Origin of the sequence: Faecalibacterium langellae, assembly GCF_002549775.1 — a bacterium.
In the GTDB taxonomy this organism is placed as follows: domain Bacteria; phylum Bacillota; class Clostridia; order Oscillospirales; family Ruminococcaceae; genus Faecalibacterium; species Faecalibacterium langellae.
The window spans coordinates 1-54,316 of the sequence record NZ_NMTR01000012.1 but is presented as its reverse complement, the minus strand read 5'-3'; the positions used below and the strand labels follow the sequence as shown (position 1 = coordinate 54,316).

Sequence of the window (54,316 nt, the reverse complement as noted above, 5' to 3'; positions counted from 1 at the left end):
CCAGCGAGACCCACGTCAAGGGCATCTCGCCGGAAGGGTGATATTCCTGTGAAAAACAGGTGATTTTTCGCCCAAAAGGCTTGCACTTTTGTGCCGGAAAGGGTATAAACAGAATAGTAGATTCTGGAAAGCTGGCTTTCCACACGTTTTAAGGAGGATTTATTATGTCCAACTGCATTTCCCGCCGCGCTTTTCTGAAGGGTGCCGGTGCTTCTGTGGTGGCTCTGGGCGCATCCGGCATGCTGGCCGGCTGCAAGCAGAACGGCAGCTCCACCGTCGTTTCCGTCAAGGTCGGCGATAAGGTAAGCAACTGGAACGGTCTGGGCGTTCAGCTCTCCAGCCTGTTCGGCGTTGACACCGCTCCCCAGCAGGAGGGTTATGAATATCTGGCAGTTCTGGTCACCGTGGTGAACCGCACCAAGGATCAGACCTTCACCATCGGCGCACAGAATGTGGACGCCATCGACGCCGCCTACCCGGTGCCCCCGGCAAGCAACGTGGACGCAAACTTCCACGCACTGGCTGCCGACACCACCGACTTTGTGGCTTCCTGCGACGGCCAGACCGTCGAGTGCACCGCCACCATCTCGCTGTACAACCAGAACTCCCAGAGCTTCTCGGACTCCACCACCCTGCCCCCGCAGGGCAGCGGCTATGTCCAGATGCTGCTGATGGTGCCCAAGGGCTGGAAAGAGCTGGAAGTTACTTACATGCCCACCTTCGTGGCCGACAAGACCCTCACCTTTACCATGAAGGCCGCCGACGTCACCCGCGCCTGATGCCCCGCAAGCGGGACGAAATTTCGTCCAAAACCCGCGCAGCATCCTGTTTTTTGCAGAATTTATTTTTGCAAAAGGCATTGACATTTCCACCGGTTTCGCCTATTTTATAAGTAAACGCCGCAAGGCTTTTTGAATGTATCTGCCTTTAAAGGAGGAACGATTATGTCTTACACTTTCTCCCGTCGTGATTTTATGAAATACACTGCCCTCACCGCAGTGGCAGTTGCCAGCGCCGGTATGTTCACCGGCTGCAGCGGCAACCCGAACCAGCCCAGTGCTGTCTACAATGTGAACAATGACAGCGCCCTGACTTTCGGTGGTTCTTCCGGCGGTTTCCTGGGTATTGGCGCTTCTCACGATAAGCACGTCCTGAAAGCCGGTGCCTCTTATACTGTAGCAGTCACTGGTGCTTTGGTCTGCTACTTCGAGCATACTCCTGTTTCCGAGGGCACCAGCGATACTTTTTCTCACTATCAGCTGAAATATATCGACGCTGACGGTACTGCACATTATGTTTCTCCCAGCAGCAGCTTTGTTGCTGCTGGCGGCGGCGAAGGCCTGAAGGCCAACGAGACCTCTAAGGTCACTCTGACCATCAGCAATCTGGACAATAACGCTCTGCAAGCTGCTAAGAATGTCTACATCCAGTATTTCCCCCGTCACAATGCCCTGGGCAACGAGAACGATGCTTATTCTGACGTCTATGCAACCTGGGACATCACCAGCGTCATCAAGGATTAACCAAAAAGCATTCAAGGCCCGCACCTGCAAAAGGGTGCGGGCCTTTTTGTATCCCAGTTTTTGGCATCCTGCCGCAAACAGAGCAAAGTTTTTTAGTTGTTTTGTGCCTTGTGCACAGTGGTGTTTTCCGGTACAATAAGGTTATCAGATCGTACAGGTGCATCGCGGCAGAGCAGTCGCCGCGATGTTTTGTATTTTGAGGGAACCCCCGAAAACGCTGTAAAGGAGTGCTGTTTCGATGATCAACATGGTAAAGCTTCCCACCAAGAAAAGCAACTTGTTCCTGCGCGTGGCAAAGGGTCATTTTGCCACCAGCCACAGCCATATCAATTATTACATCGACGTCACCACCCAAAAGGCCCGCCTTTCCGAGGCAAAGGCCGTGGCAAAAGAACTGGTGGCGGCTTACCAGCACAACACCATCGTGGACACCGTGCTCTGTCTGGACGGCACCCAGGTCATCGGCACCTGCCTTGCCAACGAGCTGACGAAGGACGGCTTTGCCAACATGAACGCCCACCAGACCATCTACGTCGTCACCCCGGAGTACACCACCGGCAGCCAGATCATCCTGCGCGACAACCTGGCCCCCATGGTGAAGGGCAAGCATGTGCTCATTCTGGCGGCTTCCATCACCACCGGCTACACCGTGCAGGCCGCTGTGCAGGCCGTGGATTACTACGGCGGCACCGTGGCGGGCCTTTCGGCCATTTTCGCCACCACCCACGAGTGCATGGGCTACCCGGTCACGTCCATCTTTGACCCCGCCAGCCTGCCGGATTATTCCAGCTACGACAGCCGCGAGTGCCCCATGTGCAAGGCCGGCCAGCACATCGATGCGCTGGTGAACAGCTTCGGCTATTCGGCGCTGTAACGTAAAAAGGCTGTCAAGTGCTCACGGATGCGCCCTTGACAGCCCCTTGTGAAATGATTATACTATAAATAGAAAGGCGCTGGCCCGCAAACGGCTCGCTCCTTACTGAATCAGATCAAGAAAAATGACCGTTCAAGTTGGTAGCTGGAGGCGGTCATTTTTTCTTGCGTCTATCGCTGTGAGAAACAGTCCATGTAATTTCGAACGTAACGTAGATCGCTCCGCCGAGAAGCGTGAGCAGCAATACGACCTGTTCAAACGTCATGGTGCATCCCCCCTTTCCGCCCTCAAGCGTCCGGGGGAGCGAGATTTCAAGAAAAATCTCTTTACCCGGCGCGCTCAGGTGCCGGTAAGGAGAAAAAAGCCGCCTGTGTTTGTGGCACAGCGCCCTGCCGCCAAAGCGGCAGTTTTATGATAGCATACTTTTCATCAAAACACAACAGGGCTTTGCAGTCGCTTTTATCGCTGCAAAGCCCTGTTTTTACTTCTTCTTTTTCGGGAACACAAACGGCTCGTGCAGATACACAAACACGAGATATGCCGCCATGAAGCACCAGATGATGGGCTCGCACAGGATGACCGCATTGTAGGCAAACTTCGGGATGAACACCAGCACAAAGATCACCTTGCCCACCAGCTCGATGACACTGGAGAACAGCGGCAGCACCTTCTGGCCCAGGCTCTGCAGGGCATAGCGGGTGCACAGCAGCACGCCCAGCACCGCGTAGAAGGGTGCGTTCCAGCGCAGGTAGCGGGCACCGTTTTCCAGCACGATGGGCTCCGACGAGCCGGAGATGAGCTTGACGAGCCACGGGGCCCCGAGCTGCATCAGCGCCACGGCAGCGATCATCACCACCACCGAGTACAGGTACATCTGCCGCATTCCCCTGCGCACACGGTCGGGCTGGTTTGCGCCGCGGTTCTGGGAGACGAAGGTGGAGCCTGCATTCGCCATGGAGATGAGCGGCATATCCGTGAAAGCGAACAGCTTGCGGGCGGCTGTGTGGCCCGCGATGGTGAGCGTGCCCAGGCCGTTGATGCCGTACTGCAGCACCACCGAACCGGCGGACACGATGCTGCTCATCAGGCCCATGGAGATGCTCTGGCTGAACAGCTCCCAGTAGAGATGACTGCCCACGGCGAAATGCTTTTTCTCCGGGATGAGGATGCGCACCCTTGCCAGCACGTACAGAACGCACAGCACCACCGAGATGCCCTGCGCAATCACCGTTGCCACAGCTGCGCCCCGCACGCCCATGCCGATACCGGCAATGAACCATAGATCCAGCCCCACGTTCAGCACCGAGCTGATGAGCAGGAACACCAGCGGCATCACGCTGTTGCCGATGGCGCGCAGCAGGCCCGCGCAGAGGTTATACAGAAACATGACCACAACGCCGAGGTCAATCACAATGATGTAGCGGTAGGCGTCCTCTAAAATCTCCGCCGGGGTGTCCAGCAGCTGCAGCAGGGGACGCAGGCCGAAGAAGCCCGCCGTGGTGATGACCAGCGACGCGATGAGGCCGATGACGATGGAGCCCGTCACGGTGCGCTTGAGCAGGTCCTCGTCCTGCGCGCCGTAGGAGCGCGCTGCCACGATGGCAAGGCCGTTGCCGATACCGATGCCGAAGCCCACCAGAAGCTCGTAGATGGAGCCGCAGGAGCCAATGGCGGCAAGGGCGGTGTCGCCCAGCACATTGCCCACGATCATGGTGTCCACCGTGTTGTAGAGCTGCTGGAACAGGTTGGAGACGAGGATGGGCAGCATGAACAGCAGCAGGCTCTTTAAAATCGGCCCGTGCATCAGGTCTACGTTCATATTGAAAAGTTGTTTCTTCCGGGGCTGCGCTTGGGTCATAGGGGTCCTCCAATGTTGTGTTTTTACCGCAAAACAAGGGACTGCGCAAAAGTCAGCCCCTTGTTTGCGGTATGATACTGTTGCTTTTTCCGATGAAGCCGCCCATTGCAGCCCCTCTCGTGAAAAGACAAATCTGGAAAATCCGCAGATTTTCCAGATTTGTAAATATAAAAATAATTTTTCCGCTGAAAATCACCAGAGCGCAAGCGGAGGTGATTCTAAATCGTTACAGCTCCTGCGTCTCAAAGCCGTTTCCGGTGAGCACCTGCACGCTGGTAAAGCCCGCTGCCTTGATGGCAGCAGCAGCTTCGTCAAAGCCGAAGGTCAGGCTGTTGATGTCGTGGGAATCGGACGTAATAATAACTTTGCCGCCCATCTTCTGCCACTCGCCCAGCAGCCATGCGCCGGGGTAGAAGTCCTTGCGGTAGCCGCGGTAGACGCCGCCGGTGTTCACCTCCAGCAGGCAGTCGTTGTCCTTGGCGGCCTGCAGGGCCTTGAGGGCAGCGGCTTTGTAGCGGGGCGATTCCTCGTCGAAGAACTCGCCGTTGGCGTTCAGCTTCTTGATCAGGTCGATGTGGGCCAGAATGTCCGGCTTGAGGGCGGCCACCTTTTCCACCTCGGCAAAGTAGGCTTCCACAGCGGCAAGGGGGTCTGCATCAAAATCATCGTTGATGCAGTCCCACAGGTCCTGCGGACGGAAATCGATCTCGTAATACTTTCCGGTGTTCTTGCCGTACAGGTGGTGTGCGCTGCCGATCCAGTAATCGTAGCCGGTGCGCTTATCCTCGCTCAGGATATCCCACTCGATGCCGCACAGGATATCCACCTTGCCCTTGTACTCGGTCTTAAGCTTGGCAATGGTGGCCTTGTACTGGGCGGTGCGGCTGGGGCTCATGCAGTATTCGCGGTCGCGCTGGGTGTAGCTATGGCCGGTGAAGCCCAGCGTGGTCAGGCCCTGCGCACATGCAGCACTTGCCATATCCTGCAAGGTATTTTTGCCATCGCACATAGTGGAGTGGCAATGGACACTGGACTTCTTATAATCTGCCATAGATAATTCACTGCATCCTTTCCTGTTTGACCTTGTGGTCAATGACGTGACGTTTTTCCAGTTCACGGGTCACATCCTCCACCGTGATGCCGGCGCTGACCATCAGCACCAGAACATGGTAGGCAAGATCGCTGATCTCGTAAACGGTCTCTTCCTTATCCTCTTTTTCGCCCGCAATGATGACCTCGGTGCACTCTTCGCCCACCTTTTTCAGGATCTTCTCCTTGCCCTTCTCGAACAGGTAGGTGGTATAGCTGCCCTCCTTGGGGCTATCCTTGCGGCCCTTGATGAGCTGGTACAGGCCCTGCCAGCTGAACTGCTTCAGCTCCGGCGAGACGTATACTTCGTTGAAGAAGCAGCTCTCGGCGCCGGTGTGGCAGGCGGGGCCGGATTTGACCACTTCCACCACCAGAGCATCGGCATCGCAGTCGGCAGTGATGGACACCACCCGCTGCACATTGCCGCTGGTCTCGCCCTTACGCCAGATCTCCTGACGGCTGCGGCTCCAGAACACAGTGCGGCCCTCGGCAATGGTGAGCGCCAGCGTCTCGGCGTTCATGTATGCGAGGGTGAGCACCTTTTTGGTGTAGTGGTCCTGCACGATGGCAGGGATCAGGCCCTTTTCATCAAATTTCAGATTCATAACGGTTCTCCCTCCCCGGATGGGGATATTACTAGTTTAGCGTATTCGGTGCGCAAACGCAAGAGTTTGCGGGTTGTTTTTGCGGAAATCCAGTTTCGCGTTACGGCTTCTCCCCGCGCCGGGGAGAAATGCCCCGGCGTTACAGCCGCATCTCCACGCCGTTTGCGTTGAGGTATTCCTTCAGATCCCGGATGGTCAGCAGCTTCTGGTGGAAGATGCCGGCGGCAAGGCCTGCGTCGATGCCCTTGTGGTGGAACAGCTCGAGAAAATCTTCTTTTTTGCCTGCGCCGCCGCTGGCGATGATGGGCACGTTCACCCGTGCCGCCACGGCGTCCAGCATTTCCAGATCAAAGCCATTGCGCACGCCATCGGTGTCGATGCTGTTCAGGCAGATCTCACCGGCGCCGTGGTCTACGCACCAGGATATCCAGTCCAGCGCATCCCGGCCGGTGTCTTCGCGGCCGCCCTTGGCGAACACCCGGAACTGGCCGTCCACACGCTTCACGTCGGCGGAGAGCACCACGCACTGGTTGCCGTAGCGCTGTGCCGCTGCCGGGATGAGGTCGGGGTTCTTGAGTGCGCCCGAGTTGACGCTGACCTTATCCGCGCCGCACTTGAGCACACGGTCAAAATCTTCCAGCGTGTTGATGCCGCCGCCCACGGTGAGCGGGATGAAAATTTCGCTGGCGACCTGCGTCAGAATGTCGGTGAACAGTGCCCGGCCCTCAAAGCTTGCGGTGATATCGTAGAACACCAGTTCATCGGCACCGGCAGCGTTGTACAGGCGGGCCATCTCCACCGGGTCGGCCACATCCCTGATGCCCTCAAAATTCGTGCCCTTGACCACGCGGCCGTTGCGCACATCAAGACAGGGGATAATGCGTTTGGTGATCATCTGTCATTCCTCCCCGTTCAATCCTGCACCAATTCTACACAGCGTTTCAGGTTCAGTGCGCCGGTGTAGAGGCTCTTGCCCAGAATGGCCGCTGCGGTGCCCATCTCTTTGAGTTCCAGCAGCTCGGCTTCCGACGAGATGCCGCCACTGGCCGTGAAGGCCACGCCGGGCACCTCTTTGGCAAGGGTGCGGTACAGGCCGAGGTTCGTGCCTTTCATGGCACCATCACAGGCAATGTCGGTGTAGATGATGGCAGTGCATCCGGCGTCGGCCAGACGTTTGCAGAAGTCCACGCCCGGCTCGGCGCTCACTTCCTTCCAGCCATGGATGGCCACATAGCCGTCCTTGGCATCCACGCCCACGGCAATTTTGTCGCCGTATTTTTGCAGCATCCGGGCAGTGAAATCAAAATCCGTCACGGCCACGCTGCCGAGGATGCAGCGGCCCACGCCGAGAGAGAGGTATTTTTCAATGCGCTCCTCGGTGCGGATGCCACCGCCCACCTCAATGTACAAACCGCCCTGCTTTGCCAGCGCGGCAATGGTATCGTAATTGGAAAGGGTGCCGTCCTTTGCGCCGTCCAGATCGACGACGTGAAGGTTCTTTGCACCCGCGGCAAGGAACTGGCGCGCCTGCGCGCAGGGGTCCTCGCCGTAAACGGTCATGCGGTCGTAGTCGCCCTGCGTCAGGCGCACCACCTTGCCGCCCCGCAGGTCAATGGCTGGAAATAATTGCATGGTTGTTCTCCTTATAGCATCTTCGCCCTCTCAGGCGCTATCGCGCCAGCTCTCCCAAAGGGAGAGCCAAGAAGCGTTACTGTCAAGTTCTCGCCTCTCCCTTTGAAAGACTTCCCCCGGCCGGGGGAAGATGTCGCGTAACGACAAAAAGGGGACAAGGTGGCATTGCGTCAGCAATGACGGAGAGGGCGAGCCGCCTTACAATTCGCTGAACGCTTTAAGAATGCGCAGACCGGTGTCTCCGCTCTTTTCCGGGTGGAACTGGGTGCCGTACACCTTGCCTGCCCGCACCGCGCCGGTGACGGGGATGGAATAATCGCTCACGGCAAGTGTACTCTCGGCACAGTTCTTGCCGTAGTAGCTGTGGACGTAATAAACGTACTCGCCCTCGCGGATGTACTGGAACAGCGGGTCGTCCTTGACGATGTGCAGGGCGTTCCAGCCGATCTGCGGCACTTTCAGGCTCTTGTCCGCAAGGTCAGGTTCCAGCGGGCAAACCTCGCCTTTTACAAAGCCCAGGCCCGCATGCTCGCCGTACTCATAGCTCTTTTCGAACAGCAGCTGCATGCCAAGGCAGATGCCCAGCAGCGGCTTCTTTTCGGCTTCCGTCTTGATGACCGGCACAAGTCCCGTTGCTTCCAGCTTGGCCATGGCGTCAGCGAATGCGCCCACGCCCGGCAGGATGAGCCGGTCAGCTTTGCGGATGGTATCCGCATCTGCCGTGACGACGGCTTCCAGCCCCAGCTGTTTTAAGCTGGATTTCAGGCTGAACAGGTTGCCCACGCCGTAATCAATGATCGCGATCATACCAGCAGTCCTTTCGTGGAAGGAATTTCGTCCTTGTGGGCTGCGTCGATCTTCACGGCAATGCCCAGCGCATGGCCCGCGCCCTTGAAGCAGGCTTCAAGGATGTGATGGGTATTTTCACCTGCAAACTGTACAAAGTGGACGGTGGCGGGCACGCTGCGGGCAAAGCCCAGCCAGAACTCCTTGGCGCACTCCACGTCAAAATCGCCCACCTTTTCGGTCTGGCAGTGGATATCCCAGTTCAAGGTACATCTTCCAGACAGGTCAACAGCACACAAAATCAGCGCTTCGTCCATGGGCAGGTAGAAGCTGCCATAGCGCTGGATGCCGCGCATATCGCCCAGTGCCCGGGCAAAGGCCTGTCCCAGCGCAATGCCCACGTCCTCGGTGGTGTGGTGGTAATCCACCTCCACGTCACCGTGGCAGGTGAGCACCAAGTCAAAACGGCCATGGCGGGCGAACAGTTCCAGCATGTGGTTCAGAAAGCCGCACCCGGTGTCCACCTCATAGCGGCCAGTGCCGTCCAGATCAAGGGTGAGGTCGATCTGCGTTTCGTTGGTGTTGCGTTCCAGCGAGATCATTCGGTTCGGCATGGTTCATTCCTCCATGATCTTATCCAGTGTGTTCACGAATATCTTCATCTGTTCCGGGGTGCCAATGGTGATGCGCAGCCAGTTCGAGATGCGGGGTGCATCGAAATGGCGCACCAGAATGCCGTTTTGTTTCAACTCCTTGTAGAGTGTTCCGCCGTCTTTCCGATTGGTACTTGCAAACAGGAAGTTGGAGCGGCTGTCCAGCACGGCAAAGCCACGGCTCTCCAGCTGCTGTTTTGTCCATGCGCGGGTCTCCACGATGGCGGCGCGAGTCTTATCGAAATAAGCCGTATCTTCCAGCGCGGCCTGCCCGGCTTTCAGGGTCAGGCGGTTGATGTTGTAGGGGTTCAGGCTGAACTTGACCCGGTTCAGGTCAGCAATGAGCTTTGCATTGCCCATGGCAAGGCCCAGCCGCGCACCGGCCAGCTGGCGGGATTTCGAGAAGGTCTGCACCACCAGCAGGTTTTCGTACCGGTCGATGAGGGGCACGCAGCTCTCGCCGCCAAAGTCCACATAGGCCTCGTCCACAATGACCACGTTGTTCGGGTTCGCCTTTAAGATGCCCTCAATTTCCGCCCGGGGCAGTGCAATGCCGGTGGGGGCGTTGGGGTTTGCAAGGACGATGGTCTGGTTCAGGCCGTAGTAGTCCTTCGGGTCAAGGGTGAAATCCTCTTTCAGCGGGATGATGTGGCTGGGAATGTGCATCAGTCCGCACCACACACCGTAGCAGCCGTAGGTAATGTCGGCATAGGCCAGCGGGTGGTCTGCGTCGCAGAAGGCACGCAGCGCAAAGAAGAGGTTCTCGTCGCTGCCATTGCCGGGCATGATCTGCTCCGGCTGCAAACCGAAGTGGGCTGCGGCCGCCTTGAGCAGGTCGGCACAGGCGGGGTCGGAGTAAAGGCGCAGCTTTTCCACCTCGTGCTCGCTCACGGCGGCGATCACCGCCGGGGAGGGCAGATAGGGGCTTTCGTTGGTGTTCAGTTTGATGTACTGCTGATCCTGCGGCTGCTCACCCGGGGTGTAGGGGGTGACAGCGGCCAGCGTGGGGGAAAGAAAACGGCTCATGAAATAATCCTCCAGTTTTCTTTTATGATAAACATCCTCGTCCTCTCAGGCCGCTTCGCGTCCAGCTCCCCCAAAGGGGGAGCCAAGAAACGCTGTGCCCGGATTCTCGGCTCTCCCTTTGGGAGAGCTGGCAAAGCCGTAAGGCTTTGACTGAGAGGGCGAATCGCTTCCTCATTTACTTCTCGTACCGGATGGTCACGCTCTTTGCGTGGGCGTGCAGGCCCTCGCGCTCGGCAAAATCGGCGATGCGGGGGGCTACTTCGCCCAGCGCTTCCCGGGTGTAGTAGAGGAAGCTGGACTTCTTTACAAAGTCGTCTACGCCCAAGGGGCTTGAGAAGCGGGCGGTGCCGCTGGTGGGCAGGGTGTGGTTGGGGCCTGCAAAGTAATCGCCCAGCGCTTCCGGCACGTTGCGGCCAAGGAAGATGCTGCCTGCATTTTTGATCTCGTTCAGCACGCCGAAGGGATCCTCCACGCACACTTCCAGATGTTCCGGTGCAATGATGTTGCAGGCTTCAATGGCCTTGTGCAGGTCGGTGCAGAGGATGATCTTGCCGTTGTCGTCCACGCTGGCCCGGGCAATGGCGGCGCGGGGCAGCTGGGGGATCTGCACTTCCAGTTCGGCCTGCACGGCCTTGGCCAGCTCCGCGCTGTCGGTAACGAGCACCGGGCTTGCCAGCTTGTCGTGCTCGGCCTGGCTCAGCAGGTCGGCAGCCACCCAGGCCGGGTTGCAGCCGCCGTCGGCCAGCACCAGAATTTCGCTGGGGCCGGCGATCATATCAATGCCCACCTTGCCGAACACCTTGCGCTTGGCGGTGGCAACGTAAATGTTGCCGGGGCCGACGATCTTATCCACAGCGGGAATACTCTGGGTGCCGTAGGCGAGGGCTGCCACGGCCTGTGCGCCGCCGGTCTTGAAGATTTTGGTCACGCCTGCGGTGGCGGCGGCGGCGAGGATGACCGGGTTCACCTTGCCGTCCTTACCGGCGGGGGTGGTCATGACGATCTCCGACACGCCTGCCACCTTGGCAGGGATAACATCCATCAGCACAGTGGACGGGTACGCCGCCGTGCCGCCGGGCACATACACACCCGCCTTTTCAATGGGGGTGTATTTCTGTCCCAGCACGATGCCGGGCTTATCATTCACCACAAAATTCTTGTGCACCTGCTGGCGGTGGAAGCTCTCGATGTTGGCAGCGGCCTCGCGCAGGGTCTCAAGGAAGTAGGGGTCCATATTGGCAAACGCTTCGTCGATCTCGGCCTGCGTCACCTGCAGGTCGTCGATCTTCGCGCCGTCAAATTTCAGGGCGTAGTCTTTCAGTGCTTCGTCGCCCCGGGCACGCACATCGGAAATGATGCCGTCCACCACATCCTCCACGTTCTTTTCGGCGCGGATGTCGCGGTTCAGGATTTCTTCGGGCTTCAGCTCGTCGAAGTTATACAGCTTAATCATTTTGCTTCCTCCTTGTTCTGCAGTTCCGCCCGCAGCTTTTCCAGCATGGTGTCCATCTCGGCGTGCTTGAACTGGTAGCTGGCCTTGTTGGCAATGAACCGGGCCGAGATGGGCATAAACTCGGTGACGACCTTCAGGCCGTTCTCCCGCAGGGTGGTGCCGGTCTCCACGATATCCACGATGACATCCGAAAGGCCCAGAATGGGTGCCAGCTCAATGGAGCCGTTCAGCTTGATGATATCGATGTCCCGCCCCTGCGAGGCGTAGTAGGCTTTTGCAATGTTGACGAATTTGGTGGCTACCCGCACCGGGCGGCTGGGGTCGTCCTGATAATCGGCCGGGGCCGCCACGCACATGCGGCATTTGCCAAGGCCGGTGTCCAGCAGCTCGTACACGTCGGCTTCCGCCTCGGTGAGGATGTCCTTGCCCACGATGCCCACATCCGCCGCGCCGTGCTCCACGTAGATGGCAACGTCGCTGGGCTTGACGAGGAAGTACCGGATGCCCGCTTCCGGGTTTTCCACCACCAGCTTGCGGGTGGCGTTGTAGTCCTCCGGGCAGCCGTAGCCGATGCCCGCCAGCAGGTTATACACCTTGTCGCCGAGACGGCCCTTCGGCAAAGCCACATTGAGCATCACCTTGTCGGTGCTGTGTTTCTGCACCGGCGGCAGCGGGGCGCTCAGACGGTCCAGCTCGTCCAGATAGACCGCAAAGCCGATGGCACCGGCACCGGGGGTGAACTTCTGCAGCAGCAGGTCGTAGCGGCCGCCCTTGAGCAGGGGACGGGGCAGGGCCTTCAGGTAGCCCTGGAACACAAGGCCGTTGTAGTATTCCATCTCACCGGCCAGGGTCATATCCAGCCGGATGCTGCCGCCTGCCTTGGCAAGCGGGGCCGCCAGCGCGGTCAGCTCGGCCACGGCGGCTCCCATGGCGGCGTTCTGGCTAAGGGCTGCGGCTTTTTCCAGTGTTTCGGCGTAGCTGCCGGAGAGGTTCAGCACGCTGCACAGAGTGTCGGCGGCGGTGTCGTCCAGCCCGGCAGCGAGGGCGGCGGCCCGCAGCTCATGGGCGTTTTTCTCGCGCAGCTTTTCCAGCAGCTTTGCCCGGGCGGCGTCTGGCACGCCCAGCGCATCGAACAGGCCGAACAGATAGCCCATGTGGCTGACTTCCAGCACCCATTCAGCACCCAGCGCGTCCAGCGACTGTGCCGCCAGACACACGGCCTGCTGCACCTCAGCTTCGCCCACTTTGCCGATGACCTCAAGGCCCATCTGGCTGATTTCCTTGAAGGTGTGGCTCTCGGCCGAGGGACGGTAGACATTTTCGTGGTAGTAGTAGCGCAGGGTCTCGCCGGGGGCGGGCTGGGCCGTCTTGGCAATGGACAGGGTCACGTCCGGCTTGAGGGCCAGCAGACGGCCGTCCAGGTCGGTGAAGGTGATGACCTGCTCCGACGACAAAAAGCTGCGGTTCTCCTGATACAGGCCGTACTCCTCAAAGCGGCCCATGTGGTACTTGCGGCAGCCCGCCGTCTCGTACAGGCTGCGCAGCGCAAAGGAGGCGCGCTCCTTTGGCTGCAGATGCTCCAGACTGAACTCCATTTCGCTTCCTCGTTTCCTTTCCCTTGTTTCTTTCCCTGCACCGGCGCATTCCGGTGTCTCTATACACAAAAACATCCGGCGCGGCATCCTCCGCGCCCATAGAATGAAAGGCTTCTGTTTTTATTTTACTTTATCTAGGTAAAGTTGTAAAGCGTGAAAGTGACGGTGATTTCCATTCTTATCCTACATTTTTTCAGTGTGTTTGTACAGGAAGGCGAAATTTTTTCACGCGCTGGGAAGGTCAGATGATGCAGAGAAAAAACAGCCGCACCATTTTGTCCTGCTCGAACCTCAGACGGGCATTTTATTGCCAAAAATGAACCGCCGCGGTTCTTCTCTGTAACCGTGCGGCCGATCTTTTGACATGATCTGGGGGAAGCGCTGACCATATTTACAGCCAGCGCCGTTCTGTTTCTTATATTGTGGCAGCAGCGTGGGTTTTTGCCCGGGTAAACAGAGCGTTGATTGTGTTTTATTCTGCCTTATGCTATGCTTTTTTCCAAGGGAGTTGATAAAATGGATGCCAGAACTTTCGGAAATTATCTGAGCCGGATGCGTAAAGCGCAGGGGCTGACACAGGCTGAACTGGCGGAACAGCTGCACGTTACCGACAAGGCTGTCAGCCGCTGGGAGCGGGGCATCGGTCTGCCGGATATCAACACACTGGAACCGCTGGCAGATGCGTTGGGATTGACACTTGCCGACCTGATGCATTGCCGCGTTCCGGAAGAAGCCGATGCCGCACCGACCATCCAGTTGGATGATTTCTTTACCATGCTGCGCCGACAGCACACCGTAGATTGGCATTCTGTGCGCACCGCTCTGCTTGGGCTGAGCATTGCACTTGCCGTGTGGGGTGTTTTGGCCTGTCCCGGCAGGATCGCTGTGCACTGGCGTGGTCTCGGCGATGGTTCTTTTCAGGCAGACGGCTGGATGCCTTCTTTCGTCATTTTCCCGTTGTGTGCTGGCATTGAATTTTTATCGCTGGAGATCTGGAACAGTTTTGAACAGACGGGCTATTATCGCCGCTCGGGTGAGATCAACCCTTTCATCATTCATGCCATGTCCTTTGGCACACGCTCTGCCAGATGGCTGAAGGGCGTACTGGATCTTCTGTTTTTCTTTTGTTTTGGTTTTGTGGTTCCATTTGCAGAAGCGTGTATGATTTTTTTGAATTGATGCCGCCATTTCCGTAAAAAGGGTACAGCGGAACGCCCGCAGGCGTTCCGCTGTACCCTTTTTTTAAAACAATGATTCAGCCCAGCAGCTGCAGCACGCCAGACTTCGGGCGGGCACCCACGGCCTGATTCACCAGCTTGCCGCCTTTGAACACCAGCAGGGTGGGGATGCTCATGACGCCGAACTCACCGGCCAGTTCCGGCTGCTCGTCCACGTTCACCTTGCCCACCTTCACATCGGTGCGCTCCTCGGCCACCTCGTCCACGATGGGGCTGAGCATGCGGCAGGGGCCGCACCAGCTGGCCCAGAAGTCCAGCAGAACGGGCTTTTCGCTCTGCAGCACTTCCTGCGCAAAGTTTTCCTTCGTGATGGTTACAACTGCCATATTGTTTACCTCCTGAAAAAGGGTGTCTTTTCATTTGATGATGGCATCAGTATACCCCAAAACCGGCACTATTTTCCGTGACCGGGTCACACAACGATGCAAAAAGCCCGCCGAACGCAGATGTCCAGCGGGCCGTAATGTTTTGCGGTTTATTTATTCAGTATTTCATGAGCGGTCTTGCAGATGGTGGCGGCATCCAGGCCGTACTCACGCAGCAGGTCCCAGGCCGGGCCGGAGCAGCCGAACTTGTCCTGCACGCCCACGCGGCGCACGGGGGTGGGCAGCTTTTCGCTCAGCACGGCGCACACAGCTTCGCCCAGACCGCCGATGACGTTGTGCTCCTCGGCAGTGATGACCTTGCCGCAGTCCTTGGCAGCCTTGAGGATGATCTCCTCGTCCAGAGGCTTGATGGTGTGGATGTTGATGACCCGGGCATGGATACCCTCGGCGGCCAGCTGTTCGGCGGCGATGCGGGCCTCGTTGACCATCAGGCCGGTGGCGATGATGGCAATGTCGCTGCCATCGGTGATCTGCTCACCCTTGCCGATCTCAAAGTGATAGTTCTCTGCATCGTGGAACACAGGCACAGCCAGACGGCCAAAGCGCAGGTAGACGGGGCCTTCCATGGCAAAGGCGGCGCGCACGGCGGCGCGAGCTTCCACGTCATCGGCAGGGCAGATGACGGTCATGCCGGGGATGCTACGCATGAGGGCAAAGTCCTCGCAGCACTGGTGGGAAGCACCGTCCTCACCCACGGAGATGCCGCCGTGGGTGGCGCCGATCTTCACGTTCAGGTGGGGGTAGCCGATGGAGTTGCGCACCTGCTCAAAGGCACGGCCAGCGGCGAACATGGCAAAGCTGGAAACAAAGGGCACATAGCCCATGGTGGACAGGCCGGCGGCCACGCCCATCATGTTGCCCTCGGCGATGCCGCAGTCAAAGTGGCGGTCCGGGTATGCCTTGCGGAACATGCCGGTCTTGGTGGCGGCAGCAAGGTCTGCGTCCAGCACCACCAGCTCGTCGTGGCCTTCGGCGGCCAGCTCCTTCAGGGTGTTGCCGTAGCTTTCACGGGTAGCGATCTTCTTCACGTCTGCCATCTTACTTATCCTCCTGTTCCAGCGCGGCGTATGCGGCGTTCAGCTCCTAAATTGCGATCTTGTACTCGTCGTCATTGGGGCCCTTGCCGTGCCAGTCCACCGAGTTGGTCATGAAGGAAACGCCCTTGCCCTTGGTGGTGTCCATGATGACACAGGTGGGCTTTTCGCTTTCGGCGTGGAAGGCGTTCACGGCGGCCTCGATCTGGTCGTAGTCGTGGCCGTCGATGGTCAGCACGTTGAAGTTGAAGGCCTTCATCTTGTCTTCCAGCGGCTCGCTGCTCATGACCGTCTCGGTGCTGCCGTCGATCTGCAGGCGGTTGCGGTCCAGGAACACGCACAGGTTGGAAAGCTTATAGTGGGCGGCAAACATGAAGGCCTCCCAGCACTCGCCTTCCTCCACCTCGCCGTCGCCCACGATGGCGAAGACGTTGATGGGCTTGCCCGCGTGCTTGGCACCCAGGGCCATGCCGCAGGCGGCGGAGATGCCCTGGCCCAGGCTGCCGGTGGACATATCCACGCCCGGGGTCTCGTTCATGTTGGGGTGGCCCTGCAGATAGCTGCCGATCTTGCGCAGGGTCTTGAGGTCTTCCACCGGGAAGTAGCCGCGCTCGGCCAGCGCTGCATACAGTGCCGGGGCGGCATGGCCCTTGGACAGCACCAGACGGTCGCGGTCGGCCTTCTTCGGGTCCTTCGGGTCAATGTTCATTTCCACGAAATAGAGGTAGCTCAGCAGTTCGGCGATGTCCAGACTGCCGCCCGGATGACCGCACTTTGCGCTGTGCGTGCCCTCGATCACGCCCATGCGGATGTGACAGGCGTGCTTTGCCAGGGTGAGTTTTTCTGCATTTGTCATGATGGTCCTCCCGTATGAACCTCAGAATTGCAAGCGTTCAAAAAAGCCGTTTTACGCCCTGCCGGGCAGGTGTGTCCCAGCAGCGCACTCTTTTTCAAGTTTATATTAGCTATTCTATGCAAAAAGGTCAAGTTCCTTCATGCAAAATGTACATACACGGGGAAATATCCGTGGAAATTGGCCGCTTTTTGGTCAAAATGCAGGCTTTTTGCCGCATCTTGACAAGGCCGGGCACATCTGCTATATTTTTCACAGATTTCCGGCACGAAGCCGGGTGTGCGGGTCGAAGCTCGTTTTCTCCATCCCGATGGAGCATTTATCCAAAACGCGTGTCTGCGCCCTTTGTGCGCAGCGCCGCAGCGCGCCGAAAGCCCCGGCAGGTTTTCCGGCACTGCTCTTTTATTATTTACAGACGCCACGAAGGGGTCTGCTTTTGGTGCGAACACCAAAGGCAGACCCTTTTTTCTTGGCTCCCCCAAAGGGGGAGCTGGCGCGTCAGCGCCTGAGAGGGCGAGGCCGCTTCAAACGACACGCATTCGCCCTCTCCGTCATTGCTGCGCAATGCCACCTCTCCCAAGGGGAGAGGCAAGAAGCAATGGAATCAAAGGAGGAAGCTTTCATGAAAACCAAAACCAATTCCACCACCCGCAGCATCGTGCTGGCGGCGCTGTTCCTGGCACTGGCCTTCGTGCTGCCCATGGTCACCGGCCATGTGCCGCAGGTGGGCAACATGCTTTGCCCGATGCATTTCCCCATTCTGTTGTGCGGCTTCGTGCTGGGCGGGCCGTGGGGCCTGGCCGTGGGCTTCGTGGCCCCGCTGCTGCGCTCGGTGCTGTTCGGCATGCCGCCGATGTTCCCCATCGCCATCTCCATGGCCTTTGAGCTGGCCGCCTACGGCCTTGTGTCCGGCCTCGTCTGGCGCAAGGTGAAGCACACCCTGCCCATGATGTACGCCGCCCTCGTCACCGCCATGGTGGCGGGCCGCCTGGTGTGGGGCGCAGTGCGCTTCGTGCTGGCAGGCCTGACCGGTTCCAGCTTCCCGTTCAGCGCCTTTTTGTCCGGTGCCCTGCTCACCGCCGTGCCGGGCATCGTGGCCCAGCTGATCCTCATCCCGCTGATCCTGACCGCTTTGCAGAAGGCAAAGGTTATTGACTAAGTTACTATTTAAAATGCCCTCCGCTTCGCTCTGGGCATAAACAGCGGAACTTTTATTTTTATATTATTACAGAACAGCAGCGGCTGCGGCCGCTGCTGTTCTGTTTTTTCACAGGAGAGGCCGTAATGAAAGTGCCCTGCTGCCCGTTACATCTTTTCCCGTAAAAAAGCGAACCGGCAAAGCCCGCAGGCTTTGCCGGTTCGCAGTTAAAAATCAAATCCTTTGAAATTGGTCAGAGCATCGCGGAGACCATTTTCAATCAGTTCTTCTTACCGGTCAGGAACTCCGGCAGGGGCTTGCCCTGCTTGAGCCACTGGTGATACTCGGCGGTGGCGGCAAACTCCACGTCACCGGCAGAGTTCAGGGCAGTCTCCACAGAGTCCTGCACCACACCGATGATGAAGCCGACGCCCACCATCTGCATGGCAACGTCGTTGGAGATGCCGAACAGAGAGCAGGCCATGGGGATGAGCAGCAGGGAGCCGCCGGCCACGCCGGAAGCACCGCAGGCACCCAGAGCGCTCATGGCGCTCAGCACGATGGCGGCAGGCAGGGACACCTGAATGCCCAGGGTGTTGGCTGCGGCCAGGGTCATGATGGTGATGGTGATGGCGGCACCGTCCATGTTGATGGTAGCGCCCAGCGGGATGGACACGGAGTACATATCTTTGTCCAGACCCAGCTTTTCGCACAGGGCCATGTTCACGGGGATGTTGGCGGCGGAACTGCGGGTGAAGAAGGCGGTCAGGCCGGACTCACGCAGGCAGCGGAACACCAGCGGGTACGGGTTGCAGCCCAGGTAGATGAACATGATGAAGGGGGAGACGATGAGGGCCATGAACAGCATGGTGCCCACCAGCAGGGCCAGCAGCTTGCCGTACTGGGTGAAGATGGCCAGACCGTTGCCGGAAACATTGGTATAGACCAGACCCATGATGCCGAAGGGTGCCAGATTGATGATCCAGCGCACGATCTGGGAAACGGCGTCAGCGGTGTCTGCCAGAAAAGCCTTGGTGCTCCCGGTGCCGATCTTCTTCATGGCCACGCCGAACATGCAGGCCCAGAACAGGATGCCGATGTAGTTGCCGTTCATGATGGCGCTGACGGGGTTTGCCACAAAGTTCGTCAGCAGGGTGCCCATCACTTCGCCCAGACCCTGAGGCACCACGTCGGACTGGGCAGCGTCTGCCAGCACGACGGTGACCGGGAACAGGAAGCTGGTGACGACCGCGATGGCCGCCGCCAGGAAGGTGGTGAGCATGTACAGCCAGATGACCGTGCCGAAGCGGCGGTCCAGCTTGGAAGAACCCTGTGCCAGGGCACTTGCCACGATGACGAACACCAGCACCGGGGCGATGCCCTTCAGTGCGCCGACGAACAGGTTGCCAAATTCGCCCACCCAGCCGGCACCCGGGGCCACCAGCGCCAGCACAGCGCCGACGATCAGGCCGATCAGGATGCGAACGATCAGGCTGATGCCGTTGTAGCGGGCAACTGCCTTGTTCAACGTTTTCATATAGACACTCCTCTTTCCTATCGTACGCCAGTGGCGCACAGTTTCCTGTCTCTTACACAAGGACGGGTGTTATTATAGCACATACGGCAAAGAATTGAAAGCGTTTTCAGACATTTTTCGTTCACAAATTTGCGTTCAGGTCGGTGCCCATAGGGGTTTTCTGCTGAACTGTATTTGTAGCAAGGACAGTTTTGTTTTTCCGAAAAAATAAAGCCGGAACGGCTTTGACCGCTCCGGCTTTTCAAAATAAAAATTTCAGCTCACATACCCATCGGTCGCGCTGATGATGTTGGCGTTGCCCTCCAGGCTTTCGTACACATCCACCACCGCATAGTGCATCTCTGCTCCCGGGTACACCACCGTCGCTTCGCACAGGATGCGATAGTTGGTGCCCGCCACGGTCTGGGTGCTCAGCAGGGCCACCGGCACATAATCCACACCCACAAAGCCTGCCGTGGCCTTGTTAAAGGCTGCCTGCGCTTCCCCGGTCAGGGCCGGAGACTCCGCTTCCTGCCATGCGCCCACAGCGCCTTCCTCATAGTCCAGATCGGTCAGGCAGAGCGCATCGCCGATCTCCACGATCTCGGCCCTGCCCAGCCAGTTCTTGCTCACCGTGGCCACCACATATTCCTCCTGCGCGCCCGGGTACACCACCGTGGCCTTGCACAGGATGCGGTACTGCCTGCCGGAGGCGGTGGTGCGGCTGGCCAGCAGGGCATAGGGCGTATAGGAAACGCCTTCCAGCCCGTCAAAGGCCTTGTCGAACACCTTGCGCACCGTGTCGGTGAGGGCCGGGTCGGCGGCACGCTTCCAATTGCCGGAAATGCAGTTTTCCTCGCTGACCGCCGCGGCAGGCTCTGCCGTCTTTGCCGCCTGTGCCGAAAGGGCCGACGCCTGCACCGTGCCGCCTGCCAGCAGGGAAAGGGCCATGACTGCCGTCATGCAGACCGAAACCATCTTTTTCATAGAAAGATTTCCTTCTTTTATCCATATTGTTTCCGGGCCGGGTGCCCGGTTTTGTCTCGTCATCTGGAACACGAAGGAGCGCGGCGCCAAATTGCAGGGGCTCCGAAATTTTTCCAGAAAAAATGCCCGCGCACGGGCGGACCCGGTGCACAGGCATTTTGCAGCTTATTCCAGCGGCTGGGTCGCGGCCAGCTTCTGGTAGGCGTAGCGCGGCGAACCATCCCGTACATGGATGATGCCGCAGCGGGTGAAGCCGTTCTTTTCCAGCAGGTGCTGCATGATCTTGTTGTCGGCGTGGGTATCGGCCCGCAGGCTCTGGCAGTGTTCCAGGCTCCACTCCAGCACCGCCGAAGCGACGCCCTTCTGCCTGCCGGCCGAAGCCAGCCGGTGCACCGTGCCATAAGGCAGCGTATCGTTCAGCCACCGGCCGTCCTCAATGACGGCATAGGTCGGGTCTGCACCCAGAATGAAGGCGAACACGGCCTCGATCTGGCCGTTGACCACATAGACGAACAGACGGTTCGAGTCGATATCCTCCTCCAGCATCTCCTGCGGAGGGTAGTTGTCGCCCCACTGGGTCGGGTTGCCCGATCCCTTCATGGCAGCGCGTGCATGGTCGTAGATTTTCAGGATCTGCGGCAGGTCCCCTCTGACTGCACCACGAAACATTCATTCCACCTCTTTCGACTGCGCCGCACCCTTCCGGCACGGCTGGGATTTGCCTTATTGTACTACATTTTACCAGAAAAATCCAGTTCTTGCGCCAGCCGCCCGCAAAACGCCCCGAAACGCCAAAAAAGCAGGGCACAGCCGGGGCCGTGTCCTGCCGATGGGGGAATGAAGCTTTTTCATGCGCTGGTGCGCACGCGGGCGGCGCGCACCTGGCGGTACTCCCGCGGGCTCAGGCCGTAGCGCTCGTGGAACAGGCGGTAGAAATAGCTGGTGTTCTCGTAGCCCACCAGCGTGATGATCTGCTGGATGTTCATGTCGCTGCGGCGCAGAAGGCGCGCCGCCGTTTCCATGCGGTGCTTCTGTAGCAGCTCCTTGTAGGTGCGGCCGGTCTGGGCCCGCACGCACTCGCTGACGTAGGCCAGCGAGACGCCGTAGGCTCGCGCCACATTGGACAGGCTGGCTTCGCGGTAGTTTTGGGTGATTTCTTTCAGCGCCGCCTGCACCAGCGCTTCACGGCTGACCATCTCGGCGCGGGCTTCCAGCGGGATATCCTTACACTGTGCCATATAAATTTCCTCCGTAAAGGGTGCGGCGGGCGGGGACTGGGGGAGAAAGCCGGACGCCCGCCGCACAGGGTTCGCAGGTTTTTGAGGAACCTTACACTCTCTATACGAACTGCCCGGGCAGAATATTGCAAAAAAGCTAAAATTTTTTTGTTATTTGCCGTCCACGAATTTCGTCCCACCGAAAAAGGCCGCCTCTGCAGCGCAGAAACGGCCTTTTTCAGGAGAAATAAAGAAAACACGAAACCCTCAAAAATGAGGTGGAGAAAGACTTTAGAACATACTCTCGTCCTTGTATCTGCCGCTGCGCACGAACTGCACCCACTCGGCCACATTCACGGCGTGATCGCCGATGCGCTCCAGATACTTGATGACCATCAGCAGGTCCAGCGCAGCGTCCACTTTGGCGGGGTTGGCCGCGATCTCCTGCGCCAGGGTGTGCTTGATGGCGTTGAAGTCGTAGTCCACCGCGTCGTCGGCGGCAATGACCTGCCGGGCGGCCAGCTCGTCCTCGTTGGTCAGCGCGGCCAGGGCGTCCAAAATCATCTGGTACGCCTTGCGGCCCATGGCGATGGCCTGGCTGACGGCGGGGTCGCCTTCCTTGCGGACGGTGACGAGGTGCGGGATGATCTCGGCGATGTCGGCGGCATGGTCGCCGATGCGCTCAATGTCGGTGACCACCTTCATGGCAGTGGAGATGCGGCGCAGGTCGCCCGCCACCGGCTGCTGGCGCAGCAGCAGGGTCATGCAGCGGTGCTCGATGTCCCTCTCCATGTTGTTGATGCGGCTGTCGCCCTTCACGATGCTCTTGGCCGCGTCGGCGTCGGCGGTGCACAGCGCTTCCAGCGCGGCCTCCACGGCCTCGGCGGAGTTGTTGCCCATCTCCACCAGAGCCGCCTTGAGGGCTTCCAGATCGGTATCGTATTGTTTGCGGATGCTCATTGGTTTTGTCCCTCCTCAGTTTAGCCGAACCGGCCGGAGATGTAGTCCTCGGTGCGCTTATCCTGCGGCGCACTGAAGATCTGTGCCGTGGGGCCCACTTCCACCAGTTCTCCCAGCAGGAAGAAGGCGGTGCGGTCGCTGATGCGGGCCGCCTGCTGCATGTTGTGGGTGACAATGACCACGGTGTAGTTCTTCTTCAGCTCGCTCATCAGCTCCTCCACCTTCATGGTGGAGCCGGGGTCCAGTGCGCTGGTGGGCTCGTCCATCAGCAGCACTTCGGGCTTCACCGCCAGAGCCCGGGCGATGCAAAGGCGCTGCTGCTGGCCGCCGGAAAGGCCCAGCGCGCTCTTTTTCAGGCGGTCCTTCACTTCGTCCCAGAGGGCCGCACCCCGCAGCGAGCTTTCCACCAGCTCATCCAGCTCGGCTTTATTGCGCACGCCGTGGAGCTTGGGGCCGTAGGTGATGTTATCGTAGATGCTCATGGGGAAGGGGTTTGCCTTCTGGAACACCATGCCCACGCGGCGGCGCAGGTCGGTGAGCTGCATTTCCCGGGCGAAGATGTCCTCGCCCTTCAGCCGCACATCGCCCTCGATGCGCACATTGGGCACCAGGTCGTTCATGCGGTTGAGAGTTTTCAAAAAGGTGGATTTGCCGCAGCCGGAAGGGCCGATGAGGGCGGTGATCTCCCGCTCGCCCACGTCCAGCGAGATATTTTTCAGCGCCTTGAAGTCGCCGTACCAGAGGTTCAGGTTTTTTGCCGAGATGACCGGCATGTTCGTGTTTTCCATAGAGTACCTCATTGTTGAATTTCAACAGGAAGTTTACCGTTTCGACCCTTCCTGTGAAAATGTAGATTTGAAAAATCCGCAGATTTTTCAAATCTACGAAATTAAAAATAATTTTTCCGCTATTCATGGCCAGAGCGCAACAACGACGACCGCCGCCAGTGGCGGAAACAGGGAGGAGTTGTTGGGGCAGCGGCCAGCAAGACGCAAGTGCCGCCCAAGGCACGATGCGGATGCTGGGGGCCGCAACCCGATAAGCGGAGGCCATTTCAAATGGTTATGCTCTGGAAACAGTAAAATCAAATTTCACTGTTTCTGTTTCAGTTTATCCTTCGCCAGCCGCGCCGCCAGATTGATGGCCAGCACCAGCACCAGCAGCACCGCGCCAATGCCCCATGCAGAGGCAAAGTCGCCGTCCTCAAAGGCGCGCAGGTACAGCAGCACCGAAAGCGTTGCGCCGTTGGAGGTGTAGGCTTTCACCACACCCTTGGCGATGACCTCGGCCGCACCGGCGGTGAACAGCAGGGCGGCGCTTTCGCCCACGATGCGGCCCACAGCCAGGATGCAGCCGGTGACGATGCCGTCGATGCTGCAGGGCAGCACGATGGTGCGGATGATGTGCCACTTGCCCGCGCCCAGACCCATGGCACCCTCACGGTAGCCCTGCGGCACGGTTTTGAGGGATTCCTGCGTGGTGCGGATGATGGTGGGCAGGTTCATCACCACCAGCGTCAGGCTGCCGGACAAAAGACAGGTCTGAAAGCCCAGCGCCTGACTGAACACCAGCATCCCCACCAGACCGTAGATGATGCTGGGGATGCCTGCCAGCGTCTCGTTGGTGAACTCGATGACCTCGATGAGCCGCCGGTTGGAAGCGTATTCGGTCAGGTAGACCGCCGCACCCACGCCCAGCGGCAATACGATGAGGAGTGTCAGCAGGATGACATACAGCGTGTTGAGAATGGCAGGCAGGATGCCGTCGGTCTTTTTCAGCACGCTGGCGGTGGTGGTGAGGAATTTCCAGCTGATGTGCGGGACGCCGCGCACCAGCACCATGCCGATGATGCCCGCCACCAGCACCATCACAAGGATGGCGGCGGCCCACACCAGCGCGTTCATCACGCGGTTCCACGCCCGGCGGGAGGGGGAAAAGCCCTTATTCATCGCGGCTGCCTCCCTTCAGGACGACGTTCAGAACGATATTGATGAGCATGATGAACACGAACAGCACCAGCGCGATGCTGAACAGCGCCTGCCGCTGCAGGCCGCCCGCGTAGCTCATCTCCTTGGCAATGGCCGTGGTCAGGAAGGTGACGCTGCGGAACAGGCTGTCCGGCATGTTGGGGCTGTTGCCGGCCACCATCATCACAGCCATGGCTTCGCCGATGGCGCGGCCGATGCCCAGCACGATGCCGGCGGCAATGCCGCTTTTGGCGGCGGGCACGCTGATCTTGAACCACGTTTCGGTGTCGGTGGCACCCAGCGCCAGACTGCCCTGCTCATACTCCGGCGGCACCGCGTTGAGCGCCGTGACCGACACCGACACGATGCTGGGCAAAATCATGACGGACAGCACCACGATGGCCGACAGCAGGCAGGCACCGGAAGCCTTGCCGAAGGTCTTTGCTACGGCAGGCACCAGCACCTGCATGCCCAGCAGGCCGAACACCACACTGGGGATGCCGGCGAGCAGCTCAATGGCCGTGACCACCACCGTGCGCACTTTGGGGTCCGCCGCCTTGGAGAGAAACACCGCCGTCAGCAGGCCGACGGGCACACCGATGAGGGTGGCCCCCAGGGTGCCGTAGATGCTGGACAGGATGAAGGGCAGGATGCCAAATTTCGGGTCGGCCGCCGTGGAGGCCCACTCAGTGCCCAGCAGGAACTTGAACAGGCCGATCTTGCGGATGGCCGGCACACCGGAGATGATCATGTACACCGTGATGAGCACCACGCAGCCCACCGCCAGCATACCGCACAGGAAGAAGATGAAGTTCATCACCGCTTCCAGCCATTCGGCGGGGGTGCGCGGCAGCTGGACACGGCGCAGATAAGACGATTTTTTGTTCATAGCAGGATCCTTACGAAAAGCGCCGACCCGTACCGTTTCGGGGCAGGTCGGCGCGGTGGGGTTGTTTTGCAAAGGCTTCCCCCTTGGGGAAAGGCTTCTGCGATCATCTTTTACTCATTCACCGGCACAGCGCCTGCGGTGCGGATGAGGTCGGCAGCGTCCTTGCTGGTGGCAAAGTCCACGAAAGCCTGTGCCTGCTCCGACAGGGTCACGCTCTTGTTGGTGACGAACACGAAGGGACGCTGGATCTTGTAGCTGCCATCCTTGACGGTATCCTCGCTGCACTCCACACCCTCCACGGTGACCATGGCAACGGTGTCGCCCACAGCGGACAGGGATGCGTAGCCGACTGCCAGCGGGTTTGCCTCCACAGCGCTGATGACAGCGCCGGTAGCGGTCAGCTCCTGTGCGTACTTGCAGCTGTCCTTCACGTCCACGATGCTCTCAAAGCCGTCGCGGGTGCCGGAACCGGCCTCGCGGCCGATCAGCACGATCTCGCCTGCGTCGCCGCCGACTTCGGACCAGTCGGTGATCTCACCGGTGAACATCTGCTTCAGCTGGTCCACGGTCAGGTCGGCCACCTTGCTGTCCTTGTTCACGATGATGGCGATGCCGTCCAGCGCCACGGTGGTGCCGTCCACATCGTTCTTCTCGTCGTCCTTCAGGGCGCGGGAGGACAGGCCGATGTCTAGGGTCTTGTCGGTGGCACCGGTGATGCCTGCGCCGGAGCCGGTGGGGTCGTAGCTGACGGTGACGCCCGGCTCCACCTCGGCAAAGCCTTCGGTCAGGGCAGCGATGACGTTCTTCATGGAAGTGGAACCGCCGGTTGCAACGTTGCCGGACAGGGTGCCGGCGGCCACGCTCTCGGCAGCGGAAGAAGCGGTGGACTCAGCGGCAGAAGAAGCCACGGTGGAAGATGCGGAACCGCCGCATGCGGTCAGGGCCATGGCGGCAGCAGCAGCACCGCAGACAGTGATAAACGAACGACGGGTGATCTTTTTCATCTTTATTTCCTCCAAACAGGTCCGGGCCGTCTGCCCGGGCATTTTTTGTTGTGCTTTTCCTGGGAACGGCTTTATTGTACCGCGCCGCCGCCCCCGCTGCGACCAGCCCCGTGCAAAATGGAGGTAAATCTTTTGGGCAGGGTTTTGCCGCTGTGTCATCTCTGCGTAAAGCCGGGATGAAAACCCTGTACCTGGATTTTACATTGCCCGAAAATGTGCCGAAAATACCATTTTCTGGTTGGGCAAAGCGGCAAAAAGCCCCGGGCGCTCGCAAAGAGTGCCCGGGGCATAAAGTTCCTTCTGTTTTGTTTTTACTGCGGGGTGACCGTCTTGTTTTTCAGGTCCAGCACAAACAGCCGGGAAACCGTGGACAGCGTGATGGTCAGATCCAGCGTCTGTGCACCACTTGCAAGTGCATCGACGGTCTCTTTATCAGCAATTCTGAATTCCAGCTCGCAATCCTTCGTGGAACCCTGCCACAGGATGCCGGTGCTGCCATTCTGCAGTTCAAGCTTTTGGCCGTTCACTTCCGCAGAAAAGACATCACTGTACTTCTTACTGAAGGTGATGCCGTTTTCCACGCCTTTGATTCCGATATTGAGTTTCACAAATCCGTAGTCGCCGCTGATCATCCTGCCAAACTCCGGATTTCCATTAAAATAAACGCGGAACTCACCGACGGTGCTGCCACCGCCGCAGCCGGCCAGCGAAACGGCCACGGCCGCTGCGGCCGCACCCTTCAGGAAGGTGCGGCGGGTCATTGTTTCAGCCATACGAAAAACCTCCTCTTGCCGTATTCTGTGCCTTTAGCGTACCACATTTTGGAGTTCTGTCAACCAAAATCCGCCAAAAATCCCCCTGCGCACTCAATTTGCACAGGGGGGAGAAGCCTTCAGCAGTATTTCGTGCCGTCCGGGCAGTAGAACTGCACATACTTCTGCCACTCGGTCTCGCTGATGGCGCGGCGGTAGCAGTCCACCAGCGCGTCCACGGCCTGCCGGTCAGCAAAGGTGCCGGGGCCGGGGCAGTCCAGCACCAGAATGCGGAACCAGGCGTCGAACAAATGCTCGGTGAAGCCGGTGTCCCGGGCCCCGCACCGGGCGTAAAAGCCCAGCCGCCGCACGGCCATGGCTTCGTCCTCGGCCTTGTCCGGCGCCTCAGCTTCGATCAAAATGGCCTGTGCGTCCTTCTCGTATTCCGGCAGGGCCGCCAGCAGTTTTGCGCCAAGGCCCTGCGCCCGGTAGGCGGGCAGCACCGCAAAGTAATCCAGCTGGCTCACCTTACTGCCCGCCGGGCGCACCATGAGCAGGTATGCCGCCAGCTGTTCGCCGTCAAACACGCCCCAGGTGTGGGCCGTGCCGTCCGCTTCGCTGTTCAGGATCATGCTCAGGGGTTTCAGCTCTGTGGGCGGGAAGTCCCGGCGCATCTCGTCCAGATAGACCCGCGTCAGCTCTTTTTCGTTCAGTTTCCTCCAGCTGTATGCTTTGCTCATCGATTTCTCCTCCCGGGGTGGTGCCCGCCGTGCTTTTTATAAAATAAGTATAGCACATCCCACATCAGAACGCAAAAACGCTGTAAATGCTTGCATCCCACCGCCGAATCGGGTACTATACTATTATAGAATACGCGAAGACCCGAAGGAGGTTTCTTTTTATGGAATGGACCGACATCCGCCTGACCGTGGCCAAGGCCGACGCCGACAACGCCGAAGCCGTTGCCACCATGATCGCCGAGGGCGGCATCTATATCGAAGACTACAGCGACATTGAGCAGCAGGTGGCCGAGATCGCCCATGTGGACCTGATCGAGCAGGAATTGCTGGATAAGCCCCGCGACACCGTCATCATCCACATGTATCTGGAGCCGGGCGCATCCCCCGTGGAAACGCTGGCCCTCATTGCCGCCCGCATGGAAGCCGCCGGCATCGCCTACACCGTCGAGACCGAGGGCGTGGAGCAGGAGGACTGGCAGAACGGCTGGCGCAAGTATTACCACCCCATGGAGATCGGCAAGCGGCTGGCCGTGGTGCCCTCCTGGCAGGAGTATAATACCGACCGCGTGAAGCTGATTTTGGACCCGGGTCTTGCCTTCGGCACCGGCGGCCACGAGACCACCAGCCTGTGCATGGAAGCACTGGATGAGCGGGTGAAGGGCGGCGAGCGGGTGCTGGACATCGGCACCGGCAGCGGCATCCTGGCCATTGCGGCGCTGAAGCTGGGCGCGGCCGTGGCCGAGGGCGTGGACATCGACCCCGTGGCCGTGCGCACCGCCGGGGAGAACGCCGCCCTGAACGGCGTGCAGGACAAGCTGACCGTGCTGGTGGGTGATCTTTCGGACAAGGCCAGCGGCCAGTACGACATCATCACCGCCAACATCGTGGCCAACGCCATCCTGTCTCTGGCACCGGCTGTGCCCGGCCTGATGGCCGAGGGCGCAGCTTTCATCGCCAGCGGCATCATCGACAGCCGCAAGGATGAAGTCATTGCCGGATTGGAAAAGGCCGGTCTCGCCGTCGTGGAAGTGAAGGAAAAGCGCGGCTGGGAGTGCATTGTTTGTAAGAAAGCGTAAGGAGCCACTATGCCGCACCGTTATTTTACCACTGAAATTTCTGACGGCACCGCCGTGCTGCGCGGGGCCGACGCCCACCACCTTGCCCGGGTGATGCGGGCACGCCTGGGCGAGACCGTCATTCTGTGCGACGGCAATGCCGTGGAGTACACCGCGTCCATCACCGGCTTCGGCGACGACTGCGTGGAGTTCAGCGTGGAGCCGGGCTATCCCAGCGCCGCCGAACCCAGCGTGGAAGTCACCCTGCTGGCGGGCTACCCGAAGCAGGATAAGCTGGAGCAGATCATCAAGCACGGCGTGGAGCTGGGCGCGGCCCACATCGTGCCCTTCTTCAGCCGATACTGCGTGGCAGCGCCCAAAAAAGAGGAGCAGAAGAACGAGCGCTACAACCGCATCGCGCTGGAAGCCGCCAAGCAGTGCGGCCGGGGCGTGCTGCCGGATGTAGCCCTGCCGCTGCCGAACTTCGGGGCCGTGTGCCGCACCTTTGCACAGTACGACCTTGTGCTGTTCTGCTATGAGTGCGGCGGCGCGCCCCTGCGCCAGCTGCTGGCAGAGACCGCGCCTGCCGACGGCGAAAAACTGAAAATCGCCATCGTGACTGGTGCCGAGGGCGGCTTTGCCGCCGAGGAAGCCGAGATGGCCGCAAAGGCCGGTGCCAGAACGGTGGGCCTTGGCCCCCGCATCCTGCGGTGCGAGACCGCGCCGCTGGCCGTGCTGGCGTCGGTGATGACCCTGACGGGGAACTTAGAGTAATTTTCTTTTATAGAATGCAAAAGGCATCTGCACCGGTTCCACTGAAACCATGCAGATGCCTTTGTTTTTATGCTCAAAATCCTCTCAGTCATCGCTGCGCGATGCCAGCTCCCCCTTTCGGGGGAGCTGGCGCGTCAGCGCCTGAGAGGGTTATAAGATCACGTCTCCGCTTCCAGCAAAGCCTTCTTTGTGCCCAGCAGGTTCTGCGGGCTCACCGAAAAGCTGCGCAGGCCCAGCTGCAGATACTGCACCGTGTTGGCCGGGTTGCCCACGGCAAGGCCGCAGATGGTCACCGGCACATTGCGCACCTTTGCGGCATCCATCACCATGGTGATGAGCTTTTTCATGGCCTTGCTGGCCGGGCGGTAGTAGTGCTCGGCGCTGGCAAGCTCGCGGTCCGCCGCGTGGGTGTACTGGGTCAGGTCGTTGGTGCCGATCACAAGAAAATCGACCCCGTGCTCTACAAATTCCTCAGCGGTCAGGCAGGCAGCGGGCACGCTGAGCATCACGCCGAACTTGGTATCTTCGTTGAACGCTACGCCGCGCTCCCGCAGGTGTTCGCGGCAGCGCTCCACCACACGCATGGCTGCGTCCCAGTCCTCCACATTCGTCACCATGGGGAACATCACCCGCAGCGGGCCGCGGGCGGCCGCACGCAGCAGTGCACAGATCTGCGTTTCAAACTGGCGGGGCTGGCGCAGGCTGTTGCGGATGCCCCGCAGGCCCAGCTTCGAGGACTGCAGGCCCTGATAGGCGTCGGCCATGGTGCGGTCGGCCCCAAAATCAAAGGTGCGCACGGTCACCGGGCAGCCCTTGGCCGCGGCAAGGCAGGAGCTGTAGAAGAAATACTGCTCCTGTTCGTCCAGGATGCGGCCCGGCAGCATCATATAGCTGCTGCGCAGCAGGCCCACGCCCCGGGCACCGGACTGCATGGCCGTGTCGATGTCCTCGGGGCCGAAGCAGTTGGCCAGCAGTTCAAAGGGCTGGCCGTTCTTCGTGCGGTTGGGCAGGGCACTCAGCCGCTGCATCTCGGCGTTTTCGCGCTGCAGCTCACAGATGCGGGTCTCCGCCTGCTGGCGGACGACGGCGTCCGGGTCCAGGGTGCACTCGCCCTTGGTGGCGTCCAGAATGACGGTGCGTCCGTCGCAGTCGTCCAGAAAATCCCGCCCCACCTGCACAAGGCCCGGGATGTTCATTGCCCGGGCAATGATGGCGGCGTGGCTCTGGCCGCTGCCTTCGGCCGTGATGATGCCCAGGATCATGCCGGAGGGCACGCTGAACAGGTCGGTGGGCATGAGCCGGTCGGCCGCCAGGATCACCGGGTGGTCCAGCGCCAGCCACATGCGGGGGCGGTTCGTGAGGATATTGATGACCCGGCGGGTGGCATCCAGAATATCCACGCTGCGCAGCTGCATGTAGGGGTTATCCTTCATGTTGGCCAGCTGGTCGGCATAGCGCTGGCCCACCTGGTTCATGGCCGCCGCCGCGCCGATGCCCGCATTGATGCAGAAACGCACCTCGTTCATCATGCCCTCGTCGTCCAGCATCATGCTCTGGAACTGGAAGATGGCCTGTTCAGTGGGCGCGGCCCGGTCCGCCATGGATTCCAGCTCGCTCTGGGCGGTGTGGATGGCGTCGGTGAGCAGCCGCAGCTCCCGCGCAGGGTTGAAGGGACCGGCCGTGGCCGTTTCCACATGATGTTCCAGCCGGCTCACCTGTCCCAGCACCAGCCCCGGCGAAGCCGAAGCTCCCTTATACACCTTCATCGTCTGTCACCTCCGGCAGAATGGGCGTTTTCTCCGGCGCGGTCAGGGTGTACCAGACCAGCGCCTGCAAAAAGGTATTGGGCACCAGCGCTGCCAGTGCCGCACGGGCAGCATCCGCGCTGCCCTCGAACAGCGGCGCAAAGCTCTGCATCCGCGCCTGATCGCAGGTGGCGAGGAATGCATCTGCCAGCGTGTGGGTCGTGTAGAATTTTGTCGGGTCCACGCCCGCGTCCTCGGCCGCCGCTTCCAGCGGGGCAAGGTCCGCATCCTTCATCTTGGCCAGCAGAAGGGCCGCATCTGCCGTCAGGGTGACGGGGTACTTTTCCCGCACGGCCTTCTGCACCTGCTGGAATTTCCACGCAAAGGCGGCGGCATCCTCACAGCTCTCCGCGCTGGTGGAAACCGCATAGGCACAGCCCCGCAGATACCCCATGGCGCGGCGGGTATCGTAATAGCCCAGCTCCATGTTGCGGCGGGCGGTGTCCGGGTCAAAGTGGAGGATATCGCCCAGCTCCCAGTAGCTGCGCACCATCACGGTGGGCAGGCCGGTCAGGTTCGGGCGGGTGATGCCCACGCCCTCCAGGTCCACGCACACCAGTTCTTCCGCGCCCATTTTCTTGGCAAGGCCGGTGGGCATGTTGTCGCTGTAGCCGCCGTCCAGAAACTTTTTGCCGTCGATGTCCCGCGCCCGCAGCGCCGGGAAGCAGGCGGCCGATGCCATCAGGTAGTCTTTCACCCGGCCTTCCGGAATTTCGTCCAGCGTCAGCTCCCGGGGCTTCAGGCCCCGGCTCTCCACCGTGACAAGGCCGAAGCGGGTGGGTGCAGCCCGCAGGGCGTCCTCGTCCAGCACCCGCTCCACGATGTCTTCCAGCGGGGAAACATCCATGCCGCCGGCCTTGACCACGCTGCGCAGGAACTGGTGCAGGGCCGAGAGGTCGGCACCCTCGTCCGGCAGCTCCATCACGTCCCGGCTGCGGATGGTCAGCCACATGTCCCGGGCCGTCTCGTACAGGTCCAGCACGAACATCGCCCCGTTCAGGCTGCCGACGCTCGTGCCGGTGATGATCTGCGGGTGCCAGTCCAGCTCCATCAATGCGCGCCACACGCCCACCTGATAGCTGCCCCGGGCACCGCCGCCTGCCAGCACCAGCGCTTTCTGCCGTTGTTCCATGGTCTCCGCCTCCTCTGTCGATGCCTGCTGTTTTGTTCGATTATAGCATATTTCCCGCAAAAATTCTCCCGGTTTTTGTAAATAAACGGCTTTCTCCCGGCTAAGAAACATGATATACTTAGTGAGATATTTTACAAGGAGGCATTCTCATGCACTGCAGGCAATGGATCTTTGATATGGACGGCACCCTCACCGACAGCATGGGCGTGGTGTGGGAGGGCGCACCCGACGCTCTGCTGCGCCGCTACGGCCGCACCCCGAAGGAAAACCTGCGCTCGGCCCTGCTCACCATGGGGATGCAAGAGGGCGCGCAGTACCTCATCCGGGAGTATGACCTGCCGCTGAGCGAAGATGAATACTACGGCGTGATGCGCGAGGTCATTGCCGAGCTGTACGAGACCGTGGAGCTGAAACCCGGCGTGCGGGAGATGCTGGCCCGGCTCAGGGCCGAAGGGGCCCGCATCTGCCTTTGTTCCAACACCTGGGCCGACCAGTGCCGCACGGTGCTGAGGAGGCTGGGCGTGCTGGACGATTTTGAGTTCATCGTGGAAGCCCAGGGTGCGCTGCACAAGAGCCGCCCGGAGGTGTTCGCCCAGTGCATGGAGCGGCTGGGCGGAGCAGACCCTGCCGCCTGCGCCGTGTGCGAGGACGCCATTTACGCCGCCTCCACCGCCCAAAAAGCCGGGTATTACGTCATCGGCATCGCAGACCCGGCCTCTGCCGCCGACGAAGCACAGATGCGCCGGGTGTGTGACCAGTTCCTGCCCGCATGGAGCGCGCTGGACTGGACCCGCGCGTGAACCGCGCCGCCGCGTTTTCTGCCGCCGGAGGAACTGCCTTGTGCGGTTCTTTCTTGCCTTTTATTTTGCTTGCTTTTTACAGGCGAAAAGTGTATGATAATATAAATCAGACGATTCTATTATCAAAAGTTTCCATTTTATGAACAAAACGCGCATTCCGCGCGATTCTGGTACAGCCGATCGTATCTTGATCGAGAACAGAGAAGGAATAGGAGACCCCTTGTCATGAACAATCCGCTCGTCAGCATTATCGTGCCTGTGTATAACGTGCAGAATAGTGTTGCCCGGTGTCTGGAAAGTGTCCTTGCGCAGACCTGGAAAGAGATCGAAGTCATCGTGCTGAACGACGGCTCCACAGACGGCAGCCTTGCCATCTGCGAGCAGTTCCGCCGCAAAGACCCCCGCATCACCCTGATCGACAAGCCCAATGCCGGGCTTTCCATGACCCGCAACGATGGCATGAAGGTGGCCAAAGGCAAGTACGTCCAGTTCGTGGACAGCGACGACCTGCTGGAGCCCGATTTTACGGAAAATATGGTCCGCGCGGCCGAGGCCAACAGCGCCGACCTTGTCATCTCGCCCTACTGGATGGCCCTGCCGCCGGAGATGGTGAATCCCGGCGAAGGGGAAAAACTGGCCCCGGACGCAAAGCTTTTCCTGGAGGACCCCTCCGTCACCGACCGCCGCGGCTATAAGGTGCGCCAATACGGCTTTCTGCCCGCCGGGGTCTACGACCAGCGTGCCTACGCGATGCAGCTGATCGAAAAGCCCGCCACCTTCTACTTCAACGTGGTGTGGAACAAGCTCTACCGCCGCCAGCTGCTGGAAGCCGTGGACCTCTGGTTCACCAACGACCTGCTCTACGCCGAGGATCAGCAGTTCAATGTGCGCTACCTGCAATACGCCAAGGTCATTGCTTCCATCGACACCCCCGGCTATTATTACATCCAGAACCCCCAGGGCATCTGCCACACCCAGCTCACCGCCGGCACCGTGATGCAGAACAAGCTGCAGATGCTGCGCTATTACAAAGAGCTGTTCACAAAGCTGGGCATCTACGACGAAGCACAGCCCCGGCTGTACAAGTCGCTGGTGGCTTTTTCCGAGAACGTTTCGCCCTCCAGCCTGCTGCAGCGCGCCATCGACGACGCCGCATCCTACTGGGGCAGCCTGACCGGGCTGGACGCTTCCTCGGTGCCGGTCCAGGAGACAGACGCCGCCAGCCGCCCGGCAAAACCGGCCCGGGCCTCCCGCAGGAAAAAGCTGGACCCAAAGCCTGAATAAACCACCTTTGCACACGAAAAAAGAGCCGCCCGAAGCGGCTCTTTTTTGCTGTGTTCCTCAGCGGTACCAGGCGCGGATGGCTTCCCGCACGGCGCCTTCCCGCCCACGGGGGATGGGCACCCGCGCGCCGCTGGTCATCTGCAATTCTCCGGCGCTCAGCAGCCGCACGGCAGTCAGGCTGACCACATAGGAGCGGTGGGGCTGCAGGAAGCGGCCGTCCGCCAGCAGCGGCCCCGCCACCGCCGAAAAAGGCACCCGCAGCGAAAGAGAGGTCACGTCCTCGCCGCTGAGCAGGTGGAAGTGGACGATGTGGTGGGTGCACTCCAGATATTCGATCTCGGCATAGGCCAGCACCCGCAGCCCCTCGGCCGTGTTCACCGTCAGGGCCGGGCCGTACTCCGGTTCGGCGGCGCGGTCCAGCAGGGCGGAAAGCTCCTGCTGGTGCACCGGCAGCAGCAGATACTGCATCGCGTCCACCCGGAAGGCGCTGTAGGCGTGGGCCGGGGTGCGGGCCACGAAGGCCAGCGGTGCCCGGCGGCCCCGGCGGCGCAGCTCGGCGGCCGCCGCCAGCCCCTCGGGCGAGGCCACCGCCGCCAGCTCGATGAGGTACAGCTCATAGCGGTCCCCGGCGGTGTCCCGCTGCAGGAGGGTAGCGGCGTCCGGCAGCTGCTGCACGATGCACGCATCCGCCCGGCGGGCAAAGTATTCCATGCACTGCCGCTCCAGCCCGCTGCGCAGCCCAGCATCCGGGCTGCAGACCGCGATGTGAAAGATCATTCCTGCTTCCTCCGTTCTCGGCCCGCCGCGCTTGCTTTTTGGCGGCAGGGCGTGTATCATAAGGATAATTCTTCCCCCATTTTCCCGCAAAGGAGACGCTTTTTATGGAACAGCCCCTCGTCAGTGTGATCGTGCCCATGTACAACGCGCAGAACACCATCCGCCGCTGCGTGGAAAGCATCTGCGGCCAGTCCTACCCGAACCTGGAGATCCTTTTGCTCAATGACGGCTCGAAGGACGGCACCCTGGCCGTCTGCCGGGAGCTGGCGGCCGCGGATGCCCGCATCCGTCTCATCGACAAGCCCAACTCCGGCGCTTCGGACACCCGCAACCAGGGGCTGGCCCTTGCCAGGGGCGAATACATCCAGTTTGCCGACAGCGACGATTACCTGCTGCCCGGCTGCACCGAGCGCCTCGTTTCCGCCGCCCGGCGGCACAAGGCCGTGCTGGTGCTGGCCCCTTACCGGATGATGATCCCTCACGGCAGCGGCTATGACACCCGGGAATACAGCCTGCTGCCCGCCGGGGTCTACACAAAAGCCGACTATCTGTGGTGGGTCATCGGCCAGCCCGCCAGCTTTTACTTCACCGTGGTGTGGAACAAGCTGTTCCGCCGGGACGTCATCGCCGCCCATGGGGTGCGCTTTCCGGCCATGGCCTTTACCGAAGACCAGCAGTTCAACGCCGCCTACCTGCACCACACCGAAGGGGCCTTCGTCTCTCTTGCGCAGCCCTGCTACTGCTATGTGCAGAACCCCCAGAGCGTCTGCCACACCCAGGTCACCCTCCGCGCCATGCTGGAGCACCGGAAACGCATGTACGGCATCTACAGCCAGATGTGCCGGGAAATGGGCCTGTATGAAAAATACCGCACCCGTCTGCGGGGCATCTACCTCAGCCTGTTCGAGAGCACCCTGCCCAGCGGCCCGGTGCAGAAGCTGGCCGATACCGTTGCCCGCACCAAAAGCCTGCGCTGACGTCGAAAGGAGTTTTTATGGAGTTTCCTCTCGTGAGCATCCTTGTGCCCATGTATAACGCCGCGGGCTGCATCACCTGCTGTGTGGAAAGCCTCTGCGCCCAGACTTATAAAAGCATCGAAATTTTACTGCTGAACGACGGCTCCACCGACGACACCGCTGCCGTCTGCGCCCGCCTTGCCGCCCAAGACCACCGCATCGCCGTGATCGACAAACCCAATACCGGCGCAGCCGATACCCGAAACCAGGGCATCCGGCTGGCCCACGGCAAGTACATCCAGTTCGTGGACTGCGACGACTGGCTGGCCCCGGATTTTACCGAAAAGCTGGTCACCGCCGCCGAGCAGCACCAGGCAGAGCTGGTGGTCGCGCCGTTCTGGATGGTCTACCCGGAGCACTTTGTGGAGCACACCCGCCCCTGGGAAAAGGCGGTGAGCGTGGTGCTCAAGCGCAACCCGCCCCGCACCCGGGCCTATGGCTTCCTGCCCGCCGGGGTGTACGCCCTGCCGGACTACCTCCGGCATCTGCTCCAAAAGCCCAACACCTTTTTCTACGGGGTGCTGTGGAACAAGCTCTACCGCCGGGATGTGCTGGAAGCCCACGGCCTGCGCATCCCGCAGGTGCTGTTCGCGGAAGACCAGCTGTTCAACCTGGAATACCTGCACTTCGTGCGCACCGTCGTTTCCATCCCGGACATCGGCTACCACTACCTGCAGAACCCCCAGAGCGTCTCCCACACCCGGGTGAGCACTGCCGACATCCTTGCGGTGCGGCGGCGGGCAATGCAGCTGTACCGCACCCTCTGTGCCGAGGCAGGCCTTTCCGCCGAGCTGCGGGGTGCCGTCCTGCGCTCCCCCTTTGGCGAGAACGAGTTCACTCTGCCGCCGCTGGACACGCCGCAGGCGCATTTCTGCAAGTTATAATATGACACAAAAAGCACCCGGAGTTCTGCCGGGAGCCGCTCCGGCTCCCGCACGGCCCCGGGTGTTTTTGTCGTTTTTTGTCTCTCAGCAGCTGATGGCGGCGCACTTTTCCGCCAGCCAGACCCGCTCCGCATCGTTCAGGTGCGGGGCCAGCTTTGCGAACACCTGGCGGTGGTAGTCGTTCAGCCAGGCGATCTCGTCCCTGTCCAGCACGCCGGGCAGAATGGGCGAGGTGGCAATGGGCACGAACATCAGCGGCTCAAAGCCCAGGAAGGTGCCGTACTGGTTGTCGGCCTTGTGCACGCACACCAGCTCGTTCTCGATGCGGATGCCCACGAGATCGGTCTCGTAGACGCCGGGCTCATCGGTGACCACCATGCCCGGGCGCATGACCACCGAGTTCGTACCCCGCAGGCTGTGGGGGCCTTCGTGGACATTGCCCACGAAGCTGACGCTGTGGCCGGTGCCGCAGCGGTAGTTGATGAGGTGCCGCCACAGCGGTTCGCGGGCGATGGTGTCGATCATCTTGCACTCGCAGTAATCCAGCCAGACGGCCTTGGCAAGGTCGATGTGGCTCTGCAGGGTCCAGGTGTAGAACCGCTTCTCATCCTCGGTCAGCTCGCCCAGCGGGTAGGTGCGGGTGATGTCGGTGGTGCCGTCCATGTAGGTGGCACCGCTGTCCACCAGCAGAAAGCCCTTCGGCTGCAGCACGGCGTGGTCTTCCGGGGTGGCGTGGTAGTGCATCATGGCCGCGTTGCCGCCGTAGGCCGCAATGGTGCCAAAGCTCTCCACAAGGAATTTGTCGGTGCTGCTGCGGTACTTGTGCAGAATTTCGTCCACGGTCAGCTCAGTCAGCGTTTCCCCGGCGGCAAGACGGCTTTCCAGCTCGATCTGGAACCGCACCATGGCCACGGCGTCGCGGATGTGGGCTTCCCGGATGTGGGCAAGCTCGGTGTCGTTCTTCACGCCCTTCATCAGCAGCAGCGGGTCGGTGCCGTCCTTCACGGTGAGGGCGGGGTTCTTTTCCAGCACCTGATACACCGCATAGTTCACGGTGGCGGCTTCGGCCAGCACGGTCTGCGGCTCGGTCTCGGTGGCGAGGAAGGGGAGCACATCGTCGTACTCCGCGAGGGTCACGCCGTTGGCTTCCAGCTCCGCCTTGGCTTCCGGGGTGACGCGGGCGGTGTTGATGAACAGTACCGCGCGGCTGGGCGTCACATAGCAGTAGGCCATGGCGTAGGGGGTGCACTCGATGTCCATGGCGCGCAGGTTCAAAAGCCAGGCGAGGTTATCCAGCTTGCCCACGAACTGGGCGGTGCAGCCCAGCTCTTTGAGCTTGCCGCGCAGCTGATCCAGCTTTTCGGCCGGGGAGAAGCCCGCGTATTCCTTCGGCAAAATCCACGCCGGGGTGTCCGGCAGGGCGGGACGGCCCTCAGTCCACAGCTCATCCTCGAGGTTCAGGGTCTTGATGGAAGCGCCTTTTTTCGCCAGCGCCTTTTCCAGCTTGCCCACGAGGGCGGTGGCGGCAGTCAGGCCGCACAGGCCCAGCACTTCGCCCTCGGAAAGGGCGGCGGCGCAGTATTCCTCCACGGTGGGCACACCGGGCTCACCCATGCGCTGCAATTTGATCTCTGTGCCCGCGATCTCCTTTTCGGCCTGCACGAAGTACCGGCCATCTGCCCACAGGGCACTCTCGGTACGGGTGACCACAAAGGTGGAGTTTTCGCCGTGGAAGCCGGAGAACCAGGTCAGGCTGGTGTAGTGGTCGGGCAGGTATTCGCTGGCGTGGGGGTCGCCCACGGGGATCAGATAAACGGCCACGCCGTTTGCGGCCATGGCGGCGCGCAGGGCGGCAAGGCGCTCAGGAACGGTATTCATGCTCATACGATCGCATCCTTTTTTGTTTTTCGCAAGCCGGAAAAAACGCCCGGCGGCGGTGTTTTCTTGTGTCTTATTGTATCATCCAAACGAAAAGATTGCAATGCAGGGGCGGGACGGTTTGGAATGGCCTCCGCTTGCGCTCTGGCCATGTTCAGCGGAAAAATATTTTTATATTTGTGGTTCAGAAACGCCTGCGGGCGTTTCTGAACCACTTTTTCACCAGAGGGGTTTGCAGTTTCCGGCGTAAGCGCAAAGTTTGCGGGCACGCCAGAGGCTCCCTCCCCGAGGGAGCTGGCAAAACCGTCAGGTTTTGACTGAGGGAGTTCATTCTCCCTCAAAATGCCGCCAATTTGCAAAAAATGTTACAATTTTTTCTTGAAAAAGGGCGTTTTCCCATTGACAGCCTTGTTATAATAGGAGTGTAAGATTTTTGAGCCAGCACTCTGCGGCTCTGTGTGCTATTACAAGAAAGAGGCATTTGAATCATGACCAAAATTGATATCTTCTCCGGCTTCCTGGGTGCCGGTAAAACCACCCTCATCAAAAAGCTCATCAAAGAGGCTTTCGCAGGCCAGCAGGTCGTTCTGATCGAGAACGAGTTCGGCGAGATCGGCATCGACGGCGGCTTTTTGAAGGAAAGCGGCATCCAGATCAACGAGCTGAACGCCGGCTGCATCTGCTGCTCGCTGGTGGGCGACTTCCGAACCGCTCTGCAGCAGGTGGTGGAGCAGTACCACCCCGACCGCATCGTCATCGAGCCCTCCGGCGTGGGCAAGCTCTCCGACGTGACCCGCGCTGTGGAAGGCGTGGCCGAGCACCTGGACGTGCAGCTGAACAGCTTTGTCACCGTGGCCGATGTGAACAAGGTCAAGATGTATATGAAGAACTTCGGCGAGTTCTACGATGACCAGATCAGCCACGCAAGCTGCATCCTGCTCAGCCGCACCCAGACCGCCAGCGAGGAGAAGATCGCCGCTGCCGTAGCCATGCTGCGCGAGAAGAACCCCACCGCTACCATCGTCACCACCGCATGGGACGACCTGACCGGTGAGCAGATCCTGAAGGCCATGTCCACCAAGGACGACTTCAAGGCAGAGCTGATCGCCATGGCAGCCAAGGCCAATGAGGAACACGCCCACGAGGATGAGGAAGAAGAACATCATCACCACCACCATCACTACGATGAGAACGGCGTGTGCAGCTGCGGCCATCATCACGATGACGACGACGATGACGAGGATGATGACCACGACGAGCATGAGCATCATCACCACCATGATGACGAAGACGACGATCATTGCTGCTGCGGCCACCATCATCACGACGACGACGATGATGACGACCATGATGAGCACGAGCATCATCACCACGATCACGAAGATCATGACCATGACGAGCACGACCACGAGCACGGCGACCACTGCTGCTGCGGTCATCATCACCATCATCATGACCACGACGCCGACGAGGTGTTCACCAGCTGGGGCGTCGAGACGGCCCGCAAGTTCACCAAGGCCGAAGTGGAGCACGCCCTCACCGAGCTGGACACCGGCGCTTACGGCATGATCCTGCGCAGCAAGGGCATCGTGGACGGCGGTGCCGACGGCTGGCTGGAGTTCGACTATGTGCCCGGCGAGTGGGAAGTGCGTGCCCGCGGTGCTGACGTGGGCGGCAAGCTGGTCGTCATCGGCTCCAAGCTGAACGAGAAGGCCATTGCTGAGCTGTTCGGCTGCTGAGCGTTAAAATAAGAAGGAGAAACCATCACTTATGGCAAAAGAAATTCCGGTCTACCTGTTTGTGGGCTTTCTGGAAAGCGGCAAGACCAAATTCATTCAGGAGACCTTTGAAGACCCCAACTTCGACTCCGGCGACAAGACCCTGCTGCTGATCTGCGAGGAAGGCGAAGAAGAATACAACCCCAAAAAGTTTGCCTTCCCCGGCGTGACCGTGAAGGTCATCGAGGACAAGGCCGAGCTGAACCCGCAGAACCTGGCAAAGCTGGAGAAGGAATCCGGCGCAGGCCGCGTGGTCATCGAGTACAACGGCATGTGGCTGCTGCAGGACCTGGCCGAGGCCCTGCCCGAGAGCTGGATCGTATACCAGTGCATCGCCACCGCTGACGGCACCACCGCCCTGACCTATGCCCGCGACAACTCCATGCGCAGCCTGCTGCTGGACAAGATCGCCCGCAGTGAGCTGATCGTGTTCAACCGCGCTGAGGCCGTGAACAACGATGCCGCCCGTCAGGAGCTGCACAAGCTGGTGCGTCAGGCATCCCGCAAGTGCGACATCGCCTACGAGTTCGCCGACGGCAGCGTGGCCTACGACGACATCCCCGACCCGCTGCCCTTCGATGTGAACGCAGACGTGATCGAGATCCAGGACGACGACTTTGGCATCTGGTATATGGACTGCCAGGACGAACCCCAGAAGTACACCGGCAAGACGGTCAAGTTCCTGGCACAGGTGTGCCAGACCAACCGCGCGGGCAAGAACAGCTTCGTGCCGGGCCGTTTCGCCATGACCTGCTGCGTGCAGGACATCCAGTTCGTTGGCTTTCCCTGCAGCTACGATGGCTACAAGGCGCTGGAGCAGCGCGCATGGGTGCGGGTGACCGCAAAGGTAGGCTACAAGTTCCATAACATCTACCGCGGCAAAGGCCCGGTGCTCACCGCCATTTCGGTGGAGCCTGCCGAAAAGCCGCTGAACGATGTGGTAACATTCTCTTGATCTGATCTTTCAAGGAGGTCCCGGCATGAAAACACTGTTTCGTATCCTTGGCACGGCCGCTGCGGTGGCCGTTACCGGTGCTGCCATTGTGGCACTGGACAAGATCCTGAACCAGAAAGACCCGCTCCATGTGGAGGAAGTAGAGTTCCCGGAGGACGCCGAGCTGGACGCCAAGGAGGCTGCAAAGACCGCCGAAGCCTACGCCGAGGGCGAGGCCAAGGCCGAAGCTGCTGCGCCCGCCGAAGAAGCCGCGCCGGAAGCTCCTGCTGCCGAACCGCCCACAGAAGCAGCGGACGAACCTGCTGCCCCGGCTGCAAATGAGCCGGTGACCCTGCCCGCCAAAGACGGCGAGAAGCCGGTGTATGACCCGGAGGCCCCGAACCCGAACCCCGTGGAGGCCGGCCCCGCCGAAGCCCCCAGGGACGAAACCGGCAAGTTCGACCCCACCAAGATCGCTGACGCCAGCGATTTCGGCGACTGGGAAGAACAGGGCTGCAAAGGCTGACCCTGAAACGTGAAAAGAGGACGATGCATCGCATCGTCCTCTTTTTTACTGCCCTCTCGCCAATTGCTGCAGCTTTTTCTTATCCAGCACCTGCACGCCGCCGCGGTAAAGGCGCACCCAGCCTTCCTGCGCGAAATACTTCAACATCCGGCTCACCACCTCGCGGGCAGAGCCCATGTACTTTGCGATCTGGTCGTGGGTCATGCGCACCTCATCGCCGCCGGTTTTGGCCAGCTCGTCGGAAAGGAAGATGGCAAGCCTGCGGTCCGCGCTCATGAACAGCACCTGCTGCATGGTCCACATGCTGTCGGAGAAGCGTTCCGCCGTCATCTGGTAGGCATAGCAGCGCACATGGACGTTCTGCTGCATCAGTTTGCGGAACACGCCTGCACTGATGCAATAGGCCTCGGTGTCCTCCTCGGCGTCGATGTACAGATCGATGTTCACCGAGTCCATCACGCAGGACGCCGACAGAATGCACACCTCGCCGCCGAACAGGCGGTAAAGGGTCACGTCCCGCCCATCCTCCGAGAGCAGGTAGGCCCGCAGCTGGCCCGACCGCAGCAGCAGGATGCCCACGCAGCTTTCCAGCGGACTGTGTACCCGTGCCCCTTTTGCGTAGTGCACCGGTCGGGTATAGCGGCAGAGCATGTCCTGCTCGTCGGGCGTCAGGTCGTCCCAGAAGGGGAAGCCGCAGGCAAGGCACCCGCGGTGGTCATTCGTTTTTTCCGGCATATACTTCATCCTTTCCGCAGGGCCTTGGCGGCTTCAGTGCCCGCCTGCGCGCCCTCATACACGGCCTTTGCCACCTGCAGAAGGCCCCCGGTGCAGTCGCCCGCCGCATACAGGCCGGGCACGGTGGTCTGCATTTTTTCGTCCACCACGATGCGGTTCCCGTCCACCTCTGCGCCGATCTTCCTAGCCAGTGCGGTGCTGCCCGCCACGCCCAGTGCCACAAATACACCGCTGACAGGCAGCTGCACACCGCCGGACAGCTGCACGCCGGTGACAACGGTTTCGCCCAGAACAGCCTCCACGGCCTGCGGATAGACTGTGACCTCCGGCGGGAAGTCCACCGTCAGCGGTGCGCCGTTGGTCAGCAGGGCAACACTTTTTGCCACCGGCAGCAGAGCCTGCACCTCGTGCAGGGCGTACTCGCCGCTGCCCAGCACCGCCACGTCCTTTCCACGGTAGAAAAAGGCGTCGCAGGCGGCGCAATAGCTCACGCCGTGCCCCTCCAACCCGGCAAGGCCCGGGATGCGCGGCACCGCCCGGGATGCACCCGTGGCAAGGATCACAGCGTCCGCCGGGTAATTTTTATCCACTGTTTCTACGGTGAGTTGATCCGTATAGGTCAGGCCCACGGCTTCGGCTGTGACGAATCTCACACCAAGGCGCTTTGCATTCTCGATGCTGCGGCGTTCCAGTTCCGCACCGGAGACCGGCTCGGCAAAGCCGTAATAGTTTTCAATTTTTTCGGCGCGGTCCAGCGCACCGGGGCCTTTGGTGAGCACCGTGGTATCCACACCGGCGCGGACAGCGTACAGCGCGGCGGATACGCCCGCCGGGCCGGAACCGATAATCACAATCTTGGGCATAACATTCTCCTTTTATCATTTTCTTTAGTATACACCAAATTCCCCCAAACTTCTGTGACCGGGTCGCAAAAATTTGTTTTTTGCCGCAGGCGGGCACTTTTCAAGCGGAAAAGGGTGTGCTATACTTACGGAGTCACCTGATTTTCTGCCACGGAGGCTTTCTTTTATGTCCAAACAGCGCATTCTTTTCATCACCACCGGCGGCACCATTGCCAGCGTGCGCACCCCGCAGGGCTTGAAGCCCGTGCTCACCAGCGAAGAACTTCTGGCCCACCTGCCGGAGCTGAACGACCTGTGCGTCCCGGAAACGCTGGCCCTGTGCAGCATCGACAGCACCGACCTCGGCCAGGAGCACTGGCTCATGATGGCCAAGGCCGTGCAGGAGAACTACGCCCTGTACGACGGCTTCATCATCTGCCACGGCACCGACACGCTGGCCTACTCGGCGGCGGCGCTCTCCTATCTCATCCAGAACGCGGACAAGCCCATCATCCTCACCGGTGCCCAGCAGCCCATCTCCAACGAGATCACCGACGCGAAGAAAAACCTGCGCGACAGCGTCATCTGCGCGCTGGACCCGGGCAGCCGCGGCGTCATGGTGGTGTTCGGCGGGCACGTCATCGCGGGCACCCGCGCCAAGAAAAACAAGACCATCAGCTACGACGCCTTTGCCTCGGTCAACTTCCCGGAGTTGGCGCTGGTGCAGGGCGACCGGCTGGTGCGGTATATCCCGTCGCCGTGGCCCACCGGCCCGGTAGAGTTTGGCCGCGCACTGGACCCGAAGGTGTTCCTGCTCAAGCTGACGCCCGGCATGTCGCCGGACCTCATCCCCGAGATTTTCCGCCTGTACGACTGCGTCATCGTGGAGAGCTTTGGCGTGGGCGGCATCCCGCAGCAGCTCATGGACGCCTTTGCCGAAGGGCTGGGCGACTACGACAAGACTCGCAAGGTGCTCATCCTGACCACCCAGGTCACCTATGAGGGCAGCGACGTGGGCGTTTACGAGGTGGGCAAGCGGGTGAAGAACCGCTTCCGCTTCCTGGAGGCCCACGACATGACCATTGAAGCCGTGGTGACCAAGAGCATGTGGCTGCTGGCCCAGAACTGCGAAAGCTTTGACCAGCTGCAGCAGCGTTTCTACCGTCAGGTAAACTTCGACACCTTCTATCACTGAGCCGCTGCGCGGCATTGACAGCGCGGTTTGTTTATGCTAACATGATGATATCAACCGAGCAGGGAGGTATCATGATGAATACGCAAACCAACTACGGCAACTGGGTCCCGGAGAAGATGTTCCCGCCGCTGTTCGGCGGCGGCGCGGTGCTGCTGGCGGCAGGGCCTGCCTGCGGCATCGGCTTGCACAAGACTGTGCTGGCAGTGGTGCTGGCAGTCCTCGGCATCATTCTGCTGGCCTACGGCGCTTACATGTACCGCTGCCATGAGGAGTTCGCCTTCGGCAAGGGCAACATGATGGCGAAAGTCCACGAACATCTGGTGCGGCATCTGGACTGGGACGGCAAGGGCAAACTGCTGGACATCGGCTGCGGTGCCGGCGCGCTGACCGTCCGCTGTGCCAAAGCCTTCCCGGAAGCACAGCTCACCGGCATGGACTACTGGGGTGCCGAGTGGAACTACGCCAAAGACCAGTGCGAGCGCAATGCCAAGGCTGAGGGCGTGGCCGACCGCATCACCTTTGAGAAGGGCGACGCCGCCCATCTGGCCTACCCGGACGAGAGCTTTGATGCCGCTGTCTCCAACTTTGTGTTCCACGAGGTGCGCACCGCCAAGGACAAGCGCGACGTGGTGCGGGAAGCGCTGCGTGTGGTGAAAAAGGGCGGCACATTCTCCTTCCAGGACATGTTCTCTCAGAAGGGCCTGTACGGCGACATGGACGAATTCGTGAAGCAGCTGCAGGCCGAGGGCATCACCGAGGTGCACTTTATTGGCAATCTGGAACAGAAGCTGGACTTCGTGCCCGGCTATGTGCGCACCCCGTGGATGATCTCCGGCATGGGCATTCTTTACGGCCGCAAGTAAGCACAAAACCGCAAAAAGGACACGGCTTTGCCCGATACCGCAATGTACTCGCAGCATTTCCCCGAAACGGAAATGCCGCGGGTACATTTTTATACAGAATTGCGTGTTACGCTGGGCACAGAGACGGAAAGGAGGAACCCCAATGAAGCAAACATCAATGACCATCCGGCAGGAAGTGCCTGCCGACTACCGCGCCGTGGAGAGCCTTGTGCGGGATGCATTCTGGAATGTTTACCGCCCGGGCTGTATGGAGCATTTTGTTCTGCACTGCCTGCGGCAGGACCCGGCCTTTGTGCCGGACCTCGCCCTTGTGCTGGAACAGGACGGCAGGCTCATTGGGCAGTTTGCCGCCGTCCGGGCCGATGCGGCGCTGGACGATGGCAGCGTCCTGCCGGTGCTGAATGTCGGCCCGCTGTGCATCGCACCGGAGATGCAGCGGCAGGGCCTTGGCCGCCTGCTGCTGGACACTGCACTGCAGAAAGCCGCGGAACGCGGTTTTGGTGCAGCCGTGCTGGAAGGCGATCCCGCCTTTTACGGGCCTTCCGGCTTTGTGCCGGGCAAAACCGTCGGCATCCGCTATGCCGACGACCCGGAGGCAGACTATTTTCTGGTAAAGGAACTGCGGCCCGGCTTCCTGCGGGGAAAACACGGTATCTACCGCGACCCGGCGGGATATTTTGTCTGCCTGACCCGCCCGCAGGAATTTGCGGACTTCGAAGCGCAGTTCCCGGCAAAATAAATAAGCGCTGCCGTACAGGAATTCCCCTGCGCGGCAGCGCTTTGCGTTTTTCAAAACACCAGCTGCACCAGCAGCACATAGCACAGGGTGCCGCCCGCCACGCTGAGCAGCGTTTCGTGCTTCCACTTGTGCAGGGCCACCGTCACCAGCAGAGCAATGGCCTCCGGGATGCCGTGGCTGCCCGCAAACGGAGTGACGCTTTTCAGGCAGTAAACGATCAGCATGCCGAAGATGGCGGCGGGCAGCACCCGGCCCAGATACCGCACCACCTCGGGCGGCTGCTGGTCTTTGGACGAAAACACCACGAACGGCAGAAAGCGGGTGATCATGGTGGCGGCGGTGCACACCGCAATGGTCAGGCCCATCTGAAGTGCGGTCATGCGCCCACCTCCTCGTTTTTCTTTTCGGCTTCCGGCTCGGTGCCCTCGGCTTTTTCAATGGGCTTGCGCAGGGCCAGCAGCAGCACCAAAATGCAGCCCATGGACGGCAGCAGGAAGCTGCCGGAGCCGAAAATGGCCAGGCACACCAGCGGTGCGGCCAAGCCAATGAAGGCGCTGTAGTGTTGCTTGCTCTTTTCCCACTGGTTGAGGAAGATGACCGTGAACATAGCCGTCATGACGAAGTCCACGCCCTCGGTGCTGAAGGGCAGGATGGACCCCACCGCCGCGCCAAGGCCCGCGCTGGCCACCCAGTAGAACTGGTCCAGCAGGGTGATGAAAAACATGAACCAGCCCTTATCCACCCCCGCAGGCGGTTCCGCCGAGCAGGTGATGGAGAAGGTCTCGTCACTCATGGCAAAGATCATGTAAAAGCTGCGCAGGCCGTAGCCCTTGTAGCGCTCCAGCATGGCAAGGCCGTAGAACAGGTGCCGGGCCTGAATCATCAGGGCCATCAAAAAGGCGGAGAGCGGTGAAAACGCGCTGAGCAGCAGGCTTGCCAGAACAAATTCCAGCGAGCCGCCATACACCACCGTGCCCATGAGCATGGGCATCCACACCGGCAGCCCCAGCGACTGCACGTAGATGCCGTAGCCCATGCCAAGCACAAAATAGCCCGCCAGCACCGGGATGGTCTGGGGTGCAGCGGCACGCAGGGCCCGCCAGACGGGGCTCTGCTGCCGTGTCAATTGTTGTTCGGTCACATGTTCCATTGGTCTTTCCCTCAAAAATCTCGCAGGGTCCTTCGGCTGCGGCCGCACTGCCGCAGAAAAACCCATTTCTTCGATATGTTGATGCTTGTATTATAACAGGTTTTACGGCGTTTGCAAGGGCCGGGCGGGCGCTGTTTTCAGCAGAACGACAAAATTTTTCTTTGTTTTTTATGCAACTTTCAACGGATGCAAAGTGACCGGCGGTCATCACTTTATTATTTTAACGCAGTAAAGCTTCTTTGCCGGTTTTCGCGGCAAAAATCTGCCCAAACCACCGCCCGTGCTTTAGTGTTACTTATTTGACAAGCACGGCTTTTTCCGGTATCCTGTCCGTATCGCAAGGACGGCGGGCACAAAACACCCGCCTTTTTTCGTCCGGAGTGTATTTGAGGGAGGGACAATCTCATGGCAACCATGAAAGACATCATCCAGAGCCCGCTTTTGCTGGCGCTGGTCATCGGCGGCCTTGTCTACATCGCGGCGTTCTCGCTGGTGTATCTGAAAAAGGCCTACGACCACTGCCTGGAACTGGGCATCACCCGCAAAGAGCTGAGCAACGTCATCAAATCCAGCCTTGTGTTTTCCATCGTGCCCAGCCTTTCCATCGTGGTGGGCCTGTTCGTGCTCATTGCGGTGCTGGGCAGTGTGTGGGCATGGTGGCGGCTTTCGGTCATCGGCTCGCTGTCGTATGAAACCATGATCTCCAGCTCCATCGCGCAGGTGCTGGGCTATGCATCCTCGGCCGAAATGCTGGAAAGCGCCACCGGCCGCCAGTTCGGCGTGGTGATGATCCTGATGAGCGTGGGTATGCTGAGCGGCTTTCTCATCCTGCTGCCCTTCGGCAAAAAGCTGTGCAAGAGCGTGGACCGCTCCGCTGCCGATAACGGCGGCAGCACCTGGAAAAACGTGCTCTCCGGCGTGTTCATGCTGGTGATGTTTTCCGTATACATCCCCATCCTGCTGTTCACGGATAACGTGCAGGCGGCTGTCATGATCACCGGCCTTGTCATCGCAGTGGGCGTGGGCGTGCTGGCAAAGCGCCCGGGCCTTGCGTGGCTGAACAACTTTGTGATGGCATTCTCCATGCTGGGCGGCCTGATCTCGTCGCTGGCATGGGTGCGCATTTTCGGGTAAGGAGGGCAGGAACATGAGCAAAGCAAAGACCGAGACCAAAATGGATTCCTTCCAGAGCTGGGCGCACCGCTGGGGCCGCGTGGGCACCCTGATCGCCCTCATCTACATGGTGGCGCTGCCTTTCGTGGTGCTGGCCGCCTACGACAGCATCCCGAGTCTGGGCGAGGTGTTCAACGTGAACACCTTTTCCATCCTGCTCATCTATATCCCGGTGGGCTTTTCGGAAGCGCTGAGCTACACCCCCATTCTGGGCTGCTCGGCGTACCTGGCTTTTATCACTGGCAACATCATGAACCTGAAGCTGCCCGTGGCAGCCAACGCCATGAACCTGACCAAGAAGCAGCCCAACACCCCGGAGGGTGAAGCCATTGCCTCGGTGGCTGTGGCGGTCTCGTCCCTGATGACCGTTGCCATCCTGACGCTGGCGGCGGTGTGCGCTTCCTTCATCAGCCCGGTGTTCGAGCTGCCCGCCGTCAAGACGGCTTCCGGCTACCTGCTGCCGGCCCTGTTCGGCTCCATGGCGCTGGGCCTGTTCGCCAGCTCTGCCAGCGGCAATAAGGTGGTCAAGGGCGGTATCAAGGGCGTGCTGCCGGTGCTCATCATCATGACGGTGCTCTCCCTCGCGGCCCGTCTGGCGGGCTACGGCGCGGCGCTGGGCGGCCTTGTGGGCATCTTCATCATCGTGATGCTGCCCATCGGCATCCTCACTTCCTATGTGCTGTGGAAGAAGGGCAAGATCCAGGTGGTGGATAAAGAGCAGAAGTAACGATACACAAAAAACCTCCCGGCCAGCGACCGGGAGGTTTTTTGCTTATTCTGCGTTCTTTTTGGGCAGGTCCAGTTCCGGCATCAGCTCGTCGCTCACGATGGTGAGCATCTCTTCCAGCTTTGCGCAGTCCTCAGGGGAGAAACGCTCGCGGGCGCGCTCCACTACGGTGTGCAGGTAGGAATAGCTGATGTTGTAGTAATCGATATACTTCTGGGTGGGACGCAGGTTGTATTCGCGCCGGTCGGTGGTGGACTGGATCTTTTCCACATAGCCCTTCTTCACCAGACTGCCGATCTTATACGCCGCGTTGGGGGTGGAGATCTGCATCATGCGCGAAAACTCGGCAATGGTGGGCTCGCCCATGGCCATGATGCCTTCCATGCAGAAGGATTCCACCGTGGTCAGGGTCGCTTCCCGGGTGGCAAAACGCTGAAAAATGTTCTGGTAAAAATGCAGCTTGAATTTGGTGTATACGTCCTGAAATGCCTGTTCCAGCATGGGTCGTGCGCCTCCGAAAGTTCATTTTCTTTCAGTATACCACGTTTTGCCCGCGGCGCAAAGGGAAATTGCGCTTTCTCGGTCAAGCTTTCTTTGCCGCTTTGCCGGTACGCACGCGGATGACGCTCAGCACGGCCAGCTCCACTGCAATGGCCACAGCCAGCAGGATGAGCGAGGTGACAAGGCTGGCGCTTGCACCGAGGAATGCCTGTGCAATGCCGGTGATGACATAGCACACCGCCGCGCAGGCTGCCGCCGTGATGGCGTAGGGCAGCTGGGTGGACACATGGTTCACGTGGCTGCAGTGGGCACCGGCGGACGCCATGATGGTGGTATCCGAGATGGGGGAGCAGTGGTCACCGCACACCGCGCCGGACAGACAGGCCGCGATGGAGATGACCAGCATCTCACCATCCGGGAAGGCATGGCACACGATGGGAATGAGGATGGAGAAGGTGCCCCAGGAAGTGCCGGTGGCAAAGGCAAGGAACACTGCCACAAGGAAGATGATGACCGGCAGCATGTACTGCAGGGCAGCGGCAGAGCCGTTCAGCAGGTTTGCAACATAGTACTTTGCGCCCAGCAGGCCGGTCATGCCGGACAGGGTCCATGCGAGGGAGAGGATCAGCATGGGGCTGACCATGGCCTTGAAGCCCTCGGGGATGCAGGCAGCGAAGTCCTGGAAGGTCATCACATTGCGCACGCGGTAGAAGATGAAGGTGAACAGCAGGGCAATGCTGCTGCCCAGCACAAGGCCCGCCGAAGCGTTGCAGTCCGCAAAGGCGGTGACGAAGTCCACGCCCTCAAAGAAGCCGCCGGTGTAGATCATGCCGAAGATGCAGGCCGCGATCAGCACCAGCACCGGGGCGATCAGGTCTGCTACATGGCCCGCCGTGGAGCTGCCATCGTCCACGTCGTCGCCGTAGGGACGGTCGGCGGTGGTGAACAGGTCGCCGTTGACGGCGTTGCGCTCGTTGAGCTGCATGGGGCCGAAGTCGGTGCCGGTAAAGATAAGGAACAGGATCATCACCAGCGTGAGCAGGGCATAGTAGTTATAAGGAATGGTGCGCAGGAACATGGTAAAGCCGTTGATACCGGAGCCTTCCGGCACTGAGGAAGTAACGGCAGCCGCCCAGCTGGACACCGGTGCAATGATGCACACCGGGGCCGCAGTGGCGTCGATCAGGTAGGCCAGCTTTGCGCGGGAGACCTTCTGCCGGTCGGTGACCGGGCGCATGACAGAGCCGACGGTCAGGCAGTTGAAGTAGTCGTCCACAAAGATCATCACGCCCAGCAGCAGGGTGGCAAACTGCGCACCGGCCCGGGAGTGGATGTGGGTGGACGCCCAGCGCCCGAAGGCCGCCGAGCCGCCGGCCTTGTTCATCAGGGCCACCAGAATGCCCAGCATGACCAGAAAGACCAGAATGCCCACATTGCTGCTGTCGGAAAGCTTGGCCACCATGCCGCCGTCTTCGTTGAAGAACAGGGTGTTGATGGCCAGCTCCAGATTGCCGTTGGCGTACAGCAGTGCACCGGACGCGATGCCCACCAGCAGGGAGGTGTAGACTTCCTTGGTGTTCAACGCCAGCACGATGGCGATCACCGGCGGCAGCAGCGAGAAGATGGTGCTGTACACCGAGCAGGTGTAGGTGGACGGGTCCGCGATCTTGCCGGGGGTGACAGCGGTGCACCACAGCAGCAGCGCGAACACCAGCAGCGCCGCGAACCAGGATAGATTTTTGTTTTTCATAACGGATTCCTCTTTTTTCTTGTTTCCGGCGGCGCATCACCGCCCGCTGTGCGGGAAAGACTATCCCCACAAACACAGCAGGGGGGTGAGCGCCGCGCCGGATTATAAAGCGATGTACTTTGAGCTGTTCCGCGCCAGTGTGCAGGCGGCGCAGCTTTTGCAGGACGCGCAGGTGCGCGCCGAACAGCAGCTGCTGGACGCGGACCTGCCGCCGATACGGTTGGGACAACCGGAGAAAAAGGATGAAGAATAACCCTCTCCGTCATTGCTTCGCAATGCCACCTCCCCCGAAGGGGGAGGCAAGAAGCGTAACGGCTAAGCCCGTGGCTCTCCCTTTGGGAGAGCTGGCACCGAAGGTGACTGAGAGGGCGAGCGCGTTTTTCTTTTTACCCCTTCTTCGCCTCCGCCTTCGCCGCGAACTTGGCGTTATTGATGACAAAGCGCTCGTGGGTGCCGCCGCCCACCGGGCCTTTTTCGTCGTGCAGGGTGACCTTGAAGGTCAGCTTGCGGCCTTCCACGGCCACCAGCTCACTCTCGCAGGTGACGGTCATGCCCACGGGGGTGGGAGCGGTGTGCTCCAGCTCCAGCTTGGTGCCCACCGAGCCATTGCCTTCGTCCAGTGCGTCGGCCACGCTCATCCAGCAGGTCTTTTCAGCCAGAGCCACCAGCGCGGGGGTGGCGAACACGTCCAGCGTGCCGCTTCCCATGGTCTTTGCAGTGTTGGCCGCGGTGACGAGCACGCTCTGCTCGCCGCGGATACCAGTTTCCAGTGTCATATACTTTCCTCTCCTTTGTGCGCCGTTGCGGCGTATTTGTGTATACTATTTTATAAGATACCACACTGCGGCCCAGAATGCACCCGCTTTTGCGCTTTTTTGCAAAAAAGTCTTTCCTTTTGGAGAGATGTGCGCTAGGATAGGGCCAAAAGGCGGTGAAACGTGTGAGCGATTTCTGGAAATCTTACGATATCACAGCGGCCGAGTTCGGCCCCGGGTACGAGTGCTACCCGCTGTTCGGCACGGTGCATCTCGTGGAGCTGGCGGTGTCGGCGCTGTTCATCCTCGGCATGGCGGTGTGGTACCGCCGGGCCGGGGCACGCACGCGGCGGCGCATCCTCGTGGGCGTGACGGCAGCCCTGCTGGCCGACGAAGCCGCCCTGCTGCTGGGCATGGCCCTGACCGGCCAGTGGAACTGGAGCTATCTGCCGCTGCACCTGTGCAGCATCAATGTGTTCGTCTGCCTGTACTGCACCGTCACGGACCAGAACTGGTGCAAGGAGGAGCTCTACGCCCTGTGCATCCCCGGGGCCATGCTGGCGCTGCTGTGCCCCAGCTGGCGGGACGTGCCCAGCTGGTGGACCCTCATCAACCTGCACTCGGTGAGCATCCATGCCCTGCTGGTGCTCTACCCGGTGCTGCTGGTGGCGGGCGGCTACCGGCCCAGCGTGCGCCGGGTGCCCATGGTGCTGGCGTTTCTGTTCGGTTCGGCCCTGCCCATCTACTTTTTGAACAAGCCCTTGCAGACGAACTTTTATTTTCTGAACAACCCCTATGGCAACGTCATCACCAGCGCGTTCACCGCCGCGCTGGGCGAGAAGTATTATATCCTGGGCTTTCTGCCTGCCATCGCGGCAGCACTGGTGATCATGTATCTACCGTGGTATGTTATAGGCCGGAGAAAGCATTAACGATTTAGAATTGCCGACGCGTTCGCTTTGGCAATATTAGTGGAAATATTATTTTTTATTGCAACACCGGAATGACTGCGGTCATTCCGGTGTTGCTTTTTCACGGGAAGGGCCGTAACGGCAACCGGCATCTGCTGTCGCTGGCTCCCTGCGGGAGCGTCGCGCCAGCGGGGAACCCGCAGCTCGGCGAGAAGCAAACCCTCTCAGTCAAACCCTTCGGGTTTGCCAGCTCTCCCAAAGGGAGAGCCAAGAGCGTGGAGGGCACGCTTCTTGCTTTTCTTTTGAAAGGGAGCCAAGGGCGTAATGGGAGTGCTTCTTGCCTCTCCCTTTGAAAGACTTCCCCCGGTCGGGGGAAGATGTCGCGCAGCGACAAAAAAGGTGACAAGGTGTCACCGAAGGTGACGGAGAGGGCGCACCCGCTCCCCTGCGGGGAGCTGCCGCCGCAGCGGCTGAGGGGCCTTGAAATGGCGGAACACAAAAAAGCGTTAAGCGAAGCGGCTAGCTTTTTTGTATGGAGCCCATCCTCTTTGGGGTTG

Annotated in this window: 59 protein-coding genes (1 of these 59 cut by a window edge); 23 read left to right on the top strand and 36 right to left on the bottom strand. The window is 60.3% G+C overall.

Annotation, left to right across the window (positions count from 1 at the left end; genetic code table 11):
- From CGS49_RS04565 to CGS49_RS14170, 5 genes are all read left to right on the top strand, one after another.
- On the top strand, positions 1-41 hold the 3' end of the coding sequence (locus tag CGS49_RS04565; protein ID WP_097800734.1) for a helix-turn-helix domain-containing protein. Its footprint begins 655 nt before the window's first position; the window shows 41 of its 696 coding nt (coding positions 656-696); the start codon falls outside the window, past its left edge; it ends in the stop codon at positions 39-41.
- Positions 42-164: 123 nt separating this feature from the next.
- Positions 165-779 carry a twin-arginine translocation signal domain-containing protein gene (locus CGS49_RS04560; RefSeq protein ID WP_097800733.1) on the top strand — a complete coding sequence of 205 codons (615 nt, stop codon included), beginning with the start codon at positions 165-167 and terminating at the stop codon, positions 777-779.
- Positions 780-944: 165 nt separating this feature from the next.
- Positions 945-1,523: a twin-arginine translocation signal domain-containing protein gene (locus CGS49_RS04555; RefSeq protein WP_097800732.1), complete on the top strand. Its 579-nt coding sequence runs from the start codon at positions 945-947 to the stop codon at positions 1,521-1,523.
- Positions 1,524-1,761: 238 nt separating this feature from the next.
- Positions 1,762-2,397 carry a phosphoribosyltransferase gene (locus CGS49_RS04550; RefSeq protein ID WP_097800731.1) on the top strand — a complete coding sequence of 212 codons (636 nt, stop codon included), beginning with the start codon at positions 1,762-1,764 and terminating at the stop codon, positions 2,395-2,397.
- A 124-nt stretch (positions 2,398-2,521) separates the two neighbouring features.
- Positions 2,522-2,812 carry a hypothetical protein gene (locus CGS49_RS14170; RefSeq protein WP_179859030.1) on the top strand — a complete coding sequence of 97 codons (291 nt, stop codon included), beginning with the start codon at positions 2,522-2,524 and terminating at the stop codon, positions 2,810-2,812.
- Between the two features lie 66 nt (positions 2,813-2,878).
- On the opposite strand, the gene CGS49_RS04545 is transcribed toward CGS49_RS14170, so the two are convergent.
- The 10 genes from CGS49_RS04545 to hisG form a co-directional block, all read right to left on the bottom strand.
- Positions 2,879-4,255 (bottom strand): MATE family efflux transporter, encoded by a 1,377-nt coding sequence (locus CGS49_RS04545; RefSeq protein WP_097800730.1) that lies wholly within the window; start codon positions 4,253-4,255, stop codon positions 2,879-2,881.
- A 226-nt stretch (positions 4,256-4,481) separates the two neighbouring features.
- Entirely contained in the window at positions 4,482-5,306 is an 825-nt protein-coding gene (locus tag CGS49_RS04540) for a histidinol-phosphatase HisJ family protein (RefSeq protein ID WP_097800729.1), read from the bottom strand.
- A 7-nt stretch (positions 5,307-5,313) separates the two neighbouring features.
- Positions 5,314-5,949 carry a bifunctional phosphoribosyl-AMP cyclohydrolase/phosphoribosyl-ATP diphosphatase HisIE gene (gene hisIE, locus CGS49_RS04535; RefSeq protein ID WP_097800728.1) on the bottom strand — a complete coding sequence of 212 codons (636 nt, stop codon included), beginning with the start codon at positions 5,947-5,949 and terminating at the stop codon, positions 5,314-5,316.
- Positions 5,950-6,088: 139 nt separating this feature from the next.
- Positions 6,089-6,844 (bottom strand): imidazole glycerol phosphate synthase subunit HisF, encoded by a 756-nt coding sequence (gene hisF / locus CGS49_RS04530; protein ID WP_097800727.1) that lies wholly within the window; start codon positions 6,842-6,844, stop codon positions 6,089-6,091.
- 17 nt (positions 6,845-6,861) lie between these two features.
- The gene (hisA, locus tag CGS49_RS04525; protein ID WP_097800726.1) at positions 6,862-7,581 is read right to left on the bottom strand and encodes a 1-(5-phosphoribosyl)-5-[(5-phosphoribosylamino)methylideneamino]imidazole-4-carboxamide isomerase; all 720 of its coding nucleotides are present in this window, start codon (positions 7,579-7,581) and stop codon (positions 6,862-6,864) included.
- A gap of 198 nt (positions 7,582-7,779) precedes the next feature.
- On the bottom strand, positions 7,780-8,388 hold the full coding sequence (gene hisH, locus CGS49_RS04520) for an imidazole glycerol phosphate synthase subunit HisH (protein ID WP_097800725.1): 609 nt from the start codon (positions 8,386-8,388) through the stop codon (positions 7,780-7,782).
- A complete protein-coding gene (hisB, locus tag CGS49_RS04515; protein WP_097800724.1) occupies positions 8,385-8,981 on the bottom strand; it encodes an imidazoleglycerol-phosphate dehydratase HisB in 597 nt (198 codons plus the stop codon). Before hisB ends, hisH begins: the two co-directional genes overlap by 4 nt.
- 3 nt (positions 8,982-8,984) lie before the next feature.
- A complete protein-coding gene (gene hisC / locus CGS49_RS04510) occupies positions 8,985-10,046 on the bottom strand; it encodes a histidinol-phosphate transaminase (protein WP_097800723.1) in 1,062 nt (353 codons plus the stop codon).
- A gap of 175 nt (positions 10,047-10,221) precedes the next feature.
- Positions 10,222-11,499, bottom strand: coding sequence for a histidinol dehydrogenase (hisD, locus tag CGS49_RS04505; protein WP_097800722.1), 1,278 nt, complete (start codon positions 11,497-11,499; stop codon positions 10,222-10,224).
- Complete coding sequence (gene hisG, locus CGS49_RS04500; RefSeq protein ID WP_097800721.1) at positions 11,496-13,094, bottom strand: ATP phosphoribosyltransferase; 1,599 nt, start codon at positions 13,092-13,094, stop codon at positions 11,496-11,498. The genes hisD and hisG overlap by 4 nt, the downstream gene beginning before the upstream one ends.
- 516 nt (positions 13,095-13,610) lie before the next feature.
- Here hisG and CGS49_RS04495 point away from each other — a divergent pair.
- Positions 13,611-14,273, top strand: a complete 663-nt coding sequence (locus tag CGS49_RS04495) for a helix-turn-helix domain-containing protein (RefSeq protein WP_097800720.1) — start codon at positions 13,611-13,613, stop codon at positions 14,271-14,273.
- Between the two features lie 76 nt (positions 14,274-14,349).
- Here CGS49_RS04495 and trxA read toward each other — a convergent pair whose 3' ends face one another.
- From trxA to CGS49_RS04480, 3 genes are all read right to left on the bottom strand, one after another.
- On the bottom strand, positions 14,350-14,658 hold the full coding sequence (gene trxA / locus CGS49_RS04490) for a thioredoxin (RefSeq protein WP_097800719.1): 309 nt from the start codon (positions 14,656-14,658) through the stop codon (positions 14,350-14,352).
- 149 nt (positions 14,659-14,807) lie between these two features.
- Entirely contained in the window at positions 14,808-15,755 is a 948-nt protein-coding gene (locus tag CGS49_RS04485; protein ID WP_097800718.1) for a transketolase family protein, read from the bottom strand.
- Between the two features lie 46 nt (positions 15,756-15,801).
- Positions 15,802-16,608, bottom strand: coding sequence for a transketolase (locus CGS49_RS04480; RefSeq protein WP_097800717.1), 807 nt, complete (start codon positions 16,606-16,608; stop codon positions 15,802-15,804).
- A 619-nt stretch (positions 16,609-17,227) separates the two neighbouring features.
- Here CGS49_RS04480 and CGS49_RS04475 point away from each other — a divergent pair.
- Entirely contained in the window at positions 17,228-17,764 is a 537-nt protein-coding gene (locus CGS49_RS04475; protein ID WP_097800716.1) for an ECF transporter S component, read from the top strand.
- Positions 17,765-18,023: 259 nt separating this feature from the next.
- On the opposite strand, the gene sstT is transcribed toward CGS49_RS04475, so the two are convergent.
- The 11 genes from sstT to CGS49_RS04420 all read right to left on the bottom strand — a co-directional run bounded on the left by sstT (position 18,024) and on the right by CGS49_RS04420 (position 27,775).
- The gene (sstT, locus tag CGS49_RS04470) at positions 18,024-19,271 is read right to left on the bottom strand and encodes a serine/threonine transporter SstT (RefSeq protein ID WP_343215854.1); all 1,248 of its coding nucleotides are present in this window, start codon (positions 19,269-19,271) and stop codon (positions 18,024-18,026) included.
- 264 nt (positions 19,272-19,535) lie between these two features.
- Positions 19,536-20,246 carry a hypothetical protein gene (locus CGS49_RS14290; RefSeq protein WP_207653398.1) on the bottom strand — a complete coding sequence of 237 codons (711 nt, stop codon included), beginning with the start codon at positions 20,244-20,246 and terminating at the stop codon, positions 19,536-19,538.
- A gap of 165 nt (positions 20,247-20,411) precedes the next feature.
- Entirely contained in the window at positions 20,412-20,915 is a 504-nt protein-coding gene (locus CGS49_RS04460; RefSeq protein ID WP_097800714.1) for a GNAT family N-acetyltransferase, read from the bottom strand.
- A 179-nt stretch (positions 20,916-21,094) separates the two neighbouring features.
- The gene (locus tag CGS49_RS04455) at positions 21,095-21,484 is read right to left on the bottom strand and encodes a helix-turn-helix transcriptional regulator (RefSeq protein ID WP_097800713.1); all 390 of its coding nucleotides are present in this window, start codon (positions 21,482-21,484) and stop codon (positions 21,095-21,097) included.
- A 270-nt stretch (positions 21,485-21,754) separates the two neighbouring features.
- The gene (gene phoU, locus CGS49_RS04450; RefSeq protein ID WP_097800712.1) at positions 21,755-22,423 is read right to left on the bottom strand and encodes a phosphate signaling complex protein PhoU; all 669 of its coding nucleotides are present in this window, start codon (positions 22,421-22,423) and stop codon (positions 21,755-21,757) included.
- Positions 22,424-22,443: 20 nt separating this feature from the next.
- A complete protein-coding gene (gene pstB / locus CGS49_RS04445; protein WP_097800711.1) occupies positions 22,444-23,211 on the bottom strand; it encodes a phosphate ABC transporter ATP-binding protein PstB in 768 nt (255 codons plus the stop codon).
- Between the two features lie 303 nt (positions 23,212-23,514).
- On the bottom strand, positions 23,515-24,372 hold the full coding sequence (gene pstA / locus CGS49_RS04440) for a phosphate ABC transporter permease PstA (RefSeq protein ID WP_097800710.1): 858 nt from the start codon (positions 24,370-24,372) through the stop codon (positions 23,515-23,517).
- On the bottom strand, positions 24,365-25,279 hold the full coding sequence (gene pstC, locus CGS49_RS04435; RefSeq protein ID WP_097800709.1) for a phosphate ABC transporter permease subunit PstC: 915 nt from the start codon (positions 25,277-25,279) through the stop codon (positions 24,365-24,367). Before pstC ends, pstA begins: the two co-directional genes overlap by 8 nt.
- Positions 25,280-25,389: 110 nt before the next feature.
- Positions 25,390-26,283 (bottom strand): phosphate ABC transporter substrate-binding protein, encoded by an 894-nt coding sequence (locus tag CGS49_RS04430; protein WP_097800708.1) that lies wholly within the window; start codon positions 26,281-26,283, stop codon positions 25,390-25,392.
- A 311-nt stretch (positions 26,284-26,594) separates the two neighbouring features.
- Entirely contained in the window at positions 26,595-27,056 is a 462-nt protein-coding gene (locus CGS49_RS04425; RefSeq protein WP_097800707.1) for a twin-arginine translocation signal domain-containing protein, read from the bottom strand.
- Between the two features lie 119 nt (positions 27,057-27,175).
- Positions 27,176-27,775 carry a GNAT family N-acetyltransferase gene (locus CGS49_RS04420; RefSeq protein ID WP_097800706.1) on the bottom strand — a complete coding sequence of 200 codons (600 nt, stop codon included), beginning with the start codon at positions 27,773-27,775 and terminating at the stop codon, positions 27,176-27,178.
- 161 nt (positions 27,776-27,936) lie between these two features.
- Between CGS49_RS04420 and prmA the strand changes: the two genes are divergently transcribed.
- Complete coding sequence (prmA, locus tag CGS49_RS04415; protein ID WP_097800705.1) at positions 27,937-28,851, top strand: 50S ribosomal protein L11 methyltransferase; 915 nt, start codon at positions 27,937-27,939, stop codon at positions 28,849-28,851.
- A 9-nt stretch (positions 28,852-28,860) separates the two neighbouring features.
- Positions 28,861-29,604, top strand: coding sequence for an RsmE family RNA methyltransferase (locus tag CGS49_RS04410; RefSeq protein ID WP_097800704.1), 744 nt, complete (start codon positions 28,861-28,863; stop codon positions 29,602-29,604).
- A gap of 158 nt (positions 29,605-29,762) precedes the next feature.
- Here the strand turns inward: CGS49_RS04410 and CGS49_RS04405 are convergent, their stop codons facing one another.
- Together CGS49_RS04405 and CGS49_RS04400 are read right to left on the bottom strand one after the other, a co-directional pair.
- A complete protein-coding gene (locus tag CGS49_RS04405) occupies positions 29,763-31,370 on the bottom strand; it encodes a phosphoenolpyruvate--protein phosphotransferase (protein ID WP_097800703.1) in 1,608 nt (535 codons plus the stop codon).
- Positions 31,357-32,541 carry a patatin-like phospholipase family protein gene (locus tag CGS49_RS04400; RefSeq protein ID WP_097800702.1) on the bottom strand — a complete coding sequence of 395 codons (1,185 nt, stop codon included), beginning with the start codon at positions 32,539-32,541 and terminating at the stop codon, positions 31,357-31,359. The genes CGS49_RS04405 and CGS49_RS04400 overlap by 14 nt, the downstream gene beginning before the upstream one ends.
- Positions 32,542-32,690: 149 nt before the next feature.
- Here CGS49_RS04400 and CGS49_RS04395 point away from each other — a divergent pair, with 149 nt between their 5' ends.
- Together CGS49_RS04395 and CGS49_RS04390 are read left to right on the top strand one after the other, a co-directional pair.
- Positions 32,691-33,341: an HAD family hydrolase gene (locus CGS49_RS04395; protein WP_097800701.1), complete on the top strand. Its 651-nt coding sequence runs from the start codon at positions 32,691-32,693 to the stop codon at positions 33,339-33,341.
- Positions 33,342-33,446: 105 nt separating this feature from the next.
- The gene (locus tag CGS49_RS04390) at positions 33,447-34,625 is read left to right on the top strand and encodes a glycosyltransferase (protein WP_489752631.1); all 1,179 of its coding nucleotides are present in this window, start codon (positions 33,447-33,449) and stop codon (positions 34,623-34,625) included.
- Between the two features lie 57 nt (positions 34,626-34,682).
- Here CGS49_RS04390 and CGS49_RS04385 read toward each other — a convergent pair whose 3' ends face one another.
- Positions 34,683-35,402, bottom strand: a complete 720-nt coding sequence (locus tag CGS49_RS04385) for a LytR/AlgR family response regulator transcription factor (protein WP_097800699.1) — start codon at positions 35,400-35,402, stop codon at positions 34,683-34,685.
- A 104-nt stretch (positions 35,403-35,506) separates the two neighbouring features.
- Between CGS49_RS04385 and CGS49_RS04380 the strand changes: the two genes are divergently transcribed.
- The gene (locus CGS49_RS04380) at positions 35,507-36,379 is read left to right on the top strand and encodes a glycosyltransferase family 2 protein (RefSeq protein ID WP_097800698.1); all 873 of its coding nucleotides are present in this window, start codon (positions 35,507-35,509) and stop codon (positions 36,377-36,379) included.
- A 17-nt stretch (positions 36,380-36,396) separates the two neighbouring features.
- A complete protein-coding gene (locus tag CGS49_RS04375; protein ID WP_097800697.1) occupies positions 36,397-37,302 on the top strand; it encodes a glycosyltransferase family 2 protein in 906 nt (301 codons plus the stop codon).
- Positions 37,303-37,386: 84 nt separating this feature from the next.
- Here CGS49_RS04375 and CGS49_RS04370 read toward each other — a convergent pair whose 3' ends face one another.
- Together CGS49_RS04370 and CGS49_RS13915 are read right to left on the bottom strand one after the other, a co-directional pair.
- Positions 37,387-39,186, bottom strand: coding sequence for an aminopeptidase P family N-terminal domain-containing protein (locus CGS49_RS04370; protein WP_097800696.1), 1,800 nt, complete (start codon positions 39,184-39,186; stop codon positions 37,387-37,389).
- The gene (locus CGS49_RS13915; RefSeq protein WP_143405810.1) at positions 39,183-39,539 is read right to left on the bottom strand and encodes a hypothetical protein; all 357 of its coding nucleotides are present in this window, start codon (positions 39,537-39,539) and stop codon (positions 39,183-39,185) included. Before CGS49_RS13915 ends, CGS49_RS04370 begins: the two co-directional genes overlap by 4 nt.
- 129 nt (positions 39,540-39,668) lie before the next feature.
- On the opposite strand from CGS49_RS13915, the gene CGS49_RS04365 reads away from it, so the two are divergent.
- The 3 genes from CGS49_RS04365 to CGS49_RS04355 are packed head-to-tail and all read left to right on the top strand — an operon-like array spanning position 39,669 to position 42,418.
- The gene (locus tag CGS49_RS04365; RefSeq protein WP_097800695.1) at positions 39,669-40,919 is read left to right on the top strand and encodes a CobW family GTP-binding protein; all 1,251 of its coding nucleotides are present in this window, start codon (positions 39,669-39,671) and stop codon (positions 40,917-40,919) included.
- A 31-nt stretch (positions 40,920-40,950) separates the two neighbouring features.
- Complete coding sequence (locus tag CGS49_RS04360; RefSeq protein ID WP_097800694.1) at positions 40,951-41,913, top strand: TIGR03943 family putative permease subunit; 963 nt, start codon at positions 40,951-40,953, stop codon at positions 41,911-41,913.
- Positions 41,914-41,938: 25 nt separating this feature from the next.
- Positions 41,939-42,418 (top strand): hypothetical protein, encoded by a 480-nt coding sequence (locus CGS49_RS04355; RefSeq protein WP_097800693.1) that lies wholly within the window; start codon positions 41,939-41,941, stop codon positions 42,416-42,418.
- A 45-nt stretch (positions 42,419-42,463) separates the two neighbouring features.
- On the opposite strand, the gene CGS49_RS04350 is transcribed toward CGS49_RS04355, so the two are convergent.
- Positions 42,464-43,153 (bottom strand): Crp/Fnr family transcriptional regulator, encoded by a 690-nt coding sequence (locus CGS49_RS04350; RefSeq protein WP_097800692.1) that lies wholly within the window; start codon positions 43,151-43,153, stop codon positions 42,464-42,466.
- A 5-nt stretch (positions 43,154-43,158) separates the two neighbouring features.
- The gene (locus CGS49_RS04345) at positions 43,159-44,016 is read right to left on the bottom strand and encodes an NAD(P)/FAD-dependent oxidoreductase (RefSeq protein WP_097800691.1); all 858 of its coding nucleotides are present in this window, start codon (positions 44,014-44,016) and stop codon (positions 43,159-43,161) included.
- A gap of 166 nt (positions 44,017-44,182) precedes the next feature.
- Between CGS49_RS04345 and CGS49_RS04340 the strand changes: the two genes are divergently transcribed.
- From CGS49_RS04340 to CGS49_RS04330, 3 genes are all read left to right on the top strand, one after another.
- The gene (locus CGS49_RS04340; protein ID WP_097800690.1) at positions 44,183-45,190 is read left to right on the top strand and encodes an asparaginase; all 1,008 of its coding nucleotides are present in this window, start codon (positions 44,183-44,185) and stop codon (positions 45,188-45,190) included.
- Positions 45,191-45,261: 71 nt separating this feature from the next.
- Positions 45,262-46,053 (top strand): class I SAM-dependent methyltransferase, encoded by a 792-nt coding sequence (locus tag CGS49_RS04335; protein ID WP_242975362.1) that lies wholly within the window; start codon positions 45,262-45,264, stop codon positions 46,051-46,053.
- A gap of 142 nt (positions 46,054-46,195) precedes the next feature.
- Positions 46,196-46,792 carry a GNAT family N-acetyltransferase gene (locus tag CGS49_RS04330; RefSeq protein WP_097800688.1) on the top strand — a complete coding sequence of 199 codons (597 nt, stop codon included), beginning with the start codon at positions 46,196-46,198 and terminating at the stop codon, positions 46,790-46,792.
- Between the two features lie 50 nt (positions 46,793-46,842).
- Here CGS49_RS04330 and CGS49_RS04325 read toward each other — a convergent pair whose 3' ends face one another.
- Positions 46,843-47,172 (bottom strand): branched-chain amino acid transporter permease, encoded by a 330-nt coding sequence (locus CGS49_RS04325; RefSeq protein WP_097800687.1) that lies wholly within the window; start codon positions 47,170-47,172, stop codon positions 46,843-46,845.
- The gene (locus CGS49_RS04320) at positions 47,169-47,942 is read right to left on the bottom strand and encodes an AzlC family ABC transporter permease (RefSeq protein WP_097800686.1); all 774 of its coding nucleotides are present in this window, start codon (positions 47,940-47,942) and stop codon (positions 47,169-47,171) included. The genes CGS49_RS04325 and CGS49_RS04320 overlap by 4 nt, the downstream gene beginning before the upstream one ends.
- Positions 47,943-48,347: 405 nt before the next feature.
- On the opposite strand from CGS49_RS04320, the gene CGS49_RS04315 reads away from it, so the two are divergent.
- Together CGS49_RS04315 and CGS49_RS04310 are read left to right on the top strand one after the other, a co-directional pair.
- Positions 48,348-49,076, top strand: coding sequence for a DUF5058 family protein (locus CGS49_RS04315; protein ID WP_097800685.1), 729 nt, complete (start codon positions 48,348-48,350; stop codon positions 49,074-49,076).
- Positions 49,077-49,089: 13 nt separating this feature from the next.
- A complete protein-coding gene (locus CGS49_RS04310; RefSeq protein ID WP_097800684.1) occupies positions 49,090-49,842 on the top strand; it encodes a hypothetical protein in 753 nt (250 codons plus the stop codon).
- Positions 49,843-49,887: 45 nt separating this feature from the next.
- Here CGS49_RS04310 and CGS49_RS04305 read toward each other — a convergent pair whose 3' ends face one another.
- Complete coding sequence (locus CGS49_RS04305; protein WP_097800683.1) at positions 49,888-50,343, bottom strand: MarR family winged helix-turn-helix transcriptional regulator; 456 nt, start codon at positions 50,341-50,343, stop codon at positions 49,888-49,890.
- An 82-nt stretch (positions 50,344-50,425) separates the two neighbouring features.
- Positions 50,426-52,093, bottom strand: a complete 1,668-nt coding sequence (locus CGS49_RS04300) for a Na+/H+ antiporter NhaC family protein (protein WP_097800682.1) — start codon at positions 52,091-52,093, stop codon at positions 50,426-50,428.
- Between the two features lie 112 nt (positions 52,094-52,205).
- Between CGS49_RS04300 and CGS49_RS14165 the strand changes: the two genes are divergently transcribed.
- Positions 52,206-52,346 carry a hypothetical protein gene (locus CGS49_RS14165; RefSeq protein ID WP_179859029.1) on the top strand — a complete coding sequence of 47 codons (141 nt, stop codon included), beginning with the start codon at positions 52,206-52,208 and terminating at the stop codon, positions 52,344-52,346.
- Between the two features lie 133 nt (positions 52,347-52,479).
- Here CGS49_RS14165 and CGS49_RS04290 read toward each other — a convergent pair whose 3' ends face one another.
- Entirely contained in the window at positions 52,480-52,869 is a 390-nt protein-coding gene (locus CGS49_RS04290; RefSeq protein ID WP_097800680.1) for a thioesterase family protein, read from the bottom strand.
- A gap of 164 nt (positions 52,870-53,033) precedes the next feature.
- Between CGS49_RS04290 and CGS49_RS04285 the strand changes: the two genes are divergently transcribed.
- On the top strand, positions 53,034-53,780 hold the full coding sequence (locus CGS49_RS04285; protein ID WP_097800679.1) for a YwaF family protein: 747 nt from the start codon (positions 53,034-53,036) through the stop codon (positions 53,778-53,780).
- The last annotated feature ends 536 nt before the right edge of the window (positions 53,781-54,316 follow it).

What these genes read in the sequence shown, in the direction of transcription:
- CGS49_RS04385 (WP_097800699.1), bottom strand. Translation starts at nt 35,402, where the DNA reads ATGATCTTTCACATCGCGGTCTGCAGCCCGGATGCTGGGCTGCGCAGC.
- CGS49_RS04325 (WP_097800687.1), bottom strand. Translation starts at nt 47,172, where the DNA reads ATGACCGCACTTCAGATGGGCCTGACCATTGCGGTGTGCACCGCCGCC.
- CGS49_RS04475 (WP_097800716.1), top strand. Translation starts at nt 17,228, where the DNA reads ATGAAAACCAAAACCAATTCCACCACCCGCAGCATCGTGCTGGCGGCG.
- CGS49_RS04555 (WP_097800732.1), top strand. Translation starts at nt 945, where the DNA reads ATGTCTTACACTTTCTCCCGTCGTGATTTTATGAAATACACTGCCCTC.
- CGS49_RS04540 (WP_097800729.1), bottom strand. Translation starts at nt 5,306, where the DNA reads ATGGCAGATTATAAGAAGTCCAGTGTCCATTGCCACTCCACTATGTGC.
- hisA (WP_097800726.1), bottom strand. Translation starts at nt 7,581, where the DNA reads ATGCAATTATTTCCAGCCATTGACCTGCGGGGCGGCAAGGTGGTGCGC.
- CGS49_RS04420 (WP_097800706.1), bottom strand. Translation starts at nt 27,775, where the DNA reads ATGAGCAAAGCATACAGCTGGAGGAAACTGAACGAAAAAGAGCTGACG.
- CGS49_RS04350 (WP_097800692.1), bottom strand. Translation starts at nt 43,153, where the DNA reads ATGCCGGAAAAAACGAATGACCACCGCGGGTGCCTTGCCTGCGGCTTC.
- CGS49_RS04360 (WP_097800694.1), top strand. Translation starts at nt 40,951, where the DNA reads ATGGCAAAAGAAATTCCGGTCTACCTGTTTGTGGGCTTTCTGGAAAGC.
- CGS49_RS04335 (WP_242975362.1), top strand. Translation starts at nt 45,262, where the DNA reads ATGATGAATACGCAAACCAACTACGGCAACTGGGTCCCGGAGAAGATG.
- CGS49_RS04560 (WP_097800733.1), top strand. Translation starts at nt 165, where the DNA reads ATGTCCAACTGCATTTCCCGCCGCGCTTTTCTGAAGGGTGCCGGTGCT.
- CGS49_RS04305 (WP_097800683.1), bottom strand. Translation starts at nt 50,343, where the DNA reads ATGCTGGAACAGGCATTTCAGGACGTATACACCAAATTCAAGCTGCAT.
- CGS49_RS04365 (WP_097800695.1), top strand. Translation starts at nt 39,669, where the DNA reads ATGACCAAAATTGATATCTTCTCCGGCTTCCTGGGTGCCGGTAAAACC.
- CGS49_RS04480 (WP_097800717.1), bottom strand. Translation starts at nt 16,608, where the DNA reads ATGACAAATGCAGAAAAACTCACCCTGGCAAAGCACGCCTGTCACATC.
- pstC (WP_097800709.1), bottom strand. Translation starts at nt 25,279, where the DNA reads ATGAACAAAAAATCGTCTTATCTGCGCCGTGTCCAGCTGCCGCGCACC.
- CGS49_RS04405 (WP_097800703.1), bottom strand. Translation starts at nt 31,370, where the DNA reads ATGAAGGTGTATAAGGGAGCTTCGGCTTCGCCGGGGCTGGTGCTGGGA.
- CGS49_RS04395 (WP_097800701.1), top strand. Translation starts at nt 32,691, where the DNA reads ATGCACTGCAGGCAATGGATCTTTGATATGGACGGCACCCTCACCGAC.
- pstA (WP_097800710.1), bottom strand. Translation starts at nt 24,372, where the DNA reads ATGAATAAGGGCTTTTCCCCCTCCCGCCGGGCGTGGAACCGCGTGATG.
- hisG (WP_097800721.1), bottom strand. Translation starts at nt 13,094, where the DNA reads ATGGAGTTCAGTCTGGAGCATCTGCAGCCAAAGGAGCGCGCCTCCTTT.
- CGS49_RS04315 (WP_097800685.1), top strand. Translation starts at nt 48,348, where the DNA reads ATGGCAACCATGAAAGACATCATCCAGAGCCCGCTTTTGCTGGCGCTG.
- CGS49_RS04375 (WP_097800697.1), top strand. Translation starts at nt 36,397, where the DNA reads ATGGAGTTTCCTCTCGTGAGCATCCTTGTGCCCATGTATAACGCCGCG.
- CGS49_RS14165 (WP_179859029.1), top strand. Translation starts at nt 52,206, where the DNA reads ATGTACTTTGAGCTGTTCCGCGCCAGTGTGCAGGCGGCGCAGCTTTTG.
- CGS49_RS04310 (WP_097800684.1), top strand. Translation starts at nt 49,090, where the DNA reads ATGAGCAAAGCAAAGACCGAGACCAAAATGGATTCCTTCCAGAGCTGG.
- CGS49_RS04460 (WP_097800714.1), bottom strand. Translation starts at nt 20,915, where the DNA reads ATGTTTCGTGGTGCAGTCAGAGGGGACCTGCCGCAGATCCTGAAAATC.
- CGS49_RS14170 (WP_179859030.1), top strand. Translation starts at nt 2,522, where the DNA reads ATGACCGTTCAAGTTGGTAGCTGGAGGCGGTCATTTTTTCTTGCGTCT.
- CGS49_RS04410 (WP_097800704.1), top strand. Translation starts at nt 28,861, where the DNA reads ATGCCGCACCGTTATTTTACCACTGAAATTTCTGACGGCACCGCCGTG.
- CGS49_RS04550 (WP_097800731.1), top strand. Translation starts at nt 1,762, where the DNA reads ATGATCAACATGGTAAAGCTTCCCACCAAGAAAAGCAACTTGTTCCTG.
- CGS49_RS04345 (WP_097800691.1), bottom strand. Translation starts at nt 44,016, where the DNA reads ATGCCCAAGATTGTGATTATCGGTTCCGGCCCGGCGGGCGTATCCGCC.
- CGS49_RS04355 (WP_097800693.1), top strand. Translation starts at nt 41,939, where the DNA reads ATGAAAACACTGTTTCGTATCCTTGGCACGGCCGCTGCGGTGGCCGTT.
- CGS49_RS04400 (WP_097800702.1), bottom strand. Translation starts at nt 32,541, where the DNA reads ATGGAACAACGGCAGAAAGCGCTGGTGCTGGCAGGCGGCGGTGCCCGG.
- hisF (WP_097800727.1), bottom strand. Translation starts at nt 6,844, where the DNA reads ATGATCACCAAACGCATTATCCCCTGTCTTGATGTGCGCAACGGCCGC.
- CGS49_RS04430 (WP_097800708.1), bottom strand. Translation starts at nt 26,283, where the DNA reads ATGAAAAAGATCACCCGTCGTTCGTTTATCACTGTCTGCGGTGCTGCT.
- CGS49_RS04495 (WP_097800720.1), top strand. Translation starts at nt 13,611, where the DNA reads ATGGATGCCAGAACTTTCGGAAATTATCTGAGCCGGATGCGTAAAGCG.
- hisB (WP_097800724.1), bottom strand. Translation starts at nt 8,981, where the DNA reads ATGCCGAACCGAATGATCTCGCTGGAACGCAACACCAACGAAACGCAG.
- CGS49_RS04330 (WP_097800688.1), top strand. Translation starts at nt 46,196, where the DNA reads ATGAAGCAAACATCAATGACCATCCGGCAGGAAGTGCCTGCCGACTAC.
- CGS49_RS04370 (WP_097800696.1), bottom strand. Translation starts at nt 39,186, where the DNA reads ATGAGCATGAATACCGTTCCTGAGCGCCTTGCCGCCCTGCGCGCCGCC.
- hisC (WP_097800723.1), bottom strand. Translation starts at nt 10,046, where the DNA reads ATGAGCCGTTTTCTTTCCCCCACGCTGGCCGCTGTCACCCCCTACACC.
- hisIE (WP_097800728.1), bottom strand. Translation starts at nt 5,949, where the DNA reads ATGAATCTGAAATTTGATGAAAAGGGCCTGATCCCTGCCATCGTGCAG.
- phoU (WP_097800712.1), bottom strand. Translation starts at nt 22,423, where the DNA reads ATGAGCATCCGCAAACAATACGATACCGATCTGGAAGCCCTCAAGGCG.
- CGS49_RS14290 (WP_207653398.1), bottom strand. Translation starts at nt 20,246, where the DNA reads ATGAAAAAGATGGTTTCGGTCTGCATGACGGCAGTCATGGCCCTTTCC.
- CGS49_RS04290 (WP_097800680.1), bottom strand. Translation starts at nt 52,869, where the DNA reads ATGACACTGGAAACTGGTATCCGCGGCGAGCAGAGCGTGCTCGTCACC.
- pstB (WP_097800711.1), bottom strand. Translation starts at nt 23,211, where the DNA reads ATGGAAAACACGAACATGCCGGTCATCTCGGCAAAAAACCTGAACCTC.
- CGS49_RS04425 (WP_097800707.1), bottom strand. Translation starts at nt 27,056, where the DNA reads ATGGCTGAAACAATGACCCGCCGCACCTTCCTGAAGGGTGCGGCCGCA.
- CGS49_RS04455 (WP_097800713.1), bottom strand. Translation starts at nt 21,484, where the DNA reads ATGGCACAGTGTAAGGATATCCCGCTGGAAGCCCGCGCCGAGATGGTC.
- CGS49_RS04320 (WP_097800686.1), bottom strand. Translation starts at nt 47,942, where the DNA reads ATGGAACATGTGACCGAACAACAATTGACACGGCAGCAGAGCCCCGTC.
- trxA (WP_097800719.1), bottom strand. Translation starts at nt 14,658, where the DNA reads ATGGCAGTTGTAACCATCACGAAGGAAAACTTTGCGCAGGAAGTGCTG.
- prmA (WP_097800705.1), top strand. Translation starts at nt 27,937, where the DNA reads ATGGAATGGACCGACATCCGCCTGACCGTGGCCAAGGCCGACGCCGAC.
- CGS49_RS04300 (WP_097800682.1), bottom strand. Translation starts at nt 52,093, where the DNA reads ATGAAAAACAAAAATCTATCCTGGTTCGCGGCGCTGCTGGTGTTCGCG.
- hisH (WP_097800725.1), bottom strand. Translation starts at nt 8,388, where the DNA reads ATGATCGCGATCATTGATTACGGCGTGGGCAACCTGTTCAGCCTGAAA.
- hisD (WP_097800722.1), bottom strand. Translation starts at nt 11,499, where the DNA reads ATGATTAAGCTGTATAACTTCGACGAGCTGAAGCCCGAAGAAATCCTG.
- CGS49_RS04545 (WP_097800730.1), bottom strand. Translation starts at nt 4,255, where the DNA reads ATGACCCAAGCGCAGCCCCGGAAGAAACAACTTTTCAATATGAACGTA.
- CGS49_RS04380 (WP_097800698.1), top strand. Translation starts at nt 35,507, where the DNA reads ATGGAACAGCCCCTCGTCAGTGTGATCGTGCCCATGTACAACGCGCAG.
- CGS49_RS04340 (WP_097800690.1), top strand. Translation starts at nt 44,183, where the DNA reads ATGTCCAAACAGCGCATTCTTTTCATCACCACCGGCGGCACCATTGCC.
- CGS49_RS04485 (WP_097800718.1), bottom strand. Translation starts at nt 15,755, where the DNA reads ATGGCAGACGTGAAGAAGATCGCTACCCGTGAAAGCTACGGCAACACC.